We start from the raw sequence: 54,348 nt of genomic DNA on the forward strand, positions 1-54,348 counted from the left end.
CTCGCACGGCGACGCCGCGCAGGCGCCGCTGAAGTGGCTGGAGAAGAACTCCGCGAACTGGGCCAAGGAAGCCGGCCCGGCCGCGTACGCGCAGCTCGTGCTCGCCGCGCACGCCGCGGGCGCCGACCCGCGCTCCTTCGGCGGCGCCGACCTGGTCGCGCAGTTGAACGCCACCGGCCCCAAGCCGGCCGGCAGCTCGGCGCCGTCCGCCGCGCCCGAGAAGGACGCGCAGGACCAGGACGAGCAGAACTCCGGCGTGTGGTGGATCTTCGGCATCGTGTTCGTGGCGAGCATCGGCGCCGGGTTCCTGCTCAGCGGCCGCCGGAAGAAGAGCGACGTCTGATGCGCCCGCCGCGGTCCCGCTCCGCCCGCCTCCTCGGCGCCCTGGTCCTGGCCGGTACGGTCACGGGCCTCGGCGCGGCGCCCGCCCGGGCGCAGGAGTACCGGTACTGGTCCTTCTGGGACGGGCCCGCCGCCGGCGCCCCGGCCTCCGGGGACGGCGGCTGGTCGTACGCGACCGAGGGGCCGGCCACCAGCCGCCCCCGGGACGGCGCCGTGGTGGGGTTCCGTTTCACCGTCAGCGCCGGCTCGGCGGCGGCCGGCAAGCCGCGCCGTGCCGCGGACTTCGCCGCGATCTGCGGGAAGACGCCCGCCCAGGACGGCACCAAGCGCGTCGGCCTGGTCCTCGACTTCGGTACGAAGGCGGACGCGGCGGCCGGGGAGAACCCGCCGCCGGTCCGTACGGAGTGCGCGCGGCTGCCCGAGGACGGGACGGCCGGGGACGCGCTGGCGGCCGTCGCCAAGCCGCTGCGGTACGACGCGAACGCGTTGCTGTGCGCCATCGCCGGTTATCCGAAGGCGGGGTGTGCGGACCAGGCTTCCGGTTCCGGTTCAGCTACGCCGGACCCGGGTGCTTCCGAAGGTGCGTCCGCCGCCGGGAAGCAGGCGGACGACGACGCCTCGGGCGGCCCCTCCGCCGGACTGATCGGTGGCCTCGCCGTCCTGGTCGTCCTGGGCGCGGCGGCCGGGTGGCAGGCTCGCCGCCGCCGCGGATGAGCGCCCGCGTCCTCGGCGCGCCCCGCGCCACCCGCTCCACCGCGCTGCACGCGGGCGCCTGGTGGCTGTGGGCGCTGGGTTTGGCCACCGCGGCCTCCCGGACGACCAATCCGCTGCTGCTGGGCCTGCTGATCGGCGTCGCCGGATACGTCGTCGCGGCGCGCCGCACGGACGCCCCGTGGGCCCGCTCGTACGGCGCGTTCCTGAAACTCGGCCTGCTGGTGATCGGCATCCGGCTGGTCTTCGCGTTCTTCCTGGGCTCGCCCGTCCCCGGTACGCACACCCTGGTGACGCTGCCGGAAGTGCCGTTGCCCGAGTGGGCGCGCGGTGTGCGGATCGGCGGCCGGGTCACCGCCGAGGGGATGCTCTTCGCCTTCTACGACGGGCTGAAGCTGGGCACCCTGCTGATCTGCGTCGGCGCCGCGAACGCGCTCGCCAGCCCGGCACGTCTGCTGAAGTCCCTGCCGGGCGCCCTGTACGAGGCGGGCGTCGCGGTCGTCGTCGCGATGACCTTCGCGCCCCATCTCGTCGCCGACGTGCAGCGGCTGCGCGCCGCACGCCGGTTGCGCGGCCGCCCGGACCGGGGCGTCAAGGCGCTGCTCCAGGTCGGGCTGCCGGTCCTGGAGGGTGCGCTGGAACGTTCGGTGTCGCTGGCGGCGGCGATGGACGCGCGCGGTTACGGCCGTACGGCGCAGGTGCCGCCCGCCGTACGGCACACCACCACCGCCCTCACCCTCGGCGGCCTGCTCGGCGTCTGCGCCGGTACGTACGGGCTGCTGGCCGACACCGGAGCGGCGTACGGCCTGCCGGTGCTGCTCGCCGGGCTCGCCGCGGCCCTCGCCGGGCTGTGGCTGGGCGGCCGCCGGTCCGTACGCAGCCGCTACCGGCCCGACCGGTGGGGCGTGCGCGCCTGGCTGGTGTCGGGCTCCGGCATCGCGGTGGCCGCCCTGATGATCTGGGCGAACTCCTCCGACCCGGCCGCCCTGCACCCGCCCGCCGTCCCGCTCACCGCGCCCGTCCTCCCGCTGTGGCCCGCGACCGGCGTCCTGGTGGGGCTGCTTCCGGCGTTCGTCGCGCCGCTGCCGCAGCGGGCCGCGGGGGCCGAGGCGGAGCCGGGGACGGAGTCGGGGGCCGGGCGGGTACGGGCAGAGAAGTCTCCGGCGCAGGGCGCGCCGCACACGAAGGAGTCCCCTCAGTGATCCGCTTCGACCAGGTGTCGGTCACCTACGGGGACGCCGCGGAACCCGCCGTCCAGGGCATCGACCTGACCGTGCCCGAAGGCGAACTGTGCCTGCTCGTCGGCCCCTCCGGCGTCGGCAAGTCCACCGTGCTGAACGCCGTCTGCGGCCTCGTGCCGCACTTCACCGGCGGCACCCTGCGCGGCCGCGTCACCGTGGCCGGCCGGGACACCCGGACCCACAAGCCGCGCGAACTGGCCGACGTGGTCGGCACCGTCGGCCAGGACCCGCTCGCCCACTTCGTCACCGACACCGTCGAGGACGAACTCGCGTACGGCATGGAGTCCCTGGGCCTGGCCCCGGACGTCATGCGGCGCCGCGTCGAGGAGACCCTGGACCTCCTCGGCCTCGCCGACCTGCGCGACCGCGCCATCACCACGCTCTCCGGCGGGCAGCAGCAGCGGGTCGCCATCGGCTCGGTGCTCACCACCCACCCCAAGGTGCTGGTCCTGGACGAACCGACCTCCGCCCTGGACCCGGCCGCCGCCGAGGAGGTGCTCGCCGTGCTGCAGCGCCTGGTGCACGACCTCGGTACGACGGTCCTGCTGGCCGAACACCGGCTGGAGCGCGTCGTCCAGTACGCGGACCAGGTCATCCTGCTGCCCGCGCCCGGCGCGCCCCCGGTCGTCGGCGCACCCGCCGACATCATGGCCGTCTCCCCCGTCCACCCGCCGGTGGTGGCCCTGGGCCGGCTCGCCCACTGGTCACCGCTGCCGCTGTCGGTACGCGACGCCCGCCGCAAGGCGTCGTCCCTGCGCGAGCGGCTGGCGGGGGTGGAGCCGGGGGAAACCGGGGTGACGGCGCCGGACACCGGTTCCGGGGCGTCCGGTCCCGGCAACGGCTCCGGCCCCGTCACCGGCCGCGGCTCGGAGGACGCTGTCTCCAGCCGTAAGCGCTTCGGGCGGTGGCGCCGCCGCGAGGAACGTCACCCCGCCGGGGTGACGCACGGGCCCGGGCACACGTCCACGCCGGGGCACACCTCCGCGTCGGGGCCCGCGCCTGCGGGCTCCGGTGGCCCGCTCGCCGCCGAGACCGCCGGGCTCTCCGTACGGCGCGGCCGGATCGACGCCCTGCACCGCGTCGGCCTGACCGTCCGCGCCGGCGAGACGATCGCCCTCATGGGCCGCAACGGCGCGGGCAAGTCCACCCTGCTCACCACCCTCGTCGGCATGCACGAGCCGACCGCCGGGTCGGTACACGTCGGCGGCGCGGCTCCGCACCGCACCGCGCCGCGTACGCTGCTGCGGCACGTCGGCCTCGTACCGCAGGAGCCGCGCGACCTCCTGTACGCGGACACCGTCGCCGCCGAGTGCGCCGCCGCCGACCACGACGCGGACGCCGCCGCCGGCACCTGCCGCGGCCTGGTCACCCGGCTGCTCCCGGACGTACCGGACAGCACCCACCCGCGCGACCTCTCCGAAGGCCAGCGGCTCGCCCTCGCGCTGGCCGTCGTGCTGACCGCCCGGCCGCCGCTGCTCCTGCTCGACGAGCCGACCCGCGGTCTGGACTACGCGGCCAAGGGGCGTCTCGTGGAGCTGCTGCGCGGGCTGGCCGCCGAGGGGCACGCGATCGTGCTGGCCACCCACGACGTCGAACTGGCCGCCGAGCTGGCCCACCGGCTCGTCATCCTCGCGGACGGCGAGGTCGTAGCGGACGGCCCGACCGCCGAGGTCGTCGTCTCCTCCCCCGCCTTCGCACCGCAGGTCTCCAAGGTGCTGGCGCCGCTGCCGTGGCTCACCGTGCCCCAGGTCGCCCACGCTCTGGAGGCCACGGCATGACCCGTACGCTCCCCGCTCCCCCGGACCGGCAGGCACGGGCGGTCCGGCTGGGCCCGCGCGCCGTGGCCGCACTCGTCCTGATCTCCGCCATCGGTGTGATGGCCTTCGGCTGGCCCCTGCTGGCCGGCTCCGCCTCCGGCCTCGCGCACTCCAAGGACGCGCCGTGGCTGTTCGCGGCCCTGCTGCCGCTGCTGCTCGCCGTCGTCGTGGCCACGATCGCCGACACCTCGGCGTCCTCGGCGACGGGCGGCGCGCCCAGCCTGGACGCGAAGGCCATCGCCATGCTCGGCGTCCTCGCCGCCGCGGGCGCGGCGATGCGCCCGCTGGGCGCGGGCACCGCCGGCATCGAGCCGATGTTCTTCCTGATGGTGCTGTCCGGGCGGGTGCTGGGGCCGGGCTTCGGGTTCGTGCTCGGCTCGGTGTCGATGTTCGCCTCCGCGCTGCTGACCGGCGGGGTGGGGCCGTGGCTGCCGTTCCAGATGCTGTCGATGGGGTGGGTGGCGATGGGCGCGGGCCTGCTGCCGGGCCCGGACCGGCTGCGCGGCCGCCGCGAACTCATCATGATCGCGGTGTACGGCGGGGTCTCCGCCGTCCTGTACGGCCTGGTCATGAATCTCCAGGGCTGGCCCTACATCGGCGGCATGGCCACCGGCGTCTCCTTCGTGCCGGGCGATCCGCTCCCCGACAACCTGGCGCGCTTCGTCGCCTACTGCCTGGCGACCTCACTGGGCTGGGACCTGCCCAGGGCCCTGGTCACGGTGGTCCTCACCCTCACCCTCGGCCCCACCCTCCTCAAGGCTCTGCGCCGCGCCACGCGCCGCGCGGCGTTCGACGCCCCGGCGACGTTCGCCCCCGAAGCGACGCCCCCGCAGCCGGAGAAGCGGTAAGGGCTGAAGCAAGGGCCCGAAGCAGGCGGCAGTAGTGCCCGAGATTGAGCAGTAATACCTGCACTCCCGTCCCGACCCTTACCTCCACCCGACTCCGTGTGACCCCACCCACAGGACTTCCGCCCCCGTACGACTCTCCTTCGTAGATCCGGCCTCCCGCCGATCCGCTCCCCCTCGGGCCGGAACGGGCAGGACCTTTCACCCCGCGTGCGAGATCCACTAGTACGTCCGGGTATTGCCAACCCCGCCGACCACTTCCCAGGGTGGATGTTGTCGCCGAGCGCAGCGTGCTTCTTCCCCCCTGGCCGCAGCCTCGGCGGCGCCCCTTGCACCCCGTCGGAAGGTTCCCCCTCCCGTGAGCGTCACCTCGTCCACGATCACCAGCCGTCTCGCCGCCCGCAAGAAGGCCGTCGTCGCCGTCGGTGCCGTCGCCCTGGGCGCCTCGGCCGTCGCCTTCGGCGCCACTCCGGCCCAGGCCGCCGCCCCCGCGCAGGCCCCGTCCTCCGCGAGCGCGAGCGACGCCAAGGCCGCGGCGCACAAGCTGATCCCGGACCAGGCCCAGTACCAGTGCTTCAGCAACATCGTCGAGCGCGAGAGCGGCTGGGACCCGACCGCCACCAACCCGTCCAGCGGCGCCTACGGCCTCGTGCAGGCACAGCCGGGCTCGAAGATGGCCTCGGCGGGCCCGGACTGGAAGACCAACCCGGAGACCCAGATCAAGTGGGGTCTGGACTACATGAACTCCACCTACGGCAGCCCCTGCGACGCCTGGAAGTTCTGGCAGTCCCACAACTGGTACTGAGCGGCCCGCGGCAGTTGACCTCCCCTGAAGCGGCCGACGCCTCCGGCGTCGGCCGCTTTCGCGCACCCGCCCCGGTCAGCGCCCGGTCGCCCCGTCGATCCGCTCGCGCAGCAGGTCGGCGTGGCCGTTGTGCCGGGCGTACTCCGCTATCAGGTCGACCATGATGCGGCGCAGGGAGACCGGCTCTCCCGAGGCCGCGTGGGTGCCCGTCGCGTCCAGGGACGGTGCGCCGGCCACGATGCGGCGGGAGTGCTCGCACTGCTCCCGCCAGACGGCCAGGGCCTCCGCCGGGTCGCCGGACAGGTCGTCGAAATCCTGGTCGGGGTACTCGTCGGAGTAGTGGAGCATCGGGGTCCGTTCGCCCGCGAACTGGAGGTGGAACCACCACCGCTCCACGCCGGCGAGATGCCGTATCAGCCCGTGCAGGCTCATCCCGGACGGCGGCACCGTCCGCTCCGAGAGCCGCTCGGCGGGCACTCCCGAGCACTTCAGCTCGAAGGTGGCGCGGTGCCACTCCAGATAGCTGGTGAGGATGTCCCGCTCGTCCCCCACCAGCGGCGGGCGCTGCCGCACACCGCCGTCGTCCGCCCACATCGGCGCGTAATTCTCCTGCGGCACCGCCGCAGGCTTCGTCTCCCGCACCCCTGATTCGGTCATGAGGCGAGTGTGACAGGGACCACTGACAACGCCCCTCGCAGCGCCGTCCCCCGCGCCCCTCGCCCGCCGCGTCGTATCGCCGTCCCGGCCCCGCCCCTCACAGCCGCTGAAGGATCGTCCCCGTCGCCAGCCCTCCACCCGCGCACATCGTCACCAGGGCGAACTCCTTCCCCGTCCGCTCCAGTTCGTGCAGTGCCGTGGTGATCAGGCGGGCACCCGTGGCGCCGACCGGATGACCCAGGGCGATGGCGCCGCCGTTCACATTGACCTTCTCCAGGTCCTGGTCGAAGACCCGCGCCCAGGACAGCACGACCGACGCGAACGCCTCGTTGATCTCGACCAGATCGATGTCCTTCAGTGACATCCCGGCCTTGCCCAGCACGGCCCGCGTCGCGTCGATGGGCCCGTCGAGGTGGTAGTGGGGGTCCGCGCCGACCAGCGCCTGGGCGACGATGCGGGCCCGTGGCTTGAGTTTGAGCGCGCGGGCCATCCGCTTGGACGCCCACATCACCGCGCTCGCGCCGTCCGAGATCTGTGAGCAGTTGCCCGCCGTGTGCACGGCGGTCGGCATGACCGGCTTGAGCCCGCCGAGCGCCTCCATGCTCGTGTCGCGCAGCCCTTCGTCGCGGTCCACCAGCCGCCACATGCCCTGCCCGGCGGCCTGTTCGTCCTCCGTGGTCGGCACCTGCACGGCGAAGGTCTCACGCTTGAAACGTTCCTCGGCCCAGGCCGCCGCGGCCCGCTCCTGCGAGCGCAGCCCGAGCGCGTCGACGTCCGCGCGGGTCAGCCCCCGGTTGCGGGCGATGCGTTCGGCCGCCTCGAACTGGTTGGGCAGGTCCACGTTCCACTCGTCCGGCCAGGGTTTGCCGGGGCCGTGCTTGGAGCCGCTGCCGAGCGGCACCCGGGACATCGCCTCCACGCCGCACCCGATGCCGATGTCGATGACGCCGCCCGCGACCATGTTGGCGACCATGTGGTTGGCCTGCTGGGACGAGCCGCACTGGCAGTCCACGGTGGTGGCGGCCGTCTCGTACGGCAGGCCCATCGTCAGCCAGGCGGTGCGGGCCGGGTTCATGGACTGCTCGCCGGCGTGGGTGACCGTGCCGCCGACGATCTGTTCCACGCAGTCCGGCTGGATGCCGGTGCGGGCGAGCAGTTCGCGGTAGGTCTCGCCGAGGAGGTAGGCGGGGTGGAGGTTGGCGAGCGCGCCGCCGCGCTTGCCGATCGGGGTGCGTACGGCTTCCACGATGACGGGTTCCGCGGCCATGACTGACTCGTCCTCTCCTCACGTCCCGCAGGACGTCCCGGCACCCCCGACGACGGAACTGGTACGCGTTCTAGTTCCCCGGCCAGTCTCTTTGAGCCGCGGGCGGCGGCGCAAGGGTGCTGCACGGGCCTTCCACCCCCAACAGGCGCGCCGAGCCGGTACTTGACGCCCCGCGCCCCCTTGCCACTTATAGAACTCGTTACTACCTTCACCGCCATGAGCTGACGGCCCGTCAGGACCGCCGGTCGGCATCCGTACGACGGCGGGCCGCCAGGACCCCCGACCGGCACGCGACCGGCACCGGGCCGGACCAGAGCTGGAGTCGCCGAGATGCCATGCCCCGCGCTGCCCGACGGGTTCGACTTCACCGACCCCGACGTCTACCACCACCGCGTCCCGCTGCCCGAGTTCGCCCAGCTGCGGCGCACCGAGCCCGTCTGGTGGAACGCCCAGCCGCACGGCATCGCCGGCTTCGGCGACGACGGCTACTGGGTGGTGACCCGGCACGAGGACGTCCGGGAGGTCTCCACCCGGCCGGAGGTCTTCTCGGCGAGCCTGAACACCTCGATCATCCGCTTCAACGCGGCCATGACCCGCGACAAGATCGACGTGCAGAAGCTGATCATGCTGAACATGGACCCGCCGGAACACACCCGGGTCCGGCAGATCGTCCAGCGCGGCTTCACGCCCCGCGCGATCCGCGCCCTCGAAGGGGCCCTGCGCGAGCGCGCGCGGACCATCGTCGCCGCGGCCCGCGGCAAGGAGTCCGGCGACTTCGTCACCGACATCGCCTGCGAGCTCCCGCTCCAGGCCATCGCCGAGCTGATCGGCGTCCCCCAGGACGACCGGTCCCGGATCTTCGACTGGTCGAACAAGATGGTCGCGTACGACGACCCGGAGCTGGCCATCACCGAGGAGGTCGGCAACACCGCGGCGGAGGAGCTGATCTCGTACGCGATGAACCTGGCCGCGGCCCGCAAGGAGTGCCCGGCCCAGGACATCGTCAGCCGGCTCGTGGCGGCGGAGGACGAGGGCAACCTCGCGTCCGACGAGTTCGGGTTCTTCGTCCTCCTGCTGGCCGTCGCGGGCAACGAGACGACCCGCAACGCGATCACCCACGGGATGCACGCGTTCCTGACCCATCCCGACCAGTGGGAGCTGTACAAACGGGAACGGCCCGGTACCGCCGCCGAGGAGATCGTGCGCTGGGCGACGCCCGTCGTCTCCTTCCAGCGCACCGCCACCCAGGACACCACCCTGGGCGGCGCGCGGATCGGCAAGGGGCAGCGCGTCGGCCTCTTCTACGCCTCCGCCAACCACGACCCCGAGGTCTTCGAGGCCCCCGGGACGTTCGACATCACCCGCGATCCCAACCCCCACCTGGGGTTCGGCGGAGGCGGCCCGCACTTCTGCCTCGGCAAGTCGCTCGCCGTCCTGGAGATCGATTTGATCTTCCAGGCCATCGCCGACACCGTGCCGGACATCGCCCTCGCAGGCGCCCCGCGCCGGCTGCGGTCGGCCTGGCTGAACGGGGTGAAGGAGCTGCGGGTCCGGTACGCGTAGGGCGTGCGCGTACGCGAAGACGCGGCGGAGCCGAGCCGTACGGGACGCTCCGGTACGGCGGGGCTGCCGGGCGACGTGCCGCCGCGTCTCTTTTGCGTCTCCTGTGGTTCCTTCGGTCCTCAACCTTGCCAACGGCTACTGGCAGACTTACATTCAACTCGCCAGTAACACCGGCCAGTTCTTCACACCCTCCACCCGATCACCACACGCTTGCCGTTTCCTGGCCCGGTGCCCAGCACGTCCCCCCACAACTCTCGGCTGCGCGATCCACCGCACTTCGAAGGGGACCACTCTCATGAAGGACGCACACGGCAGACACGTCACGGGGCGCGTCAGCTGGCGCAAGTTCGCCGTGCTGTCCGTCCCGGCCCTCGCCGGGACCGCCGCGCTGGGCATCGCCCTGGCCAACGGCGCGCTGGCGGCTTCGTTCGCCGTATCGGGACAGCAGTTCAAGGTGTCCGCCGCCTCCCTCAACGGCGAAGGCTTCGCCCAGTACGGCGGCGTCGACCAGAACGCGCGCGGCGAACTGCTGCCCGTGGCCGTGACCGCCATCAAGAAGGCCGACCTGCACAAACTGTGCCAGTCGGTGGTCACCACACTGCCGGTCATCGGCGACATCTCACTCAACCTCACCGCGGGCGGCGGCAAGACGCCGGTCAAGGCGACCGACCTCTTCGTCGACGCCACCCAGCTCTCCGGCAACGCGGACTTCAACAACATCGAGATCGGCCGGGACGCCTCCACCCTCGACAAGGGACCGGCGACCGCCCAGGGCATGCAGGACCTGTTCGCCCAGCAGGCCGACGACGTCAACATCACCGACCTCAAGCAGACGGCCTGGGCCACCAACGCCGGGACGTTCCGGCTGGCCGGCCTGAGCATGAAGATCTCCAAGGGCAAGAAGGAATGCTTCTGACCGGGAAGGGCTCCTGGCGGCGCGGGCGTGCGGCCTGGCGGCGCTGGCGCAAGGGCCGCCCCTTCTGGGGCGGGCTGGCGGCCGTCGTCGCCGGTGCGGAGATCTGCGCCATCCCGCTGGCACCGCTGAAGATCATGCTCCAGCAGGGCATCGCCGGGATCCCGTCCGTCCTGATGGGCCTGGTCATGATCCTGATGGGCCTGTCCGCGTGGTTCGCGCCGCACTACCGGGGGCTGGCCGGCGTCCTCACCGTCCTGGTGGCCACCGCCGCACTGGTGATGTCCAACCTCGGCGGGTTCCTGTTCGGCACGATCGTCGGCATCCTCGGCGGCGGCATGATCTTCGCCTGGCAGCCACGCCCACTGCCGGAGCCCGAGCCGGAACCGCGGGCGGACGCGGGTACGAGCACGGGCCCGCGGCCGGAGCCGGGTGCGGGCCCGTCCGGCAGCGAGCCGTCCGCACCGCCCCGCACCCAGCCGCAGAGCTGACCGGGCCGCGCGGCAGGACCGCGTCGTACGCGTACGGCGACGCCCTCGTACCCGTACGGTGCACGCCCTCGTGCGGGTACGGCGGCGACCTCGCCCCCGCGGGGCGGCGCTTCCGTGCCCGTACGGCGACGCCTCGTGCCCGTGGAGCGGCGCCTCCGTACCCGCACGGCGACGCCCTCGCCCGTAAGACAGCACCTCCGTACCCGTACGACGGTGTCCGCCACGGGCGGCCCGCCGGGCTCCGTCCTCCGCGTACGGCGGGCTCGCACACCCCCCAGACCCGCAGGTGTTCGCAGGCACCTGCGTCGCCCCACCAACACCGCTCGCAGAAGGAGAACCGCGATGACGCACAGACCCGCACGCTCTCGCGCACACCACTCCGTCGCACGGCGGCCGCGCGCCCTGCTCGCCGCCGGTACGGGCATCCTCGCGACCGCGTCCCTCTCCCTGGCCCTGACCGGCTCGGCCACCGCCCAGCCCACCGGGGCGCCGGTCGCCGCCGGCCCGACCACCGTCACCCCGGCCGGTCACTCCTACGCCGCCACCCTCAGCGGCAAGGCCACCTTCAAGGCCGGTTCGGTGACGGTGACCTGCACCGTCTCCAACGCCACCGGCCAGGTCCCGCAGGCCCCGGACAATGCCAACGCCTCCGGCCCGGTCAGCAACGGCATCTCGGCGCCCAGCTACACCTCGTGCACCACCAGCATGCCGGGCGTCAGCGCCACCATCCAGACGTCCGGCGCCTGGGGCGTCACCATGCAGAACGGCGCGCCGAGCACCGCCGGGCTGACCATCCCGACCGGCGGTTTCGTCCTCAGGACCAGCGGCCTGGCCAGTTGTACGGTGACGGCCGCTCCCACCGGCGCGGCGACCGTGAGCGGTACCTGGGCGAACGGCGCGCCGTCCACCCTGACCTTCACCAACGCCTCGGTGCCGGTGAAGGTCGTCGGCGGCTTCGGCTGCCCGACCAGCGCCACGACGTCGACCTTCAACGCCACGTACAAGGTGGCCGACACCACCGACCCGGCGTCGCAGATCACGGTCACCGGCTGACGGGCGGTCCCTGCTGACAGGCGGACCCGGCTGACAGGCGGTCCCGCCTGACGGCCGGCTCCGGCTGACGGCCGGGAGGCGTCCGCCGGCCGCCCCCTCAGCCGCGGACGCCCCCGGCCGTCGTCAGTCCGTCGCCCTCACCCGCCGGTGAGGGCGACGGCAACCGCCACCGCGCCGATCACGAGCGCCCCCGCCACGGCGAGCAGGCCCGTCACCAGGCGGCGTCGCAGCACCCGGTACACGCCCTCGTACTCGGCGCGGAGTTCGCCGCTGCGTGCGGCGATCCGCCGCAGATAGGCGCGGGAGAACTCCAGTTGGTCCGCCTGGTACTGCCGCTCGACCTCCTCCCGCTGCGCGCGGGTCAGCCACGGCAGCCGGTCGCTGAAGTCGCGGGCACGGGTGCGCGCACGGTCCTTCTCCGCCTCCCAGAGCAGATATCCCTCGATCTCGTTGATGGCCTCGGCCGTGCTCACCGGCGTGCCTCCGCTCATACCAGCACCTCGCGTTCCTTCGCACGGTCCAGTCCGGGCGCACCGACTTCGGGGTGGTGCAGGTCGAATGCCGGGGATTCGGACCGGATACGCGGCAGGGAGGTGAAGTTGTGCCGCGGCGGCGGGCAGGAGGTCGCCCACTCCAGCGAGCGTCCCCAGCCCCACGGGTCGTCGTCCGTGACCCTTTCCCCGTACTTCGCGGTCTTCCAGACGTTGTAGAGGAACGGCAGCAGCGACAGGCCGAGCAGGAACGAGGCGATCGTCGAGACGGTGTTGAGCGTGGTGAAGCCGTCGGCGGCCAGATAGTCGGGAATGCGGCGCAGCATGCCTTCGGCGCCCAGCCAGTGCTGGACGAGGAAGGTGCCGTGGAAGCCGATGAACAGCGTCCAGAACGTGATTTTCCCGAGCCGCTCGTCGAGCATCTTGCCGGTGAACTTCGGCCACCAGAAGTGGAAGCCGGCGAACATCGCGAAGACGACCGTGCCGAAGATGACGTAGTGGAAGTGGGCGACCACGAAATACGAGTCCGTCACGTGGAAGTCCATCGGCGGCGACGCCAGGATGACGCCGGTCAGCCCGCCGAAGGTGAAGGTGATCAGGAAGCCGACCGCCCACAGCATCGGTGTCTCGAAGGACAGCGAGCCCTGCCACATCGTGCCGATCCAGTTGAAGAACTTCACGCCGGTCGGTACCGCGATGAGGAACGTCATGAAGGAGAAGAACGGCAGCAGCACGCCGCCCGTCGCGTACATGTGGTGCGCCCAGACGGTGACCGAAAGGCCCGCGATCGAAATCGTCGCCGCGATCAGACCGACGTAACCGAACATCGGCTTCCGGGAGAAGACCGGAATGACCTCGGAGATGATGCCGAAGAACGGCAGCGCGATGATGTAGACCTCGGGGTGGCCGAAGAACCAGAAGAGGTGCTGCCACAGCAGCGCGCCGCCGTTGGCCGCGTCGAAGATGTGCGCGCCGAATTTGCGGTCCGCCTCCAGCGCGAAGAGGGCCGCGGCCAGCACGGGAAAGGCGAGCAGGACCAGTACACCGGTCAGCAGCACGTTCCACGTGAAGATGGGCATGCGGAACATCGTCATGCCGGGCGCGCGCATGCAGATGATGGTGGTGATGAAATTGACCGCGCCCAGGATCGTCCCGAAACCGGAGAAGGCCAGACCCATGATCCACATGTCGCCGCCGATGCCCGGGGAATGCACGGAGTCGGAGAGCGGCGCATAGGCGAACCAGCCGAAGTCGGCGGCGCCCTGCGGCGTGAGGAATCCGCCCACCGCGATCAGTGAGCCGAAGAGGTACAGCCAGTACGCGAACATGTTCAGCCGGGGGAAGGCGACGTCGGGGGCGCCGATCTGCAGCGGCATGATCCAGTTCGCGAAACCGGAGAACAGCGGCGTCGCGAACATCAGCAGCATGATCGTGCCGTGCATCGTGAACGCCTGGTTGAACTGCTCGTTCGACAGGATCTGGTGGCCCGGCCTGGCCAGCTCGGCGCGCATCAGCAGGGCCAGCAGGCCGCCGACGCAGAAGAACGCGAACGAGGTGATCAGGTACAGCGTGCCGATGGTCTTGTGGTCGGTGGTCGTCAACCACTTCACGGGGGACTTCATGCACCGTAGGTGTCCGGGGCCGCCAAAAACTTCACCGCGGCAGGGTGTGAAGATCGCAGGCGTGCCGGACACCAACAGATCATGAGCAAGGACGCAGCCGCCGGGGACGGCCCGGACGAGGACTTCGGCGCGGGCCCCGGCACGGACCTCGGCCAGGACGTCGACGAAGCCTTCGCCGCCGCCTACCGCGCGCATTACTGGGCGGTCAGCCGCTTCGTCGCCCGCCGGCTGGACAGCGGGCAGGAGGACGACGTCGAGGAGGTGGTGGCGGAGGTCTTCTCCATAGCCTGGCGGCGGCGCACCGAGCTGCCGCCGTCCCCGCTGCCCTGGCTGTACGGCGTGGCCCGTAACTGCCTCTCCAACACGGTGCGCGGCTTCGGCCGCTACCGGCGCCTGCTGCACCGTCTCGGCAATCACGAGGCCGCGCACCGCCGCCAGACCGTGGACAGCCCCGATACGGAACGGCCGGGGTCCTGGGTGCACGAGGCGCTGGAGCGCCTCTCCCCCGCCGACCAGGAAGTGCTGCGCCTGACGGCCTGGGAGGAACTGACGCTCCAGGAACTGTCCGTCACCCTCGACTGCAGCCAGAGCGCCGCGGCCATGCGACTGCACCGGGCGCGCAACCGGCTCCGTACGCAGATAGACCGCCTCCGGCCCAAGGGAGCGCCGGAGCCGGGCCCCGACCCGGGCCCCGTCACGCCCCCGCCGCGCCCCCGCGCGCACCGCACACCCGCACGCCGTACCCCCGCCCGTCCCCCCCTGCCCGCATCCGCGGTGCCGACCCGAGCCGGAGGCCGCAGCCTTGACTGACGAACTGGAGCTGCTGCGGCAGGCCGATCCCGTACGGTCCGACGAGGGACCCTGGCGCGACCGCCCGCTCACCGCGCGCGCCGAACACCGGCTGGCCGCGCTGACGAGCGCCGACGCGCCGTCTTCCCCGCCGGCGCATGCCCCCGAGCGCGCCTCCCGCCCCACCCGCCGCCCCCGCGCCGCCCGGCCGCGCCGTACCCGCCGTCTGCTCATCGGCGCCACCGCCGCCTCGGCCGCCGCGATCGCAGCCCTCACCCTCACCTTCTCCGGCGTCGGTACGGCACCGGCGGCGGCCTCCCCCACCGCGCTCGTCGTGCAGCCCGACGCCCCGGCGCTACCGCTGGACGAGGTCGCGCGCCGGGCGGAGGCGTACGCCCGTGCCCTGCACGACGCGCCCAAGCCGCACCGGGGCAGCCACCTCCAGAGCTGGTACCTGAGCATGGAGACGGGCCCCGACGCGCAGCCGCCGGTCACGATCCCGGAGGAGCGCATCACCCGCTGGAACCCGGACGGCAGCGGCTCCGAACTCGTCGTCGCCACCGACCCCCGGCACCCCGGCCGCCCGGTGATCAACGATGCGGACGGCGAGTGGCGCACCGTCAACGACGGCAAGGTCCTGCACCGCAGGACGTATCCGCCGGGCACCCGGCTGGACGACCCGGCCACCGGTGACGGCACCCTGCCCGCCCGGCCGCCCGCCGACCCGGACGAGCTGCGCTCCTACCTGTCCACCTTCTACAGCGGCGCCGGCACCGAGACGCAGCCGCTCCTGATGGCCCTCTCCTCCTTCCTCCAGGAGTGGACCCCGGGTCCGCGCGAGTCGGCGGCGCTGGTCCGGATGCTCTCCCGGACGAAGGACCTCCGCCCGGCCGGCCAGGTCATCGACCGTCTCGGGCGGCGCGGCCAGGCGTACGCGTACCACGGCACGGACGCGTCGGGCGGGTCCATGGACGGCACCCTGCAACTGGTCATCCTCCACCCGGAGACCGGCCGGCTCCTCGGCATGGAGACGACGTTGACGAAGGACGTCCCCGACTTCAAGATCAAGGCGGGTGACGTGCTGTCGTACGAGGCATGGATGCCATGAGGTGAAGGCGGGCCGCCGGCTGACGCCCTTCCGGCGGCCCCGCGTCCGTCCGCTCAGTGGCTGATGTCCCTCCGGCGGCCCCGCGCCGACCGTTCAGTGGCCGACCCGTTCCAGGGCCTGCCGCGGGTAGCGCGCGCCCGCCACGGCATCGGCGGGCACCGCCGCGCGCAGCCGCGCGACCTGCTCCCCGGTGAGCGTCAGATCCGCCGCGGCGGCGTTCTCGGCGACGTAACGCGCCCGTTTCGTCCCGGGAATCGGCACGATGTCCTCGCCCTGCGCCAGCAGCCAGGCGAGCGCCGCGCGCGCCGGCGGCACCCCCAGCTCGTCGGCCACGCGGCGCACCGCGCGGACGAGCGCCAGGTTGCGCTCGATGTTCTCGGCGGAAAAACGCGGCCAGCGACGCCGGTTGTCGTCCTCGCCCAGCTCCTCGCGCGAGGCGAGCACCCCCGCGAGCATCCCGCGCCCGAGGGGCGAGTACGCCACCACGGTCACGCCCAGCTCGCGGCAGGTGGCGAGCAACTCGCCCTCGACCACGTCCCGGGTGAACAGCGAGTACTCGACCTGGACCGCGCTGACGGGGTGCACGGCGTGCGCCCTGCGCAGCGTCTGCGGGCTGACCTCCGAGAGGCCCAGGTGACGCACCTTGCCCGCCGCGACCAGCTCCGCCATCGCGCCGACGGTCTCCTCGACCGGTACGGCGGGGTCGCGGCGGTGCGCGTAGTAGAGGTCGAGGTACTCGACGCCGAGCCGGCGCAGCGACGCGTCGCAGGCGACCGGCACGTACGCGGGCGAGGTGTCCACCGTGTCGACCCGCCCGGTCGCCGGGTCGTGCCGCAGCCCGAACTTCGTCGCGAGGACGACGTCCTCCCGCGCGCTCCGGCCGCGCAGCCAGTCGCCGACGAACTCCTCGTTCGCCCCGCGCCCGTACGCGTCGGCCGTGTCGAGGAACGTCACCCCCAGGCCAGCGGCCCGGTCGAGCGCCCGTCGCGCTTCCGCCGGATCGGCGGGCCCGTACGCGACGGACATTCCCATGCACCCGAGCCCCACGGCCGACACCGCGGCCCCGCCCGGCCCACCGAGCCGTCGATACCTCATGGCGTTCCTCCATCACTCGCCGGGCCTGCTCCGCCGAGTGGCAGGGTACGGCCGGATGGCTGATGCTTGATGGGCGCGACGATCCCGCGGCGCGGCAGCGAAACGCTGCCGCGCCGCTCGCGTGGGGTGCCCGGCATCCCGCGCCGGGCGCCCGAGGACGTCAGGCCAGGGGAACGTTGACGCAGGCCAGGCGGGCGCCCGCGGTCCCCGCGTGGCCCGGTTCGGTGTGCGTCCTGTGCTCGTGGACGACCACCGAGCGGGCCTGTCCTTGGCGGACGTGCCAGGTGACCCTGGCGACCGAGGCACCGTCGCCGTCCGCGTCCGTCTTCAGGTCGAGCCACACCTCGTTGCGCGGGTTGGCGTAGGCGGGGTCGGTGGAGGGCTGCACCGGGTCGGGCACGTTCTGGTAGTGCGGGCCGGAGTCGGCCGGTACGGGCCCGCACGGCTTGGTGTGGACATGAGCACCGTACGTACGGTCCGGAACCAGACCCGCCAGCCGCAGACCGACGACCGTACGGGCGTCCTTGCCGGACCCGTAGCGCTTCTCCACGACCGTGACCCGGCTGCCCTCGGGCACCAGGGCCGGATCGTGGGTGACGGCCTCACCCGTCGGCGACGCGGTGAAGTGGGCACGGACGGTCACGCTGGTGCTCTGCACTCCCATGGACGGCGCGGTGGCGGGCGCCATCGCCAGTGATGCGGTCAGCACTGCCGTAGCGATAGACATGCGACGCACCCTCGCGTCCCGGCGCGCCGACCGGAACCGGGTATCCGGCCAGGCGGGGCGCACGGAAAAGTTATGTACGCGGGGTTGGGGAAGGGCGCGCGGGGCACACGGGGAGCGCGCGTGACAGCCCTGGAAGCGGGGGCGTGGACGCGGGCCCGGGCAGGAGCCCGGGGCCGGGCGGATGCGCGTCCGGAACCGGCTTCGACAGCATCTGGAAGGCCCTCTCGAAGTTTCTTCCGCGCTGCCTGCATACATCGGTCAGGAGTGGGCAGGGTCAGGTCCGTGCGTTGCGCATGTGGCGCAAGAGAGGGCATTTCGGTTGCGGCGATCGCCGCGAGATGGATCACATCCATAAAGGCCGGATAAAGACCCTCGGGACGCCGCTTCCCCTGCCAGGAGCAGGGTTGCACGCTGTTGCGCGGTCAACCGTGCACTGTCCGTGATGAGGCGCTCTGCCCCTATGGTCGACCTTTGCCCCGTCACGCCATGGCGGGCCGGACCCGCCAGTGCGGGTGTTCCATGCAGTCGTCCCAGAGAGCGCAGGCGAGCGAGCACGTGCCGACGCAGTCACCCGTCGCACCGCGGACCCGTACCGGTGGTCCCGTACCCGATCCGGCAGAGCCGGAGAAACCGGAGAAGCGGGGGCAGGGCAGCGGCGACGTCACCGTCGTCGATCCGTCCATGGTCAAGCGGGCCGTCTCGGCAGCCGCCGTCGGCAACGCGATGGAGTGGTTCGACTTCGGCGTCTACAGCTACATCGCGGTCACGCTCGGACAGGTCTTCTTCCCGTCCGGCAACCCGACCGCGCAGTTGCTGTCGACGTTCGGCACCTTCGCCGCGGCCTTCCTCGTCCGCCCCATCGGCGGCATGGTCTTCGGGCCGCTCGGCGACCGTATCGGCCGCCAGAAGATCCTCGCCATCACCATGATCATGATGTCGGCGGGCACCTTCGCGATCGGCCTGATCCCCTCGTACGCCTCCATCGGCGTCGGGGCACCGATCCTCCTGCTGGTCGCCCGGCTGATCCAGGGCTTCTCGACCGGCGGCGAGTACGGCGGCGCCTCCACCTTCATCGCCGAGTACGCGCCCGACAAGAAGCGCGGCTTCATGGGCAGCTGGCTGGAGTTCGGCACCCTCGCCGGTTACGTCGGCGGCGCCGGCCTGGTCACGCTGCTGACCTACCTCTTCCGCCACGACCACGACGCCCTGCTCTCCTGGGGCTGGCGCATCCCGTTCCTGGTCGCGGGCCCGATGGGCATCATCGGCCTCTACCTGCGGATGCGGCTGGAGGAGACCCCCGCCTTCGCGCAGTTGGAGAAGGAGGCGCGGTCCAAGGAGAAGGAGCGCCGGGAGGCCGAGAAGAGGATCGGCCTGCGCGAGATGATCTTCGGCCAGTGGCGCCCGATGCTGCTCTGCGTCGGCCTGGTCCTGGTCTTCAACGTCACCGACTACATGCTGCTGTCGTACATGCCCAGCTACCTGACCTCGGAGCTGAAGTACGACGAGACGCACGGACTGCTGGTCGTGCTGGCGGTCATGGTCGTGATGATGTGCGTGCAGCCCTTCGCGGGCCGGCTCACCGACCGCTTCGGCCGCCGTCCGGTCATCGCGACCGGCTGTGTCGGCTTCCTGGTGCTGTCCGTGCCGTCGCTGCTGCTGATCCGGCAGGGTTCGCTGGCCGGCATCGCGCTGGGCATGGCCGTCCTCGGCCTGCTGCTGGTGTGCTTCACGTCGACCATGCCGTCCACGCTGCCCGCGCTGTTCCCGACGAAGGTGCGCTACGGCTCGCTGTCCATCGGCTTCAACGTCTCGGTCTCCATCTTCGGCGGTACGACTCCGCTGGTGGTGACCGCGCTGATCGGCGCCACGGGCAACAACATGATGCCGGCGTTCTACATGATGGCCGCCGCCGTGGTCGGCGGGATCGCGGTCCTGCTGATGTCGGAGAGCGCGGGCAAGCCGCTGCCGGGTTCGCCGCCCGCGGTCGAGACGGAGTCGGAGGCGCGCGCGCTGCGCCGGGCCGTCGGCACGGGCTCAGGTCCGGGTTCCAAGGCCGCTTCGGGCAAGCGACGGGTGACAGCGGAGTCGCCTGCCTGATACGGCCGGTGGCGCGAGCCCCTGCCCCGTACATCTGAAACGCCTGTGCGCGAGGACGAGAGCGTCCTCGCGCACAGGCGTTTTCCCGTGTACGGGGCCGTACCTCAGGTGTCGCTCGGGCGGTTCGGGCCCACCCACCCGCCGTTGTCGCAGATGCGCCCCGTCGGGTCCTTCCGGCCGTGCGCGTACAGCCCGTCCCCCGTGGTCGCGCCGGACGGCGAGGGGAAGAAGCTGGTGTAGGCGAAGCGGCAGCTGTCACCGCCCGCCGCACGGCCGTGCGCGGGGCAGGCCGACGCGGCGGGAACGGCGGCCAGGACGGCGCCGACCGCGGACACCGACACCACCGCGGCACGGGTGAACTTCCGCATGGAGTACAAGAGGTTCCCTTTCGTCACCGGGCCGCGCCCTCGCGCGCCCCGGCCGCCATGCTGGCGGGAAACCGCCGTCCCGGCCCGGCCACACTCCGGCGTCCCGGCGGCTGCAACCCCAACAGCGGACGCGACCGTCACCGCCGCGCCGCCGCCCCGTTGAACCCCTCCGGGTCACTGCTCCACGAGCCGTACGAACGGTATGTTCTCCCCCGCCTGCCGGTAGCCCTCCGCCGTGCCGTCGACCTCGAACCCCATGTACGCCGTCAACTGGCGGGCCGCCTTCGGATGCTTCGGCGCGTACCGCGCCATGATCCGGCCGCCCTCGTCGGCGGGGAGGAAATGCGCGATGACGGCACACCGCCTGCGCCCCACCTGGATGGTGGCCCTGGGCTGCGCCTGGAGGTTGCGGTACCACTGCGCGCCCGGACCGAAGCCGGAAGCCAGCGTCCACGTACGGGCCTGCCGGTCGTACGACACCACCTCCAGGACGACGCGCCGGGTCTTGCCCGACGTACGGCCGAGGTGCTCCAGAAGCAGCAGCCGCTTGCCGAAGAGACCGCCTAGACCGAGCCGGTAGAGGTGGATCGGAGCGCGTAGGGCAAGCCGCTTCCAGCCCGTCGGCCGCGCCGGTCTGCCGACCCGCCGCGCCGCCCGCGGCGGCTCCTGTCCCGCTTCTGAGTTCGACATACTCCGACGCTAACCCCGCCCACCGACAACGGAAGTGGCGCAACCGGCCGAGCTGCGGCACTCGGGCGGGCCGCTCCGCCCCGGGGCGCACCAGCGTTCAATACGGCGCTCCGCGTCCGGACGAGACTCACCGCATGAGCACAGACCTGACGGCCGGAACGCCCGCCGGAACACCTGCCGAGACCGCCGAACGCTTCCCCACGAAGATCGCCCTCGTGGTCCGCGAAGACCTCGCCACCTGGCAGAAACTGAATGTGACGGCCTTCCTGGCGAGCGGCGTGGCGCATGCCGCCGACGACATCATGGGCAAGCGCTACGAGGACGCCTCGGCCAACGACTACCTGGCGCTGCTCCGCGAACCGGTCCTGTGCTTCGCCGCCGACTCCGCCGGCCTGGCCCGTACCCGTGCCCGCGCCGTCTCCCGGGAACTGCCCACCGCGCTGTACACCGCGGAGATGTTCACCACCGGCAACGACGACGACAACCGCGCGGTCGTACGCGCCGTCGCCGCCGACGACCTCGACCTGGTCGGCGTGGCGGTCCACGGTCCCCGCAAGCTGGTCGACAAGGTGGTCAAGGGCCTGAAGCTGCACGGCTGATCCCCGCCCTGGCCTCCGCCCGCCGGACGGTATGGGGCACGATGTTCGGTATGAGCATCGTGAAGATCAATGTGCTGACCGTTCCCGACGAACAGCGGGAGGTTCTGGAGAAGCGCTTCGGCGCGCGGGCCGGTTCCGTGGAGTCCTCGGACGGCTTCGAGTGGTTCGAGCTGCTGCGCCCGGTCGAGGGCACCGACCAGTACCTCGTCTACACGCGGTGGCGTGACGAGGAGTCGTTCCAGGCATGGATGGAGGGCCCGATGAAGGCCGCGCACCAGGGCGGCGGCGCGGGAGGCGGCGAGCGGCCCAAGCCCGCCGCTTCCGGGTCCACGCTCTGGTCGTTCGAGGTGGTGCAGCAGGCCGGGCCGAAGGAACAGGGCTGAGCGGCCGGGTTCCGGGGCTTCCGGGGCGGCTCAGAAGTCGAGCAGACGCTGGGCGGTTTCCCGGTAGTGGCGCAGGGCGACGCGGAGCTGTTCGGTGTCGGCGTTGCCCTGCTCCCAGGACGAGTGCAGGGCGCGGCGGCGGGCGGCCAGGGCCTCCGGCAGGAGGGCGGCCAGCTCTTCGTAGATGCCGTCGGCTTCCTGCACGGCCTCGCGGGGACGGTCGACGAAGCCGTTGACGGCGTGGTCGAGCCGCTGCCGCAGCTTCTCCCGGGCGTCGGAGGGGAGCAGGGGTTCGGCGGAGCCCGTCCGGCCGAAGCCCTCGCCGTGCGTGGAGGAGCCGGGGGTGGACGAGGCGGGGGTTCCTGGGTCGCCTGCCGTGCCGGGGCCGCCGGGCGTTCCCGCCGGGTAGTCGGTCTCGGTTCCGGGCAGGCCGGCGTACACGCCCGGTCCGGACCCGGTGGCGCCCGACGTGGCGGTGGGCGGCGGCGCGGCCGGCTGCTGCGCGCTGCGGTCACCCTCGTACGCGGCGGCTCCGCGCTCCGGCGGCGGCATGCCTTCGCTCGCCGCGCGCTCCTCGGGCGTCTCGACGGGACCGGTACCGCGCTCGTCGTAGGTGCTCATCGCGCACCGCCTTCCGCAGTGTCGTGCCCGTGGCCGCGGCCGTGCGTCCAGGGGGAACGCAGCCGGTCACCGAGCCGCCGGGTGGTGGGCTTGTGGTTCCGGGTGCCGGACCGGCCGGCCGACGGGTCGTGACCGTCGCGGGCCGGGTCGGTGCGGCCGTGCGCCGTGCCGCCGCGGCCGTGGTCACGGTGGCCGTGGTCACGGTGGCCGTGCGAGGTGGAGCGGCCCGTGCCGGCTTCGAGGAGTTCGGTGAACAGGGCGCGCGCGTGCACCACGGCGGCGCGCAGTTCCTCGGTCCCGGCGGCGTTCTCGGGCCGGTTGTTCCGGGCGCGTACGGCGGTCTCGTGGGCCTTGCGGTAGTCGTGGACGCCCTGCGCGTGGTGGACGGAGAGCGCGTCGGTCTGCTCGTCGTAGGTGTCCGCGGGGTAGCCGCGCTCGCGGGCGAGCCGGCCGATCAGCAGGTCGGCCTCGACGACGGCCTGTTCGGGCTCGTCGACGAACTGCCGCTGTACGGCCTCCCACCGCTCCTCGTACTGGAGGCGCAGTTCGGCGGTCAGCGGCAGCGGACGGAACGCGCCGTGGCGGTCCAGCCGCTGGTTCAGTTCGCGTTCGGCGGCCGCGGTGTCGCCGTCGTGCACGGCGACGGCCCGTTCGTACTCCGGGCCGAAGCGGCGCCGCAGACCTCTGCTGCCACTGCGGGCGACCTTGGCGCGTGCCATGAGGACGAGAGCGGCGATCACCAGGAGCGCCACCACAGGGACGATGATCAAGGTGATGGACATACGGATCGGGTAGCCACGCCGCCGGACACCAAACCCCGCCTGCCGACGGACCCTTGGGGCGCCACGGCCCGGCACGGCGGAGTGTGACGGTCCGGCCCGGCAGGGTGTGGCGGCCCGGCCCGACGGGCGCCACGTCCCGGCACGGCGGGGCGCCGCGCGATATCCGGAGGCGGCGCTCCCGCCCGTACGGGCACAATGCCGCCATGACTGACGCCGCCACCAGGCGCCCGCCCGAGACCTGGCACCTCTCGGTCGAGCCCGACGACTCGCCCGCCGCCACCGCCTTGTTCCGCGAGTACTACACCGAGGTCGCGCAGCGCTACCACACCCTGCACGGGTGGCCCCGGATCACGCCCGAGGAGATCGACGAGGGCGTGGCGGAGTATCCGCCCGGTCAACTGACGGCACCGGGCGGCGCGTTGTTCGTCGCCCGACAGGCCGGCGAAGCCGCCGGATGCGCCGGGCTGCTGCTCATCGACGGCGGGCGTACGGCGGAACTGAAGCGGGTGTTCGTCCGCGAACCCTGGCGCGGACGGGGCGCGGCGGGCGTGCTGATGCGCGCAGTCGAGCGCCGGGCGGCGGAACTGGGAGCCGAACGGCTCCGGTTGGACACCCGGCGGGACCTCACCGAGGCCGTCGCGTTGTACCGGGCGTACGGGTACGGGGAGATCCCCGCGTACAAGGAGGACCGGTATGCGGAACTGTTCTTCGAGAAGGCGGTGGCGGGGGTGACCGCGGCCCGCTGAGGCCGGCGCGCCTCCGGGGCGGGGCTCTGCTCAGTGCCCCGCCGGCGGCCGGCGTCTGCGGGTGTCGTCCTTGCGCGGGCTCTCCGCGTCCGAGCCGCACAGTTCCGTCGTCAGTTCGTCGACCAGTTCCGTGAGGTCGGTCGGCCGGTCCTCGGTCCACCAGTCCCCGAGCAGTTCGGCCAGCGACTCGCGGCGCGCGGCGGCCAGCCGTTCGGCGATCGCGCGGCCCTTGTCGGTGAGGACCAGCGGCAGCCCTTCCCGTACGGCCAGGCCGCGCTCCTCGATCTGCCGGGTGGCCTCGGCGATCACCCGGAACGGCACGATGCTGCGCTCGGAGAGCAGCGCGGGCTCCACCGAACCGAAGCGGTTGATGCGCAGCAGCATCCAGCTCGCCGCGGGTCTGAGGTCCAGCCCGGCCTTTTCGGTGATCCGCTCGTAGACCGCCTTGCGGCCCTCCAGGCTGCCCAGCCGGGACAGCGCGCGGCAGACCTCGTCGTACGAGGAACGGTGTACGGGGTTCGAGGAGAGCACCTCGGAGGTGTCGGGCGCGGTGACGCCCCGGCGCAGCGGCTCCTCACGGAGGAACCAGGCCAGGACGAAGGCGATCAGGACGACCGGGACCGCGTAGAGGAAGACGTCGGTGATGGAGGTCGAGTAGGCGTCGAGCACACCGGCCGCGGCGTCGGGGGGCAGTTGTCCCACCGTACGCGGATCTTCCGCGATCTTGGACGGGTCGGTGCCGGGCGGCAGCGGTTTGCCCGCGAGGGCGTCGGCGATCCGGGGTCCCAGCTTGTTGGCGAAGATCGTGCCGAAGACGGAGACGCCGAAGGAGGAGCCGATCGAACGGAAGAAGGTGGCGCCCGAGGTGGCGACGCCGAGGTCCTGGTAGTCGACGGCGTTCTGCACGATGAGGACGAGGACCTGCATGACCAGGCCGAGCCCGAAGCCGAAGACGAAGAAGTACAGGCTCATCACGGTGGTGCTGTCGGCCGGGCCGAGCTGGTGCAGGAGCAGCAGGCCGACGGCCGTGACGGCGGTACCGGCCACGGGAAAGACCTTGTAGTGCCCGGTACGGCTGACGAGCTGCCCGGACCCGGTCGAGGACAGCAGCATGCCGATGACCATCGGCAGCATGTGCACCCCGGACATGGTCGGCGAGACGCCCTGCACCACCTGGAGGAAGGTCGGCAGGTAGGTCATCGAGCCGAACATCGCGAAGCCGATGACGAAGCCGATGACCGCGGTGAGGGTGAAGGAGCGCAGGCGGAACAGGCGCAGCGGGAGGACCGGTTCGGCGGCCCGGCGCTCGACGGCCACGAACACGGCCAGCAGGACCAGGCCGAGCACCCCTAGGCCGATGATCTGCCAGGAGCCCCAGTCGTAGCTGACGCCGCCGAGCGAGGTCATCAGGACGAAGCAGGCGGCGACCGCGGCGATCAGGACGGTGCCGAGGTAGTCGATGCGGTGCGGGGTGCGGCGGACGGGGATGTGCAGCACCGCGGCGATCACGGCCAGGGCGACGATCCCGATGGGCAGGTTGATGTAGAAGACCCAGCGCCAGCTGAGGTGGTCCACGAACAGACCGCCGAGCAGCGGCCCGAGCACACTCGTCGCACCGAAGACCGCGCCGAACAGGCCCTGGTAGCGGCCGCGGTCGCGGGGCGGCACGATGTCGCCGACGATCGCCATCGACAGCACGATCAGACCGCCGCCGCCCAGCCCCTGGACGGCGCGGAACGCGATGAGCTGCGGCATGTCCTGCGCGATGCCGCACAGCGCGGACCCGATCAGGAAGATCACGATGGCGGTCTGGAACAGCCGCTTGCGCCCGTACTGGTCGCCGAGCTTGCCCCACAGCGGGGTCGCGGCGGTCGAGGCCAGCAGGTACGCGGTGACCACCCAGGACAGGTGGTCCAGACCGCCGAGATCGCTGACGATGGTGGGCAGCGCGGTGGCGACGATGGTCTGGTCGAGTGCCGCGATGAGCAGCCCGAGCAGCAGCGCGCCGATCGCGACGAGGACCGTCCGCCGGGACTGCCCCTCGCCGGGCACGGGCGGGGCACCGGTGTCCTGCGCCATGAGCGTCTCTCCTCGTGCGGGTCGTGCGGGCCCGTCGTGCGACGAGGCGGACGACGGGTCATACGGGCGGGTCGTGCGGGCCGGTCTTACGGACCGGTCGTGCGGGCGGGTTCCACGGGCGGGCTCGGGTTTCCCTCCATCCTGATCGTTTCGGTGGGATACGGCCTGCTGAGCGGCGTGCCGCCGGGCGGTGCCCGAAGGCTCCCTGTGCAGGAAGGGACCAGACCGGGATAATCACTGACCGATCGAGAGGTTCAGGAGGGGGAACGCTCGTGACGGCTCAGTCCTGCCCGCACTGCTCGGCACCCACGCGTGACGACGGCCGGCCGAGGTGTCTGTGCGAGGCGGCCGGCGCCGAGGACTTCGATCCCCTGCGGGTACGCCCGTACGTGCGGCTGCCGGACGGGGCGGATGTCACCGGAACGGCGGCGGGCACGACGGCGGACGCCATGCGTCCCGAACCGCGTCCCGCGCCGCGGTTCGGCTCGCGTACGGTGCCCCCGGCCGGGTCCCGGACGGGGGCGCGCGCCGGGTCACGCGCGGGCCTGCGCTCCGGAGGGCGGACGGAGGCACCCGCCGGTCCGCACCGCGATCCGCACGCCGGACCGCACGCCGGTTCACCTGCCGACGCCTGCGCCGCCCCGCACACCGACACCGGCGCCGGGGCCGGGGCCGAGCCCGACGCCCACGCCCGTACGGGCGCCCGAGCCCGCACCGGTGCCCGCACCCCCACCCCCGACGCCTCCCGGCGCCGGAAGAAGCAGGCGGCCCTGGCCGCCATGGCGGTCTCCGCGGCGGGCCTGGCCGCGGGCGCGGTGCTGCTCAGCGGCGCGCTGCTGTCCGATGCGGACCAGGACCGCGCGCTGCCCGACAACCACCGGCACATGCCCAGCGCCGCCCGTCCCTCGGGCAGCGGCGACGGCAACCCCGGAGGAGGCGGCCCGGGGCGCCGCGCCGCGCCGCCGCCCGCGGCCCCCACGCCGGTGCCGCAGCAGGTGACCAGGGCGCAGCCGTCCGCCGGTCCGTCCCGTGCCTCTTCCCCGACGCCCGGTCCGACGTCGGCCCCGAGTACGGCCACGGCGTCCGGCAGCATCACCAGCGCCCCGGAGAGCCGTACGCCGAGCAGTCCGCCGGACGGGCCGATGGTGCTGCGGGAGGGGGCAAGCGGGCCGGAGGTGCTGGAGTTGCAGCGGCGGCTGGAGCAGGTGGCCGTGTATCCGGGTCCGGAGGACGGGCGTTTCGACGTCGCCGTACGCGAAGCCGTCGCCGCGTTCCAGCGGTTCCACGGGCTGCGGCAGGACCCGGCCGGTGTCTACGGGGTGCAGACCCGCCGGTCGCTGGAGGCCCGTACGGTCGAACCGTGAGCCGGGGCGTGCGGGTCGGCCGAGGGGGCGGTTGGCCTCTCGCGGAGGCTCTTTGTATCGTGTAGGAACAAAGTGGTTCCGCCCGCACTCCCTGACCGGCGGGCGGAGCCGCTTGACTCTTTCCTCAGCGCCCAGGAGCCCGCCGATGCCGGCAACCACCCCGCTCATAGCCCGCGCCCTGCTGCTGGACATGGACAGCACGATCGTGAACTCCGAGGCCGTGGTCGAGCGCTGCTGGCGCCGCTGGGCCGCCGAGCAGGGTCTCGACGCGGACGAGGTGCTCAAGGTGGTGCACGGCCGGCAGGGCTGGGCCACGATGGCCGCCCTGCTCCCCGACCGCCCGATGGAGCTCAACCACGAGGACAACCGGCGGATGCTGGAGCAGGAGACCGCCGACGTGGACGGCGTCGTCCCGGTGCCCGGCGCGCCCGCCTTCATGGCCGCCCTCGCCCGGCTCCCGCACGCCCTCGTGACCTCCGCCGACCTCGCCCTCTCCGACGCCCGCATGGGCGCGGCCGGGCTGCCGATGCCGGACGTACGGATCACCGCCGAGTCGGTCAGCGCCAGCAAGCCGGACCCCGAGGGTTTCCTCAAGGGCGCGGCCGAGCTGGGGTACGCGCCCGAGGACTGCGTGGTCTTCGAGGACTCCGAGGCCGGCATCGCGGCCGGGCGCGCGGCGGGGATGCGCGTGGTCGGCGTCGGCGAGCGGGCCGCGGCCTTCGGCCCCGACGTCCACGTGCGCGACCTGGAGCAGGTCCGGGTCGAGGCGCTCGCGGACGGGTCGATCGCGCTGCACATCGAGGGCTGAGGCCGTACGTCGAGGGCGGAGGCCGTAGGTCGCGGCTGAGCCGTACCTCGACGACCGAGGCTGACATCGAGGGCTGAACCGGGCGGGGGGGGGGCCCCCCCCCGGGGGGCCCCCCCCCCCGGCCCCCCGCCCCCCCCCCCCCCCCCGGCGCCCCGGGGCCCCCCCCCCCCCCCCCCCCCCCCCCCCCCCCCCCCCCGGCGGCGCGGGCCCGCCGGGGGGGGGGGGGGGCGGGGGGCCGCCGCGCCCCCCCCCCCCCCCCCCCCCCGCGGGGGGCCCCCCCGGGGGGGGCCCCCCCCCCGGGGGGGCCCCCCCCCCGCCCGTGCCCGTACTCAGCCCACGATCGCCTCGTACAGGCTGAACCCCGCGAGCAGCACCATCACCGCCGCCGCCACCTTCGTGATCAGCTTGAGCGGTACGTACTTCATGAGCGTGCGGCCGCCGAGGATGCCCAGGCCCGCCACCGCCCACAGGGCCAGCACCGCGCCGACGCCCACCGAGACCGGGTCGTCGTAGCGGGCGGCGAGGTTCGCGGTCATGATCTGGGTCAGATCGCCGAACTCGGCGACCAGGATCATCATGAAGCCCGCCCCGGAGACCTTCCAGAAGCTCTGGTCGGCGGGCTTCTTGACCTCTTCCTCGTCCTCGTCCTTCTTGAAGAGCAGCACGGCCGCGCCCGCGAGGAAGAGCACGCCGACGACCGCCTGCACGAGGCGGTGCGGGAGCAGGGACAGCACGCTGCCCGCGGCGATGGCGAGCGCGACGTGCACGGCGAAGGCCGCGGCGACGCCGGCGAACACGTACGAAGCGCGGTAGCGGGTGCCGAGCATCAGCCCGGCGAGGGCGGTCTTGTCCGGCAGCTCGGCCAGGAAGACGACGCCGAAGACGACGGCGGCGACGGTGAAACTGAACACGGGGTGTCTTACCTCGATCGGTCGGGCCGCACCGAGGGGCCCGGAAAAGGGGTCGCTTCGGCACGGCAGCGTCTCTTGCGCACACGTGCGTCTGCGCAAACACTGCGGCCGAAGGTCTCGCTGGCGCGGCAGGGACACCGGTCTCCTGCCACGCTCCGGGCGCCGGCCCACCGCGGGCGGCCTGTCACCTGGGCGGTGGCGGCCGACGGGCGGGCAGTATGTCGACGGTCCGGCGAAGAGCTACTCCCCTTCTGCTGCGGCCAAGGGTACGCGGTGCAGCCGCCCGCGGGCCACCAGCTCCAGCACCACCGCCACGGCCGCCGTCTGGACAGCGAGCAGCGCCACCAGGACGAACATCTGCACGGCGCCCGCCTGAACGGGTGACGCGCCGCCGAGCAGCATGCCGACGAAGGCCCCGGGAAGCGTGACGAGTCCCACGGTGCGGGTCTGGTCCAGGCCCGGCAGCAGCGCGTCGGACGCGGCCGGACGGGCGACCTCCATCCGGGCCTCCCGGTCGAGCAGGCCCAGCGCCAGCCCCGCCTCCACCTCCCCGTGCCGCGTCTCCAGCTCGTCCAGGGCCCGCCGTCCGCCGAGGACGGTGGCGGTGAGGGCGCCGCCGATGAGGATGCCCGCGACGGGGATGAGGGTGATGCCGCGCGGCGGGACCAGGCCGGTGAGCACCAGGGCGCCGACGACCGGCACGACCCCGGCGGCGAGGGGTGCCGCGGCCCACCACCAGGTGCGGTTCGGGGTGAGGCGGCGGCCCGCGGTCCGTACGGCGACCGTGAACATCAGCACGAGGAAGCAGAGCAGCCAGGGCACGGCCCGGACGACCCAGCCGATGAGGTACGAGACGGCGGCGAGCTGGAGGGCGGCGCGCAGGCCGGCGAGGGCGACGGCCCGCGCGTGGCCGAGTCGGGCGAGCGCGGCGGCGGCCACGGCGGCGGCCAGCAGGACGGCGAGAGCGAACCCGAGGGTGGCGTTGACCGGCAGCAGCACGGGCTCACTGTAGGGCGGCGGCGGAAGTGCGCACCGGGTACGCCACGGCGGAGGCCGGCGCTCCGGAAGGGGCGCACGCGCCGGCGTGAGCCACATCCCGGCCCGCCGGGGGCGGGTGACGTCATGTCAACCCCTTGAACTGACGTGGGCATGTCGTCACTCTGTTACCTGGAGCCCGTCCGGTGGTCACCCCACGGCGCCACCATGAGTTCCGTCCCGCACCTCGACTTCCCCCCACTGACAGGGAGTTAGCATGCCCAAGGTCTACGCGCGTCGCGTAGCGGTCGCCACCGGCTCCGCCGCCGCCCTCGCCTGCACGCTGGTGCTCGGCACCCAGAGCGCCCAGGCCGCACCGCCCACCCCGCCGGACGCCGCCACGGCCCGTACGTACCTCGCCCAGATCAAGGAAGCGCCCCAGGGCTCGCAGGACGGCTACAGCCGCGACAAGTTCCCGCACTGGTCCGACCAGGGCAAGAACTGCAACACCCGCGAGGTCGTGCTCAAGCGGGACGGCGAGAACGTGCAGACCGACGGCAAGTGCGCCTCGACCAGCGGCACCTGGAAGTCGGCCTACGACGACGGTGTGTGGAACAAGGCGTCCGACGTGGACATCGACCACGTCGTCCCGCTCTCGGAGGCGTGGAAGTCCGGCGCCTCGAAGTGGACCACCGAGCGCCGCAAGGAACTGGCCAACGACCTCACCCACGCGCAACTGATCGCCGTCACCGACAACGTGAACCAGGAGAAGGGCGACAAGGACCCGGCCAAGTGGCTGCCGCCGAAGACCTCGTACCACTGCACGTACGCCCGGATGTGGGTGTCGGTGAAACACGTGTACGGGCTGACGGCCGACGCGGCCGAGAAGGCGGCGTTGAAGAAGATCCTGGACCGCTGCTGAACACCGTCTCCGGGCGGCCGCCGCTGAATGGTTACTCCTGCCGTCCCGCCTGACAGGCGCAGGGCCGGGCAGCCCGACGACGCAACCGTACGACCGGATGGCTCCGTCTTTCCCCGCGAGGAGGGCGGAGCCGTCCCGTCACCCGCGACCGGCTCCTATCCTCTGAGCACACACGTACGGGCACCGGCCCGTACGAGGGGAGGATCGCCGATGGCCGGGCTGCGCCTGGGGCCGCTGCTGCGGTACGTGGACGAGATCAGCGCGACGGTGTGGGTCGAGACCGACCGGCCCTGCGAGGTGCACGTCCGCTGCGAGAACGGCGCCGGCGGCGCCGAACGCACGTGGCAGGTGGCCGGGCACCACTACGCGCTGGTGCCCGTCACCGGCCTGACACCGGGCAGCGAGACCCCGTACCGGGTCCTGCTGGACGGCGAGCAGGTCTGGCCGCAGCCCGGCAGCCGCTTCCCGGAGAGCACGATCCACACACCGGCGGCCCCGGGCGACGCCCCGGCGGACCAGCACCTGCGGGTCGCGTTCGGCTCCTGCCGCTGGGCCGCGCCGCCCGCCGACGCGCACGACCCGGTGGGCCCGGACGCCCTGGACACCCTCGCCGCCGCACTCGCCGCCGACCCCGCGCGCCGGCGCCCGGACGTCCTGCTCCTGCTGGGCGACCAGGTGTACGCCGACCAGACCTCGGACGCGACCGCCCGGCTGCTCGCCACCCGCCGCGACACCTCCGAGCCGCCCTGGCAGCAGGTCGCGGACTACGAGGAGTACACCCACCTCTACACCGAATCCTGGCTCGACCCGGAGGTGCGCTGGCTGCTGTCCACCGTCCCCAGTTGCATGATCTTCGACGACCACGACGTCATGGACGACTGGAACACCTCGGCCGCCTGGCAGGCCCGGATGCGCGCGACCTCCTGGTGGCGCGAGCGGGTACTGGGCGGCCTGATGTCCTACTGGGTGTATCAGCACCTGGGCAACCTCTCCCCCGCCGAGCTGGAGAAGGACGAGCTGTACGCCCGGGTCCGCGCCCTGCCGGACGGCACCGGCCTGGTGCGGGAGTTCGCCGCGGCGGCCGACGCCGACCCGGGCTGCGCGCGCTGGAGCTACCGCCGTGACTTCGGCCGCGTACGGCTGGTCATGGTCGACACCCGCGCCACCCGCGTCCTGGACGAGGGGCGGCGGGCGATGCTCGACCCGGCCGAGGCGGAGTGGCTGCGCGAACAGGTGCTGGCCGACCACGGCGCGTACGACCACCTGCTCATCGGCAGTTCCCTGCCCTGGCTCCTGCCGAACCTGGTCCACGACGCGGAGGGCTGGAACGCCGCCCTGTGCGCCGGGGCGCGCGGCGCGCGCTGGGCGCGCCGGAGCGAGTCGCTGCGGCAGCGGGCCGACCTGGAGCACTGGGCGGCCTTCCCGGAGTCCTTCGCCGCGCTCACCGACCTGCTCGCCGAGGCCGGGTCGGGCGACGCGGCACCGGCGACGGTGTGCGTGCTGTCCGGCGACGTGCACCACGCGTACGTGGCCGAGCCGCACTGGCGCGACGGCTCCGCGCCCGCCGCGCGCGTCCTTCAGCTCACCTGCTCACCCGTGCACAACAGCATTCCCGCCAGCATGCGGGCCGGCTTCCGCTTCGGGTGGAGCCGGCTCGGCCGCCGGCTGGGCCACGCCCTGGCCCGGCACGCCCGGCTGGAGCGGCCGTCGATCGGCTGGCGCCGCACGGGCGGCCCGTGGTTCGGCAACCAGTTGATGACCCTGGCACTGAACGGGCGCACGGCGCGGCTGCGGCTGGACCAGGCCCAGCGCGAGCAGGGCGGTGGCGCACGGCTGGTCTGCGCGTGGGACGAGCAGGTGGCGGGCCGCCGGGAGCCGGAAACGGGGACGGAAACTGAAACGGGGACGGGGACGGGATAGAGGCGGAGGCGGGGGGGAGGGTCAGGTGTCCCCGCTCGCCCCTCACCCTTTCGCCGGGCTCTTCACCCGTTCTTTTGCCTGACCTGTCGCCGCGCTTTTCGTCCGACCGGGCTTCTGCTGCCACCGGCGCGTTCCGCCCGGCGGACGGGCGCATTGCGGGGCATCCCGGGGTGAATTCGGTGGCCGATGCAAACAATCTCGCCGCCGCACGCCGCCGCGCGAGCGCCACTTCGCGCCATGACCGTTTTCGGCCAACGGCCGGATATGGCCAGATGTTGAACTTGCAAGTACCTATTAGGTCTCCCTAACCTTTCTCCTTGTCGGTTCCCGTCCCCGAAACCGCAGGAGTTCCTTCATGTCCGCTCAATCCCCGGTGACCGAGCTCACCGAACGAATCAAGCCGCACACCCTCTCGCTCTTCCGCATCGTCACCGGCCTGCTCTTCGCCTGCCATGGCGCGTCCTCGCTGTTCGGCATCCTCGGCGGCGCGATGGGCAAGGGGCTCACCGTGCCCGCGGGCAGCTGGCCCGGCTGGTACGCGGCCGTCATCCAGTTCGTCGGGGGCGTCCTGGTGATGCTGGGCCTCGGCACCCGCGCCGCGGCCCTGATCAGCTCCGGCTCCATGGCGTACGCGTACTTCTCGGTGCACGCCGGCGAGTCCCTGTGGCCGCTGCAGAACGGTGGCGAGCTGTCCGTGCTGTTCTGCTGGGCGTTCCTGCTGCTGGTCTTCACCGGCCCCGGCTCCTGGTCGCTGGACCGCCTGTTCTTCCGCTCCCGGCAGCCGGCCGACGCCACGGCCGGTGCCCAGCGCGAGCCGAGCGCGGCCTGACCGCACACCGGCGGCCCGTACGGCCGTCACCCGGCGACGAGCGGCGGCCCCCGGTACGTACCGGGGGCCGCCGCTCTTTCCGAGCCGCGTCAGAACGTGGTGACGGGCAGCACCGGTGCCGCCGTCAGAAGAGCTTCGACAGGAGGCCGGTGACGGCCTTCGCGGCTTCCTTCGACTGGTTGAACGGCACGGAGTAGCACGCGACCACCCGGCCGGCCGTCCCCGCCACCCCGGCCTTGGTCGCGGTACGCCGCTCGTGGATCACCACGGACCGCGCCTCACCGGACCGGAAACGCCAGGCGTTCCGGGACACGGCGCTCCCCTCGCCCTGCCCGTCGGTCGTGAAATCCAGCCAGACCTCGTTCTTCGGGTTGGCGTACGCCGGGTCGACGGAGGGGGTACGCGGGTCCTTGCGGTGCTGGTAGTGCGGCCCCGAACTCTCCGGGCGGACCCCGCACGTCCCCGTGTGGACGTGCGCCCCGTAGGTGCGGTTCGCCACCAGACCGGCCACCCGCAGGCCGACCCGGGTACGCGCGCTGTCGGCGCGCTCGCTGACCGTGACGCGGGAGTTCACGGGCACCAGCTTGGGGTCGTACGTCAGCGCGCTGCTCAGCATCGCGCCGTTCGGGCGGGTGAACTGCGCCGCGATGGTGACGGAGTAGTCCTGATTGACGGTGTTCTTCGTGACCTTGTCGCCGTCCGCCGCGACGGCCGCCGGGGCGAGCAGGAGCGTGCCCGCCGTGACGAGGGCCGCCGCGGAGGCGCCCGCCGCCCTGACGGCCGTCCGCGGCCGCGTTCGCGTCGGTGCCGGTGCCGGCGTCATGCCACTTCCGGCCCGTCCGCCGTTCACGGACCGTTTGCCGCCGGCAGCCGGTCCCGCCGCGCCCTCCGACGCCTCCGACGACTCCGGCGCCGCTGACGACTCCCTCAACGTCTGCATCCCTGTCTCCATTCGTGTGCCGTTCCGCTCCGGAGCACCCTGTTTGCGCGCTTCACAAGGCGCTTATATCGGCACATAACATGCCCAAAGCCGCGCTCTTTTGCGCCACGGCCGGAGCAGACGGGTGACAGTGCCGCCCGGGGCGGTCCCGCGGGGGTGTGAAGCCGACAACACCGTGCGCCCTGGAACGTCACGGCGGACCGGCCAGGCGTACGCTGTATGGCGGTACAGCCGCCCCAGCCGCCGATGCGACGTCGCGGCAGGGGATCGGATCAGGAGTAGGACGTTGTTGGAAAGCCTGGGGTCGTTGAGCGACACCCCTTGGGTCTACGCGATCGTCGGTCTCTCCGTACTCCTCGACGTCTTCGTGCCGATCCTGCCCAGCGGTGTCCTGGTGATCACCGCGGCCACCACGGCCGCGGGCACCCGCACCGCGGCCGGCGCGGTGGGCGTCTCCACCTCCGTACGCGGTGACGCCGACATCGCCGAGATGCTGGCCCTGGTGCTGTGCGCCGCGACCGCCTCGGTGCTCGGCGACATGGTCGCCTACCGGCTCGCCTGGCGCGGCGGCGACCGGTTCGACCGCGCCATCGCCCGCTCCCGGCGGCTGACCGCGGCACAGGAACGGCTCGGTGCGGCGCTGACGCGGGGCGGCGGCGGCATCGTCGTCCTGGCCCGTTTCGCGCCCGCCGGACGGTCGGTGGTCAGCCTCGGCGCGGGGGTCGCGCACCGTACGGTCCGGGAGTTCCTGCCGTGGTCCGCGCTGGCCGGGCTGGCCTGGGCCGCGTACGGGGTGAGCCTGGGCTATGTGGGCGGCCAGTGGCTGGGGGTGTCGTGGATCAGCACCGCCATGTCGGTGTTCGCGCTGTTCGCGGCCGGGTCCGCGGCGGTCTTCCTGATGCGCAGGCCGGAACGCCGGGCTGCGGCGTTCCCGGCGGCCGGCTCGGACTGACCGCCTGCCGGAGCCCGGCAGGCGGGAGATCCGGGGGGGGAGGATCGGGAGCGGTCCGGGCGGAGGGCCGGGAGGTGTCCGGGCGGAGGGCCGGGGCCTCAAGGCCGGAGGAGAAGCCCGGGCGGATTGTCAGACCCCGGTGCGACCATGTGGGCATGAACACCTGGCAGTGCCGCCCCGAGACTCCCGAGGACGTCCCGGCCGTCCGCCGGATCAACCTCGCCGCCTTCGAGACCGCGGGCGAGGCCGACCTCGTCGACGCGCTGCGGCAGGACCCGGCGGCCTGGCTGCCGGGCCTCTCGTACGTGGCCGGGCCCGCCGCCGAACCGGCCGGCACCGCGGCGGCGCCCGCCCCCGTCGTCGCGCACGCGCTGCTCACCCGCTGTCACATAGCCGGCGAGCCGGCCGTCGCGCTCGCGCCCTGCGCGGTGCTGCCCGAGTACCACGAGCAGGGCGCGGGCAGCGCGGTCGTCCGGGCCCTGCTGGACGCGGCCCGGTCGGCCGGCGAGCGGACGGCAGTCGTGCTGGGCCACCCGCCGTACTACCCCAGGTTCGGCTTCGAGCCCGCTTCCCGCTTCGGCATCCTGCCGCCGCAGGAGTGGCCGGACGAAGCGTTCCTGGCCCTGTCCCTGGACGGCAGCACACCTCCGCGCGGCACGGTGCGCTACGCGGAGGCGTTCGGCATCGACTGAGGAGAGGGGCAGGGGGAGGAGCGCTCGCGCTACTCCGCTTCCCCGCTCCGCTCCGTCCCCTCCGGCACGACCGCGATCGGGCACACCGCGTGCAGCAGTACGGCGTGGGCGACCGAGCCGAGCCGACGGCCGACCGGCAGCCGCCTGCGGTGCCGGGCGACCACGACCAGATCGCTGGCCTTGGACGCCTCGACGAGCTGCCCGGCCGCGTCCGCGTTCCGCAGCTCGGCCGTCACCGCCACCTCGGGGTAGCGCTCCCGGTACGGCGCGAGCGTCTGCGTCACCTGCTCGACCAGCGCGTTCTCGTACTCCTGCTGGGTTCCTTCGTAGGCCGCGATGTATTCGAAGGACGGCGGTGTCAGCATCGGCCAGGCATAGCCGGAGACCACCTTGAGGCGGGCTCCGCGACGGCTCGCCTCGGCGAAGGCGAAGCCGATCGCGCCCGGTTCGTCCGAGGAGGCGTCGACGCCCAGGGTGACCTGCGGCGGGTCGGGGCGGACCGCCTCACCGTCCGCACCGGGCCCGGCGCCGGCCCGGTCCGGGCGCGGCACGACCACCACCGGCCCTTCCGAGTGCGCCGCGCACGCCATGCCGTTCGAACCGAGCAGCAGGCTGGCGAAGCCGCCGCGCCCGCGCGAGCCGAGCACCAGCAGCTGCGCCTCGGCGCCGAGGGCGGGCAGCAGCGTGTCGGTGAGCCCGCTGAGGCTGCGGAATTCGATGCCCGGCAGCCCGGCCGTGTCGGCCTGCCCGTCCAGCGTCTTGCGCAGTTCGTCCAGGACCGGGTCGCCGATGCCGGATTCGGCCGCCGCGCGGCCCTCCGAGGTGACGTACGGCCAGACGTGTACGACCTGGAGCGGCGCGGACCGCAGCCGGGCCGCCTCGATCGCCCAGCGCAGCGCCCGTTCGCTGTCGGGAGATCCGTCCACCGCGACAATGACCGGCAGGGTGTCCATGTACGCCTCCATACGACCGACAGCGTGTGCTATGCCCAACTATTTACATACTCCTACCCCGGGCCGTCCCGAAGACAGGGGACGAAGGTCCCTCCCCGGCACGGAGTAGAGTCGAACGTCACTTCTCAGCCCCTTACCTGGGACGCAATGAACACACTTCAGGCCCCGCAGTCCGTCGAGTGGACCGAGGCCGGCGCGGCCCGCACCGCACGCTGGCGTTCCGAGAGCGGCACGCCGGCGCCCCGCCGGGTGGTCGTCGCCGACGACCGTACGAAGGCCGACGACGCCTACAAGCTCGCCTGCGAGGGCACGGCGCTGCTGTGGCGCGGCGACTTCCACAACGCCCGCCAGCTCTTGACGGCGCTGGCCCGCCGCATCGACCGCCGCCCGCGCAAACGGCCGCCGGCCGACCCCGCCCAGGCCTTCCACCTGCACCGGGCCGCGCAGAGTCAGCGCGCCCGCATTCTGGGCATGCTGCTGGTGTCCCTGGACCCCGGGTACGAGCTCCTACTGCGCCGTGCGCCCGACGTACGGGAGGCGTGCCTCCAGGCGTACGGCCCGGACAGCACGGACGCCCCGGACGGTCCGGACGGCACCGCACACCGCTCCGCGACGCACCCCGCCCCGCCCCTGATCGTCTCGCTGCGCGAACTGCTCGGTGTGATCGGCGCGTACGAATGGCGCAGAAACGGCGTCCGCATACCGGCGCTCGGCGGCGACCGTGTCCACCCGTACTACGGCGTCTTCTCCCCCGTGCGCGGCGAGTACGTCGACCTGGTGGCCCAGGCACCGCTCCCCTCCGTCCCCGGGCCGGCGTTCGACATCGGCACCGGCACCGGCGTCCTGGCCGCGGTGCTGGCCCGGCGCGGTGTGTCCCGCGTGGTGGCAACCGACCAGGACCCGAGGGCCCTGGCCTGTGCGCGGGAGAACACCGAACGGCTCGGCGTGGCCGACCGCGTGGAGATCCTCGAAGCCGACCTGTTCCCGGCCGGACGCGCGGCGCTCGTCGTCTGCAACCCGCCGTGGGTACCGGCCAAGCCCACCTCCCCCGTCGAGTACGCGGTCTACGACCCGGGCAGCCGGATGCTCCGCGGCTTCCTGGACGGCCTGGCCGCCCACCTCGAACCAGGCGGCGAGGGCTGGCTGATCCTGTCCGACATCGCCGAACACCTCGGGCTGCGCTCCCGCGCCGAACTGACCGCCGCGTTCGACGCGGCGGGCCTGACGGTCCTCGACCGTCTGGACATCCGGCCCCGGCACCCTCGGGCCCGGGACGCCGACGACCCCCTGCACACGGCCCGCGCCGCCGAGGTGACCTCGCTGTGGCGGCTGGGGGCGGCGGGAGCTGCGGAGTCCGCAGGGGCCGGGCAGGAACCGAGGACATGACCCAGGACATGAGCAAGGGCCTGAGCGAGGATCTGACCGAGCTCACGCACCTGCGACAACTCGTCGACCGTGCCCGGCGGCTCACCGCCTCCGCCACTCCGGCCCGCCGTCGGCTCCTCGGGATCGCGGGGCCGCCCGGCTCGGGCAAGTCCACCCTGGCCGCCCGTCTGGTGGCCGAGCTGGCCGGGTCGGCGGTGCTCGTGCCCATGGACGGTTTCCACCTCGCCGAGGCGGAGTTGCGCCGCCTGGGGCGCACGGACCGCAAGGGAGCGCCGGACACCTTCGACGCCGCCGGTTACGCGGCCCTGCTGGCCCGCCTGCGCTCCCCCGCCCCGGACACCACGGTCTACGCCCCGGCCTTCGACCGCCGTGTCGAGGAGCCCGTGGCGGGCAGCGTCCCGGTGGCGCCCGACGTGCCGCTCGTCGTGACCGAGGGCAACTACCTACTGCTCGACGACCCGCCGTGGACGGACGCCAGGGCGTGCCTCGACGAGGTCTGGTACGTGGACCTGGACGACGCGGAACGGGTGCGGCGCCTGGTCGACCGGCACGAGCGGTTCGGCAAAGCACGCGCGCACGCCGAGCGGTTCGTGCGGACCTCGGACGAAGTCAACGCCCGCCTGGTGACGGCCGGGCGGGAGCGCGCCGATCTGGTCGTCAGGTTCGCCCCGGACGCGGCACCGGAACCGTACGGCGGGGCGTGAGGACGCCGGGCCGGCCGGCGCGGCCGGGTTCGGTGGCCCGGTCACCGCGGCCGGGTTCGGTGGCCCGGTCACCGCGGCCGGGTTCGGTGGCCCGGTCACCGCGGCCGTCGCCGTACGGCTGGGCGTGCGGGCCGAGTGCTTCCGTGGCCGGTCAGCGCACCTTCTCGTAGACCTCTATGCGGCGGCCGACGGTGTCCGTGCGGTCGGTCCGCTCGAAGTGCCGGCCGAGGACGCGGAGTTTCTCGGTCTCGCGTACGGGTGCGGGCGGCGCGGCCCGGCGGGTGTCGGTGACGACCACGATGCGGGACGCGGCCAGCATGGCGGTACGTATCTGCTCGGCGCTGCCCTCGACGCCCTTGATGGTGCCGGAGGCCGCCGGGCTCTCGGCCAGCGCCAGATCGTCGAGACCGGTGAAGGCCGACGGCGTCACCAGTGCCGTGTCGCGCCGGGCGGCCGGTATGAACAGCACGCCGTCGCCCGTCCGCGCGACCGCCGCGACCCGGTCGGCCGCCCGCAGCACGTCGTCCGCCCGGCTCTCCGGCGCGCGCAGGCCGGTCTCCACGGGCAGCAGCGCCACGAAAGCCGTCGCCGTCACACCCGCGAGCAGCACCCCCGTACGGGCCGGGAGCGCCTGGACGGCAGCGGCGACGCCGACGCCGAGCAGAAGGGCGAAACCGAGGTTCGTGTAGAGGACGTAGCGGTCCAGGTAGACGGGCTCCACAAGGACGGAGGCCAGCAGCAGACCGCCTTGCGGCACGGCGAGCAGCGGCAGCCCGACGGAGGCCGGTGACACGGCCGCGCGGCCACGGCCCGGGTACGGGACGCGGGCGCACACCAGCGCCACGAGCAGCAACACACCGACGCCCAGGACGGTGGACACGGCGACGGGCTTTATCCACGACACCTGGTCCGACTGGGCCCGGCTGGCCAGGATGAGCGGCAGTGCGCCGGCCAGCACCACGGCGGCCGACACCGACCACGGGACGAGCAGCGGGCGCGCACCGCGGCGGCGGGCGACGAGCACGGTGACGGCGTGCGCGGGCAGGACGAACAGCGAGAACCAGTTCAGCAGGGCCGTGGTGAGCATGACCAGGACATAGCCGGCCCAGCCCGCCCAGCCCACCCAGCCCGCCCAGCGCGGCCGGCGGCGCCGCCCTACGGCCGCCCCTGCGTTCTGCGACGCGTCCGCCGCACTCACCAGAAGCCGGGTGGCGATCGCCACGCCGGCCGTGACCAGCGCGTACGCCCGGCCTTCCTGGGCGTAGTGCTGGATGTTGGGTATCAGCGCGAGGACCAGCCCGGCGGCGAGACCGGCCCACGGCCCGGCGAGGCGGCGTCCGGCCGCGGCGATGGCGGCAACGGCCGCGGCGACGGCCAGGACGGACGGCATCCGGAGGACCACCGGGCCGGCGCCGAAGAGTTCGAAGACCCCGTGCATCAGCACGTAGTAGAGGCCGTGCACGACGTCCACCTGGCCGAGCAGGTCCCAGATCTCCGCCACCGAGCGCTGCCCGACCTGCCAGGTCACGGCCTCGTCCCGCCACAGGCTGTCCTCTCGCCGGATGCCCCACAGGCCGAGCGCCAGCGCCAGCAGGGCGGGCAGCGCCGGGACGGCGAGCCGCGCGAGGGCGGAGGCGGGAACGGGTGCGGGAGCAGACGCGGAAGCGGGCGCGGGTGCGGTGGTGACGCCACGTCGGGCAGGGAGGGCAGTGGGGGCAGCGGCCGGTGCGGCGGGGGCGGCTTCAGCGGGCATGACGAGGACTCTACACTGCACGTATACATCGCATGTATACACCTTGTGCGTAGGCCGCGACCTGCCGACTTCACAGGTCTGCGCCGTACCGCCCTACCGCCACCGCCCTGACGCACCACCCCCCGTACGAAGAACGGAGCCCTCGGCGCAGTGCCCGACCAGACCGCCGCCCGCGCCATCGCCGCCGTCGCCCCCGCGACCACCCCGGCGCCCGCGCCCGACCCCACGCCCACCCGCCCCCGTACGGCACTCCCGCCCCTGCTCGCCGTCTGGTTCCTCACCCGGCTCTGGCTGGTGCCCGCCGCCCTGAAGATCAGCCCGTTCGTGGGAGGCGGCGGGCTCGATCCGTCCGTGAGCAAGGTCTACACCGGCTGGTACACGGTCCTGAGCGGCGGCAGCTTCCCGCTGCACGACATGAGCTGGCAGTACCCGCCGGGCGCGGCCCTGCCGATCCTGGCGCCCGGACTCGTCCCCGGCCTCGGCTTCGGGCACGCCTTCATCGTGCTGGCCGCGCTGTGCGATGCCGCGATCTTCGTACTGCTGGTGCGGGTGGCGCGGCGGCGCGGGCGTTCGCTCGCGGCGCCCTGGCTGTGGACCGTGGGCCTGGCCGTCCTCAGCACCATGCCGTGGAACCGTTTCGACCTGCACGTGACCGCTCTGGCGATGCTCGCCCTGGTGGCCGCGTCCGCGCGGCGCGCCTGGGCCGACCGGGTCTTCGGGGCCGTGACGGCGCTCGCCGCCGTCGTCAAGGTCTGGCCCGCGCTGCTGCTCGCCGGCACGGCGCGGGGCCGCCGCACCCGTACCGCCTGGACGGCCGCCGCCGTCACCGGCGCGGCCGTGACCGCCGCTCTCGCCCTCGCCATGCCGAACGCGTTCTCCTTCCTCTCCGCCCAGGAGTCGCGCGGCATCCAGATCGAGTCGGTCGGTTCCCTGCCGTTCCATGTGGCCCGGCACCTCGGCTGGAGCGGCACCTGGGCGGCGAAGGACGGATCACACGAGTTCGTCGGCCCGTGGGTGAACGGGGTCAGCGCCGCCATGCAGGTGTCGACCGTGCTGGCCTTCGGCTGGCTGCTGTGGTGGCGGCACCGGTCGGACCGCACCGCCGCCCGGGTCCTGCCGGACGCCGCGCTGACCGCCACGCTCCTGTTCGTGGTCACCAGCCGGGTGATCAGCCCGCAGTACATGGTCTGGCTGCTCGGTCTGGCCGCGGTCTGCCTGCTGCGTGGGGACACCACCCAGCGTCCGGTCGCGCTGCTGATCCTGGCGGCCTGCCTCTTCACCACACTGGACTTCCCGCTCCTGTACCGCGGGCTGCGGGACGACGCGTCCTGGCTGTCCATCGCCAACCTGTACGCGCGCAACCTGCTGCTGCTCGCCGCGGCCCGGCTGTCCGCCCGGCGCCTGTGGCGCGGGACCGTACCCGTACGCCGCCCTCTGCCATGAGACAAGAAAAAGACGGCATCGGGTCGGGAACTTCGCCGCCCCCTCATCCGTACACAGAACGGAATCAACGGATTTCGCGGATGCGACGCGCGTCGCGGAAGGCGGTAACTGCCGGGCGCGGGGGGCGACTTCCGTAACGACACCGCCGATGTCATCATGACACCATGAGTGTCACCGAGGGCGGCGCGGACTCCGCCGAGCATCTCGCGTACGAGGTGATCCGCCGCCTGTGGCCGCTGCACCGGGCGGTCGTACGCGCCGTGGAACGGGAACTGGCGGGTACGGGCCTGACGGCCGGTCAGTGCGCCCTGCTGGACACCCTGCGTACGCACGGCCCGAGCACCGTACCGGAGCTGGCCCGCGCCCTGGGCCTGGACCGCCAGCCCGTACAGCGCCGGGTGAACCACGCGACGGACCTGGGCTTCCTGGAGGCCGTCCCCAACCCCGCGCACCGGCGCTCCCCTCTGATCCGGCTCACACCGGAAGGCGCCGAGGTGCTGAGCGCGCTCCAGCAGTCCGAGGCGGCCGGGCTGCGGCGGATGCTGGCCGGGGTGCCGGCCGCCGACGTGGCCACCACCCTGCGCGTGCTCGACCGCCTCGGCGAGGACCTCCGGGCGCCGGCCCGGGACGAACCGGCGCACCCCGGCCCCTCCCGTACGGCGGTTCCGCCCCGGGAGCCTCGGACATCCCGTGAACCTCGGACACCCCGGGAACCTCGAAGGCCCCAGGCACCTCAAACCTCCCGGGAGCCCCAACCGCCCCGGACCTCCCCGGCAGGCCGGGCACCGCGAGCAGACCGAGCGCCCCACCCGACAGCAGCACCCCACACAGGACGGCACGGAGCATGACGACCGACGACATCCAAGGAATTCACGGAATCCAAGGAATCCAGGAGACCGGGGCCTGGGGTACGGAGGTCGAGAACGACACGGTCCCGGTCGAGAACGGTGAGCTGTTCTACGAGGCGGCCGGCGCCGGCACGGAGGGCGACCCCTCCGTGGTGCTGCTGCACGGCGGGATGCTCGACCAGCGCATGTGGGACGAGCAGTTCACCTGGCTCGCCCGATCCGGCCTGCGCACGGTCCGCTACGACGCACGCGGCCACGGACTGTCCTCCACCGTCGACGGTGACTACGCCAACCACGAGGACCTGCGCGCCCTCCTCGACCACCTCGGCATAGCGCGCGCCATCCTCGTCGGCCTCTCGCACGGCGCCCGCATCGCCCTGGACATGGCGCTCGCCCACCCGGACCGCGTCTTCGCGCTGGCGCTGGCCTCGCCCGGGGTGAGCGGCCGGGCCTTCACCGACCCGTTCATCCTGGAGCACATCAAGGAGCAGGTGGCCGCCGTCACCGACGAGGAGGACGGCACGGAGCGCTACATCGAGCACTTCCTGCGCATGTGGGTGGACGGCCCGCACCGCGCCCCCGACGCCGTGGACCCCGCCCTGCGCGAGCGGATGCGGGCCTCGGCGGACGCCAACGTGGTCGTGCACGCGGGCGGCATGGGCGCCGGAGTGCCGATCGAGGTCGGCGCGTACGAGCGGCTGGCGGAGATCCGCGTACCGACCCTGGTCCTGGACGGCGACCTGGACAGCTCCGACATCTCCGCCAACGCGCACGCCATCACCCTCGCCGTGCCGGGCGCCCAACGGGTACGGATTCCGGGCGCGGCCCACATGGTGAACCTGGAGAACACCGGCCACTTCGACCACGCCCTGCACGGGTTCCTCTCGGGTCTTCCGTACTGAGCCTGTCCGGCCCTGAGCCTGCCGGCCACCCCGCCCCTGCCCCTGCCGTCGGGCGTCCGGGGCGGGGTGCAACCATGAGCGGGTCATGATTGCGGGGCACGTTCTCAGGGGATTGCGGGCCGGGGTGTTCGCGGCGGTGTGTGTGCTGCTCGCCGCCCTCGGCCACGTCCTCATGTCCGGCGCGCCCGTGCCCTGGTGGGTACTGCTCGGCGCGATGACGGCAACGGCCTTCGGGGCGTGGAGCCTCGCCGGCCGCGAGCGTGGACCGCTGTTCGTGACCTCGCTGACGCTGGCGACGCAGGCCGCGCTGCACTCCGCCTTCTCCTTCGGCCAGTCGGTGGCGGCCACCCTGCCCGGCACCGTGGGCGAGCAGGCTTCCCTGGCCCAGCGGTGGGCGGCCTCGCTGACGTGCGGCACGGTCGGCCCGATCCCGCAGCGCGAGGCCGAACAGATGCTGCACGAGGCGGGGATCGGGCGTCGGTACGGCGAGGCCATGGCCGACATGCGGTCCACCCACGGAGTGCACTCCGGGCACGCCATGCACTCCGGACACGACATGCATGGCATGCACGACATGCCGGGTATGCACGACATGCCAGGTATGGGGGGCAGCATGACCGGCATGGTCGCGGCGCACGTTCTGGTCGCGCTGCTGAGTGCCTGGTGGCTGTGCGGCGGCGAACGGGCGGCGTTCCGCGTCGTACGGACGGTCTCCGTACGGCTCTTCGTGCCGCTCGCCCTCGTCCTGCGCGCGCTCCTGCCGGACCTGCCCCGGCCTGCCCGCCCGGTACGCCGCGAACCCCGGCAGCCGCTGCGGCGGCTGATCCTCGTCCACGTCATCTGGCTCCGCGGCCCGCCCCGGGAGAACGCTGTCCGCTGACAGCACGGTCACATCCAGGACTTCGCACCGCACGCCGGCCGGTCCTGGTCCTTGTAATCGTCATCGGTCCCGACCGTCGTCCGTCGAGTACGCGGCGGGGCCGGATCTCCCGAAGGACTACTGATGATGACTCCTGTCCTCGCCGTCACCGTATGCGGCGGACCGCCGCAGCCGGTCGAGCAACCCGTCCAGCGCCGCTGCCCGCTCCGACCAGAGACGGCAGTCCGCGCACCCCGCCAGGTGGGCGTCGAGCAGCCCGCCCGTGACGCCCGGCGGCAGTTGTTCGCCGTCCAGGCGGGCGGAGACGGCGGTTCGTACGCGCGAGCAGTGCATGACCCCATCCTCCCCGACGTGCGCGGCAGCGGTTCCGCGACCGGCGGCGAGGAGGTGCGGCATGCGCGATGACCGTACGGTGACGGCCTGGGCCCTGGCGGCCCGCGCCGGGGACGAGACGGCCGTGGAACGGTTCGTCCGCGCGACACAACTGGACGTACGGCGCTACGTCACGCACCTCAGCGGCGACGCGCAGGCCGCCGACGACCTGGTGCAGGACACCTACCTGCGGGCCCTGCGCAGCCTGCCCCACTTCGAGGGCCGGTCGTCGGCCCGTACGTGGCTGCTGACCATCGCCCGCCGGACGGTCGCCGACCGGCTGCGGTCGATGGCCAGCAGACCGCGGCTCACCGGGACCGACGACTGGCAGACCGCGGTGGAGAAGGCCCAGCCGCGCGGTGTGCCCGGCTTCGACGAGGGCATCGCCCTCACCGAACTGCTGTCGGCGCTGCCCGCACCCCGCCGGGAGGCGTTCGTACTGACCCAGGTGCTGGGTCTGCCGTACGCGGAGACGGCGGAGATCGCCGGCTGCCCGGTGGGAACGGTGCGCTCCCGGGTGGCACGGGCCCGCGAGACGCTGGTGTCCTTGCTGGCGGAGCAGGAGCAGCACCCCGCCCGGGTCCCGGCGGGCTCCGCCGCGTGAGGCTGAGGGCTGGGCCGGATGCTTGAACGGCCGGTGTCCTGGGCGTGCGCCCGGGACACCGGCCTCCGGCTCTCGGCTCTCGGCTCTCGGCGTACGGCCGGATCAGAGCCGCAATTGGCCAGGGCGTACGGCGACGGCCTGGGCGGTGACGGGACCGCTGTGGCGAAAGTGCAGTGTGAAGGTGAGCCGGTCGCCCGGTGCCAGTCGCGGTGGCGGGCTGACCATGACGTCCAGACCGGTCGGCGCCATCCGCAGTTCGCCGCGCGCCGGGACGGTGACGGTGCCCGCCATCTCCATCCGGTGCGCCCCTTCGGCGATCTCGACATCGCGGCCGATCATGGCCCGCAGCCCGGCGGGGCCGGTGACGCCCGTCAGTTCGTCGGCGGTGGTACCGGTGTTGCTGATGGTGAAGAACGCCGCGGTGGCTTCCGTGTTGGAGGCGGTGAGGATACGGCCGTCGGACACGCCCAGCCGGGGCGGAGTGCCCGCGTTGCCGGTGACGGTCCAGGCGGTGAGGCAGCCGAGCGTCAGCACACCCGCGAGGAGCGGTGCGGCGGCGGAGCGCAGAGCGGTGCGTGCGGTGGTGGCTGTGGTGACAGGGATGGCGGCGGGTGTCATGGGGCGTCCGGGGTGATCGTGGAGGAGGTGCGGGAGGCAGGAGAGGTGCTCGGGGCACGAGAGGCGCGAGAGGTGTGGGAGGTGCTGGCGGCGCGGGAGGTGCGGGAGGCCGGCTTCCATGCCCGTAGGCGCAGACTGTTGCCCACCACCAGCAGCGAACTCGCGGACATCGCGGCGGCCGCGATCATCGGATCCAGCCGTCCGACGGCGGCGAGCGGCACGGTGACCAGGTTGTAGCCGAAGGCCCAGACGAGGTTGGCGCGGATGGTGCCCAGCGTGCGCCGGGCCAGCCGTACGGCGTCGGGTACGGCCTGGAGGTCCTCGCGCAGCACGGTGACGTCGGCCGCGCCGATCGCGGCGTCCGTACCGCTGCCCAGGGCGATGCCGAGGTCCGCACGGGCCAGCGCGGCCGCGTCGTTGACTCCGTCGCCGACCACCGCGACCCGGCCGCCGTGTTCCTTCAGCGTCGTGACCAGCGCGGCCTTCTCCTCGGGGAGCGCCGCTGCGTGGATCTCGGTGATTCCCAGGTGCCCGGCGACGGCCCGCGCGGTGGCCGCGCGGTCCCCGGTGGCCAGCACCGGCCGCAGACCGAGGCGGCGCAGGTGGTCGACGGCCCGGTAGCAGTCGGGCCGCAGTGTGTCGCCGATGGAGAAGACGGCCTGGGGGGTGCCGTCGACGGTCACGAGTACGGCGGTGTGCCCGGCGGTCTCGGCCGTACGGACCGCGTCCGCGAGCGAGGCGGGCAGGGCCGTCAGCTCGCCGGGCCGCCCGACGGTCACGGTCCGGCCGTCCACCTCGCCGGTCACGCCGTACCCCGCGGTCGCGGCGAAGTGCCGCGCGGTGGGGGGCGGCCGGTGGTCGGCGAGGGCTTCGCGGCGCTGGTCACCGTACGCGGTGATGGCGCGCGCCAAGGGGTGTTCGGAGCCGTGCTCGACGGCGGCGGCCAGCCGAAGGGTCTCGTCGGCCGTAAGGCCGGGGGCGCACGTGGGGTGCGCGGGGCCGTTGGTGTCCGTGGGTTCCATGGGGTCCTTGCTGTCCCTGGTACCAGCAACTGCTGTGACCCCAGCGGCCCCCGTGTCGCTCGTGTCCCCTGTGCCTCCCTTGCCCCCCGTGTCCCCCGTGCGGACCGTCATGGCGATCACGCTCATCCGCCCGGTGGTCAACGTGCCGGTCTTGTCCAGCACCAGGGTGTCGATGCGCCGCAACCGCTCCAGGGCCTGCGGCCCGCTGACCAGAATGCCCAACTGCGCGCCCCGGCCCGTGGCGGCCAGCAGGGCGGTCGGGGTGGCCAGTCCGAGCGCGCAGGGGCAGGCGACGACCAGGACGGCCACCGCGGCGGTCACCGCCGCCTGCGGATCGGCGCCCGCGCCCAGCCAGAACCCGAGGACGGTCACGGACACCGCCAGCACGGCCGGGACGAAGACTCCCGCGACCGCGTCGGCCAGGCGCTGCGCCTGGGTCTTGCCGGTCTGCGCCTCCTCCACGAGACGGGTGATCCGGGCCAGCCGGGTGTCCGCGCCGACCGCGGCAGCCCGTACTTCGAGGAGGCCGCCCACGTTCACCGCGCCGCCCACGACCGCCGATCCCGGCCCGACCTCCACCGGGCTGCTCTCACCGGTGACGAGGGAGAGGTCGAGGGCGGAACTGCCGTCCACCACCGTGCCGTCGGTGGCCACCCGCTCTCCGGGGCGTACGAGGAACCGGTCGCCGACCTGGAGCCGGGCGACCGGAATACGACGTTCCACAGTGGCGGCACCGTCCGCGAGGCCGCCACCGGAACCCCTGTCCGCCGCGTCGGCCGGTACCCGTACGGACACGTCCTTGCCGACCAGTTCGGCCAGCGCCCGTAGCGCAAACCCCGTACCCCGCCGGGCCCCGGCCTCCAGCCGCCGCCCCGCGAGGACGAACAGTGGTACGCCGACTGCCGCCTCCAGGTAGAAGTGCGCGGTGCCGCCGCTGAGGAAGAGCGCGTACGCGGACCAGGCGAACGAGGCGGCCACACCGAGTGAGACCAGTGTGTCCATCGTCGCGGCACCGTGCCGCAGACCGCCGGCCGCGCGGCGGTGGAACGGCAGCGCACCCCACACGGCGACCGGCGCGGTCAGCGCGAAGCAGAGCCACTGCCAGTTGCGGAACTGCCAGGCGGGGACCATCGACAGGACGAGTACGGGGACGGACAGCAGCGCGGTGACGAGGAGACGGTCGCGTTCGCCGTCCGGTGCCGGCCCCTCGGCAGGAGGGGCATTCTCTGCCAGGTCGGTCCGTCGGCTCTCCGGGAGTTCCGCCGTGAATCCCGCGGCCTCCACCGTCGCCAAGAGATCGGTCACCGGCAGTCCGGACGGGTGGCGGACACGGGCCTTGCCGGTGGCCAGGTTCACCGTGGCGGTCACCCCGTCGAGCCGGCCCAGCTTCTTCTCCACCCGGTTCACGCAGGCAGCGCAGGTCATGCCGCCCACCGTCAGTACGGTGACGCGCTCGCTCATCCCATACCGCCCATACCGCTCATGCCGTCCATGCCGTCCATGGAGTCACCGCCTCCGGGTTGCTGCGGCGCTCCGGGGAGCGTGCCGCTCGGGCGCATGCCCGGTGCCGCGGGCCCGGCGGCCGAGCCCGCCCCGTACGCGCACAAGAACAGGACGGCGAGCAGTGCCACGAACCCGATCACCGGTTTCGCGGGCCGTACGGATGACAGACGTTCTACGAGAGGCATGGCCGCTCCGATACACAGATGCAGACTCGGACACAGACGACGGAAAGAGAAAAGGGGAAAGGGGAATGGGCTCACCGAGCCCGAAAAGGCGAGGCGGGAGAATCGGAGAACGGAAACGGGAGACCAGGCGCGAGGCAGCTCAGGTTTCCCGGGCCCCGGGCCCGCGCCCCGTATCCAGCGCCCAGAACCTCGCCGCCCCGCCCCGCCGCCCGAAGCGCCATCCTGGCACGGCGACCGGCCCCCTCCCCCTCTCTCACCGCCTCTTGTCCCACGTGAGGTTTGTCCTGGTCATCCGCTGGAACCCGGCCGGCCGCCCGGCCGACTACCTAGGGCTGCGACCGCCGTTCACGACGTCACCCCACCGGAATTCCGGTACCCCCTCGGCGGAATTCCCGTAACGCGCCGGGAACTCGTCCGCCCTCCCGCCCGACCTCTGAGTGAAGCGTGCGCACGACCGGCCCCGGACGTGTGAGCGGACAGTTGCCGATCGCCGAGGAGTTGGGTCCATGTGTGGCATCACCGGATGGATTTCGTACCGCGAGGACCCCCGCGCCCAGATTTCCGTCATCGAGCGGATGACCTCCGCGCTGGCCCGCCGCGGCCCCGACGCCTCGGGCACCTGGTGCGGCCCGTACGCCGCGATCGGGCATCGGCGCCTGGCCGTCCTGGACCTGGAAGGCGGTACGCAGCCCATGGTCGCGCCCGCCGCCGTACCCGTACCGCCGTCCTCCGACGAGAGTCACAAAGGGCTCCGCACCCCGCGGAGTTCCGCGGGTGCGGTGTCGCCGGACGCCGTCCTCACCTACAGCGGCGAGATCTACAACCACCACGCCCTGCGGGCCGAACTCCGTTCGCGCGGGCACCGTTTCGCGACCCGCAGCGACACCGAAGTCGTGCTGCGCGCGTACCTGGAGTGGGGCGACGGCCTCACCGAGCGCCTGGAAGGCATGTACGCCTTCGCCGTCTGGGACGCCCGCCGGGAGCGGCTTCTCCTGGTACGTGACCGGCTGGGCGTCAAACCGCTGTTCTTCGCCGGAATCCCGGGCGGCCTGGTCTTCGGTTCCGAACCCAAGGCCCTGTTCGCGCACCCCGCCTGCCGGCCGCGGGTCGACGCGCGGGGGATGCGGGAGGCGTACGGCCTGCTCTTCGGCACCGGGGAGACGCTCTGGTCGGGGGTGCGGGAGGTGCAACCCGGTGGCGTGGCGGTCTTCGACCGGAGTGGTCTGTCCGAGCGTGTCTACTGGCGCCTTGCGGCCCGCCCGCACCCGGACCGCGGGATCGCCGCGACGGTGGACACCGTCCGTTCCCATGTGGAGCGGGCCGCCCGTGCCCAGGTGGAGGCGGACGTGCCCCGGTGCACCCTGCTCTCCGGCGGTCTCGACTCCACCGTGCTGACCGCGTTGCTGGCGGACGAACTGCGCGTACGGGAGGGGCCGGCGGCCCGGCTCCGTTCGTACGCGGTCGACTACAGCGACCAAGTGGAACGTTTCACCGGCGATGTCCTGCGCACCGGCCACGACACCCCGTACGCGGCCGAGGCCGCCGCCTTCATCGGCACCGACCACCACCTCGTCGTCCTCGACCCGTGGGACCTGCTGGACCCGGCGCACCGCGCGGCCGTGGTGGCGGCCCGCGACTCGCCCATCGGCGTCGGCGACATGGACACCTCCCTGTACCTCCTCTTCGGCGAGATGGCCCGGCACTCGACGGTCGCGCTGTCCGGCGAGGCGGCCGACGAGGTCTTCGGCGGCTACCCCTGGTTCCGCAGCACCGCCGCGCGGGACGCCGACACCTTCCCCTGGCTGCTCGTGACCGGCGACCAGGCCGCCATGCCGCTGCACCCGGCGCTCGCGGACACGCTGCGCATCGGCGAGTTCCGCGCCGACACGTACCGGTCCGCGCTGGCCGCCGTCCCGCACCTGGACGGCGAGACACCGGCACAGCGCCGCCGGCGCGAACTCCAGCACCTGTCCCTGACCCGCTGGCTCCGCCAACTGCTGCACCGCAAGGACCGGCTCAGCATGGCGCAGGGACTGGAGGTGCGGGTGCCGTACTGCGATCACCGTCTCGTCGAGTACGCCTTCAACGCCCCCGCAGCGCTCCAGGACTTCGACGGGCGGGAGAAGAGCCTGCTGCGCGCCGCGGGCGCCCGCCTCGCCCCGCACTCCGTACTCCACCGCCCCAAGAACCACTACCCGGCCACCCACCACCCGGCGTACCACCGCGGCCTCCAGGACATGGCGCGTGACGCGCTCTCGGCCGGTCAGGGCCGCGTCCGCGACCTGGTGGACGAGGGCGCCGTCAAGGACCTCCTAGACACCCCGCCCGAACACCTCCAGTGGGGCCACCGCCTGCGTCTGGAACGCGTCGTCGACCTGTCGCTGTGGCTGGACGAGTACCGCCCGGAACTGGCCTTCTGATCCGCTCGCGCACCTACGAGCCCGTGCGCGCCCACCTCTGAGGAGCACCCACCCATGCCTCTTCCCGAACCCGAACCGATCCCGCTGTACGGAGAGAGCTACAAGCGTGATCCGTACCCCCTCTACACCGAGTTGCGCGAGCGCGGCCCGGTCCACCGCGTCCGGTTCCCGAGCGGTGTATGTGCCTGGCTCGTCACCGGATACGAAGCCGCTCACCGGGCACTGAACGACTCCCGGCTCGGCAAACACCACTCCCGGGGCAACGCGGCCTGGCGCGCCCGCGCCTCGATCATGCCGGAGCCGCAGCACTCCCAGCTCCAGGTGCATCTGCTGCACCAGGACCCACCCCGGCACACCGCCCTCCGCCGACTGATCACCGACACTTTCGCGCCCCGGCGCGTCGCGGCACTCCGTCCGCGCTTCGCGGCACTGGCGGACGCGCTGCTGGACGAGTTGCCGCCGGCCGGGAGCCGGGAGCGCGGCGGCACCACCGACCTCGTCGCGTCGTTCGCCGCCCGCTTCCCCTTTCTCGTACTCGCCGAGGTCATCGGCCTGCCGGAAGAGTTCACCGGACGCTTCGACCGGGACTGGGGCAAGGTCGTCCAGCCCGTCGGCCCGGCGGACCCCGGCCGCCCGGCCTATGAAACGAGGCTGCGCGGCCTACAGAAGTACATCGCCGGTCTGGTGGGCCACAAGCGGCGAGAACGCGGCACCGACCTGCTCTCCCGTCTCGTCGCGGCCCACGACGAAGGGGCCCTGGACGGCGCCGAACTGGACTCCATGATCTTCCAACTCCTCGTCGCCGGCCAGGAACCCGTCACCCATCAGATCACGACGGCCCTGATCGCCCTGCTGCGCCACCCGCACCACCTCGCCGCACTCCGCGACGACCCCGCGTTCCTCCCCCGCGCCGTCGAGGAACTGCTCCGCTACGACAGCGCTTTCGAGCTGACGACCTGGCGCTTCCTCGCCGAGGACGCGGACGTGTCCGGCACCCGGGTTCCGGCCGGCGACTCCGTGATCGTCTCGCTGTGCGCGGCCAACCGCGACCCCGCCCGCTTCCCCACACCCGACACCCTGGACCTCGGCCGGTCCCCCAACCCCCACCTCGCCTTCGGCCACGGCATCCATTTCTGTCCGGGCGCCACCCTGGCCCGTACCGAACTGCACATCGCCCTGGAGACGCTGCTCCGTCGCCTGCCGGGTCTCCGCCTGGCCGTACCGGACAGCGAACTGAACTGGATACCGGCGGTGCTCGCGCGGGGAGTCGGCGAGCTTCCGGTGGCGTACGGCGGGCCCTCCGCCGGGCGGCCTGCGGCGGGGAGTTCCCCCGCGGCTCGGTCCCGGGCGGCGGATTCCCCAACGGGGCGGTCGTCGGCGGAGAGTTCCCCGGCGGCAAGCTCGGGTGCTGCTCGCGGTTGCCCCTTCGGCACCGCCGTATCCGCCGCCACGGTGGACACTGTTGTCGCCGCTGACCCCGTCGCCGCACCCGCACCCGTCCCGGCACCCGCACCCGCTCCCGCTCCCGCTCCCGAGGAAGCCCGATGAACAGCACGGCGGCAGCGGCCGCCATCCTCACCGCCCTCCTCCCGCACCGCCGCACCCCGGAGGCGACGGCCGCGGACCGAGCGGCCACCGCGGCCCATTTCCCGTACCACCTACGACAACTGGAAGCCCTGACGGCGGCCCGCCGCCCGATCCGCTTCACCCTCCCCGGCTTCCCCTGCAAATCCCCCAACCCGGCCAAGGTCGTCGGCCGGCTCCCCGACGAGGGTGAACGCCTCGCCCTGCGCTTCCTGGACCAACTGTGCGCCCGGATCGGGGAGCTGTACGCGCCGGGCGCGCGGCTCGTCATCTGCTCCGACGGACACCTCTTCAGCGATCTGATCGGCGTCCCGGACCCGCACGTCGACGCGTACAACGACGCGCTGCGCGCCATGATCCGTACGGCCGGGCTGTCCCACCTCACCACCTTCGACCTGCGGGACGTCTACGGGGACCGGCCCTGCGACGCCAAACGCGCCGAGGTGCACAGCCGGTACGCGCCCTCCCTGGACTCGCTGCGCGCCGAAACCCGGAACCCGGCCGCCGACGGCGGCGAAACGCTTCGCGTCTACCGCGGCATCACCCGCTTCCTGTTCGAGGACACCACCGGCTTCGAAGGCACCCGCTCCGCCCTGCAACGTGCCTGCCGCACCCGCGCCTACGGAGTCGTCCAGCGCAGCCGCGCCTGGGGTGCGCTGATCGCCGAGCACCATCCGGACGCCGTCCGGCTGTCCATCCATCCGCAGCCGCCCGGCACGGCGAAGTTCGGCATCCGCCTGCTCGACGCGCCCGACGTGTGGATGACGCCGTGGCACGCCTGCGTGCTGCGCGACGCGGACGGCGGTGTACGGCTGATGCGCGCGGCTGACGCGGCGCGGCTCGGACGGCTCGTCCACCGGGACGGCCGCCCGAGCCATTACGTGCAGGACGTGAACGAGGCCGGGCGGCCGGCACCGGCTCGGACGACGGCCATGGCTCAGCTCCCCTGCCCCACA

Annotated in this window: 53 protein-coding genes and 1 pseudogene (3 of these 54 running past the window's edge); 33 read left to right on the forward strand and 21 right to left on the reverse strand. The window is 73.1% G+C overall.

Features of this window, described 5'->3' with window-relative positions; genetic code table 11:
- The 6 genes from ACZ4QV_RS04675 to ACZ4QV_RS04700 all read left to right on the forward strand — a co-directional run.
- Positions 1–343, forward strand: partial view of a prenyltransferase/squalene oxidase repeat-containing protein gene (locus ACZ4QV_RS04675; RefSeq protein WP_361586714.1) — the 3' portion only. 989 nt of this gene lie to the left of the window's left edge; 343 of the gene's 1,332 nt are visible here — the last part of the coding sequence; the start codon falls outside the window, past its left edge; it ends in the stop codon at positions 341–343.
- A complete protein-coding gene (locus tag ACZ4QV_RS04680) occupies positions 343–1,056 on the forward strand; it encodes an SCO2322 family protein (RefSeq protein WP_361586711.1) in 714 nt (237 codons plus the stop codon). The genes ACZ4QV_RS04675 and ACZ4QV_RS04680 overlap by 1 nt, the downstream gene beginning before the upstream one ends.
- Complete coding sequence (locus ACZ4QV_RS04685) at positions 1,053–2,255, forward strand: energy-coupling factor transporter transmembrane component T (RefSeq protein WP_361586708.1); 1,203 nt, start codon at positions 1,053–1,055, stop codon at positions 2,253–2,255. The genes ACZ4QV_RS04680 and ACZ4QV_RS04685 overlap by 4 nt, the downstream gene beginning before the upstream one ends.
- Positions 2,252–4,072 carry an ABC transporter ATP-binding protein gene (locus tag ACZ4QV_RS04690; RefSeq protein ID WP_361586705.1) on the forward strand — a complete coding sequence of 607 codons (1,821 nt, stop codon included), beginning with the start codon at positions 2,252–2,254 and terminating at the stop codon, positions 4,070–4,072. Before ACZ4QV_RS04685 ends, ACZ4QV_RS04690 begins: the two co-directional genes overlap by 4 nt.
- Positions 4,069–4,959, forward strand: coding sequence for an ECF transporter S component (locus ACZ4QV_RS04695; protein WP_361143540.1), 891 nt, complete (start codon positions 4,069–4,071; stop codon positions 4,957–4,959). The genes ACZ4QV_RS04690 and ACZ4QV_RS04695 overlap by 4 nt, the downstream gene beginning before the upstream one ends.
- Before the next feature lie 355 nt (positions 4,960–5,314).
- Positions 5,315–5,761 carry an aggregation-promoting factor C-terminal-like domain-containing protein gene (locus ACZ4QV_RS04700; protein ID WP_361586701.1) on the forward strand — a complete coding sequence of 149 codons (447 nt, stop codon included), beginning with the start codon at positions 5,315–5,317 and terminating at the stop codon, positions 5,759–5,761.
- A 75-nt stretch (positions 5,762–5,836) separates the two neighbouring features.
- On the opposite strand, the gene ACZ4QV_RS04705 is transcribed toward ACZ4QV_RS04700, so the two are convergent.
- A complete protein-coding gene (locus ACZ4QV_RS04705) occupies positions 5,837–6,418 on the reverse strand; it encodes a DinB family protein (protein WP_361586698.1) in 582 nt (193 codons plus the stop codon).
- 97 nt (positions 6,419–6,515) lie between these two features.
- Positions 6,516–7,685 carry a steroid 3-ketoacyl-CoA thiolase gene (locus ACZ4QV_RS04710; protein WP_361586695.1) on the reverse strand — a complete coding sequence of 390 codons (1,170 nt, stop codon included), beginning with the start codon at positions 7,683–7,685 and terminating at the stop codon, positions 6,516–6,518.
- Between the two features lie 330 nt (positions 7,686–8,015).
- Here ACZ4QV_RS04710 and ACZ4QV_RS04715 point away from each other — a divergent pair, with 330 nt between their 5' ends.
- The 4 genes from ACZ4QV_RS04715 to ACZ4QV_RS04730 all read left to right on the forward strand — a co-directional run bounded on the left by ACZ4QV_RS04715 (position 8,016) and on the right by ACZ4QV_RS04730 (position 11,705).
- Entirely contained in the window at positions 8,016–9,248 is a 1,233-nt protein-coding gene (locus tag ACZ4QV_RS04715) for a cytochrome P450 (RefSeq protein ID WP_467762575.1), read from the forward strand.
- 295 nt (positions 9,249–9,543) lie between these two features.
- Positions 9,544–10,164 carry a DUF6230 family protein gene (locus ACZ4QV_RS04720; RefSeq protein ID WP_467762576.1) on the forward strand — a complete coding sequence of 207 codons (621 nt, stop codon included), beginning with the start codon at positions 9,544–9,546 and terminating at the stop codon, positions 10,162–10,164.
- The gene (locus ACZ4QV_RS04725; protein ID WP_361143557.1) at positions 10,155–10,652 is read left to right on the forward strand and encodes a DUF6114 domain-containing protein; all 498 of its coding nucleotides are present in this window, start codon (positions 10,155–10,157) and stop codon (positions 10,650–10,652) included. The genes ACZ4QV_RS04720 and ACZ4QV_RS04725 overlap by 10 nt, the downstream gene beginning before the upstream one ends.
- Before the next feature lie 342 nt (positions 10,653–10,994).
- Positions 10,995–11,705, forward strand: a complete 711-nt coding sequence (locus tag ACZ4QV_RS04730; RefSeq protein ID WP_361143560.1) for a hypothetical protein — start codon at positions 10,995–10,997, stop codon at positions 11,703–11,705.
- Between the two features lie 137 nt (positions 11,706–11,842).
- On the opposite strand, the gene ACZ4QV_RS04735 is transcribed toward ACZ4QV_RS04730, so the two are convergent.
- Positions 11,843–12,196, reverse strand: coding sequence for a hypothetical protein (locus tag ACZ4QV_RS04735; protein WP_361143562.1), 354 nt, complete (start codon positions 12,194–12,196; stop codon positions 11,843–11,845).
- A complete protein-coding gene (gene ctaD / locus ACZ4QV_RS04740) occupies positions 12,193–13,818 on the reverse strand; it encodes an aa3-type cytochrome oxidase subunit I (RefSeq protein WP_361143565.1) in 1,626 nt (541 codons plus the stop codon). Before ctaD ends, ACZ4QV_RS04735 begins: the two co-directional genes overlap by 4 nt.
- Before the next feature lie 81 nt (positions 13,819–13,899).
- Here ctaD and ACZ4QV_RS04745 point away from each other — a divergent pair, with 81 nt between their 5' ends.
- Together ACZ4QV_RS04745 and ACZ4QV_RS04750 are read left to right on the forward strand one after the other, a co-directional pair.
- Entirely contained in the window at positions 13,900–14,628 is a 729-nt protein-coding gene (locus ACZ4QV_RS04745; protein ID WP_361143568.1) for an RNA polymerase sigma factor, read from the forward strand.
- Positions 14,621–15,715, forward strand: coding sequence for a CU044_5270 family protein (locus ACZ4QV_RS04750; RefSeq protein WP_467762577.1), 1,095 nt, complete (start codon positions 14,621–14,623; stop codon positions 15,713–15,715). Before ACZ4QV_RS04745 ends, ACZ4QV_RS04750 begins: the two co-directional genes overlap by 8 nt.
- Positions 15,716–15,808: 93 nt before the next feature.
- Here ACZ4QV_RS04750 and ACZ4QV_RS04755 read toward each other — a convergent pair whose 3' ends face one another.
- Both ACZ4QV_RS04755 and ACZ4QV_RS04760 read right to left on the reverse strand, forming a co-directional pair.
- A complete protein-coding gene (locus tag ACZ4QV_RS04755; protein WP_467762578.1) occupies positions 15,809–16,810 on the reverse strand; it encodes an aldo/keto reductase in 1,002 nt (333 codons plus the stop codon).
- A 160-nt stretch (positions 16,811–16,970) separates the two neighbouring features.
- Positions 16,971–17,537 carry a superoxide dismutase family protein gene (locus ACZ4QV_RS04760; protein ID WP_361619484.1) on the reverse strand — a complete coding sequence of 189 codons (567 nt, stop codon included), beginning with the start codon at positions 17,535–17,537 and terminating at the stop codon, positions 16,971–16,973.
- A gap of 519 nt (positions 17,538–18,056) precedes the next feature.
- On the opposite strand from ACZ4QV_RS04760, the gene proP reads away from it, so the two are divergent.
- On the forward strand, positions 18,057–19,634 hold the full coding sequence (proP, locus tag ACZ4QV_RS04765) for a glycine betaine/L-proline transporter ProP (RefSeq protein WP_361143578.1): 1,578 nt from the start codon (positions 18,057–18,059) through the stop codon (positions 19,632–19,634).
- 104 nt (positions 19,635–19,738) lie between these two features.
- Here proP and ACZ4QV_RS04770 read toward each other — a convergent pair whose 3' ends face one another.
- Both ACZ4QV_RS04770 and ACZ4QV_RS04775 read right to left on the reverse strand, forming a co-directional pair.
- The gene (locus ACZ4QV_RS04770; RefSeq protein ID WP_361143581.1) at positions 19,739–20,002 is read right to left on the reverse strand and encodes a hypothetical protein; all 264 of its coding nucleotides are present in this window, start codon (positions 20,000–20,002) and stop codon (positions 19,739–19,741) included.
- A 174-nt stretch (positions 20,003–20,176) separates the two neighbouring features.
- Entirely contained in the window at positions 20,177–20,692 is a 516-nt protein-coding gene (locus tag ACZ4QV_RS04775) for a nitroreductase family deazaflavin-dependent oxidoreductase (RefSeq protein ID WP_361143583.1), read from the reverse strand.
- A gap of 134 nt (positions 20,693–20,826) precedes the next feature.
- Between ACZ4QV_RS04775 and ACZ4QV_RS04780 the strand changes: the two genes are divergently transcribed.
- Together ACZ4QV_RS04780 and ACZ4QV_RS04785 are read left to right on the forward strand one after the other, a co-directional pair.
- Complete coding sequence (locus ACZ4QV_RS04780; RefSeq protein ID WP_361143585.1) at positions 20,827–21,291, forward strand: DUF2000 domain-containing protein; 465 nt, start codon at positions 20,827–20,829, stop codon at positions 21,289–21,291.
- A gap of 50 nt (positions 21,292–21,341) precedes the next feature.
- Complete coding sequence (locus ACZ4QV_RS04785; RefSeq protein WP_361619482.1) at positions 21,342–21,674, forward strand: antibiotic biosynthesis monooxygenase family protein; 333 nt, start codon at positions 21,342–21,344, stop codon at positions 21,672–21,674.
- Positions 21,675–21,704: 30 nt separating this feature from the next.
- On the opposite strand, the gene ACZ4QV_RS04790 is transcribed toward ACZ4QV_RS04785, so the two are convergent.
- Both ACZ4QV_RS04790 and ACZ4QV_RS04795 read right to left on the reverse strand, forming a co-directional pair.
- Positions 21,705–22,295, reverse strand: coding sequence for a hypothetical protein (locus tag ACZ4QV_RS04790; protein ID WP_361143591.1), 591 nt, complete (start codon positions 22,293–22,295; stop codon positions 21,705–21,707).
- On the reverse strand, positions 22,292–23,077 hold the full coding sequence (locus ACZ4QV_RS04795) for a hypothetical protein (protein ID WP_361143594.1): 786 nt from the start codon (positions 23,075–23,077) through the stop codon (positions 22,292–22,294). Before ACZ4QV_RS04795 ends, ACZ4QV_RS04790 begins: the two co-directional genes overlap by 4 nt.
- Before the next feature lie 203 nt (positions 23,078–23,280).
- Here ACZ4QV_RS04795 and ACZ4QV_RS04800 point away from each other — a divergent pair, with 203 nt between their 5' ends.
- Complete coding sequence (locus tag ACZ4QV_RS04800) at positions 23,281–23,823, forward strand: GNAT family N-acetyltransferase (RefSeq protein WP_361879585.1); 543 nt, start codon at positions 23,281–23,283, stop codon at positions 23,821–23,823.
- Positions 23,824–23,853: 30 nt separating this feature from the next.
- Here the strand turns inward: ACZ4QV_RS04800 and ACZ4QV_RS04805 are convergent, their stop codons facing one another.
- Positions 23,854–25,902: an MDR family MFS transporter gene (locus ACZ4QV_RS04805; protein ID WP_361143600.1), complete on the reverse strand. Its 2,049-nt coding sequence runs from the start codon at positions 25,900–25,902 to the stop codon at positions 23,854–23,856.
- 272 nt (positions 25,903–26,174) lie between these two features.
- On the opposite strand from ACZ4QV_RS04805, the gene ACZ4QV_RS04810 reads away from it, so the two are divergent.
- Positions 26,175–27,266: a peptidoglycan-binding domain-containing protein gene (locus tag ACZ4QV_RS04810; RefSeq protein WP_361619479.1), complete on the forward strand. Its 1,092-nt coding sequence runs from the start codon at positions 26,175–26,177 to the stop codon at positions 27,264–27,266.
- A 145-nt stretch (positions 27,267–27,411) separates the two neighbouring features.
- Positions 27,412–28,074 carry an HAD-IA family hydrolase gene (locus ACZ4QV_RS04815; RefSeq protein WP_361143605.1) on the forward strand — a complete coding sequence of 221 codons (663 nt, stop codon included), beginning with the start codon at positions 27,412–27,414 and terminating at the stop codon, positions 28,072–28,074.
- Positions 28,075–28,403: 329 nt separating this feature from the next.
- Here ACZ4QV_RS04815 and ACZ4QV_RS04820 read toward each other — a convergent pair whose 3' ends face one another.
- Both ACZ4QV_RS04820 and ACZ4QV_RS04825 read right to left on the reverse strand, forming a co-directional pair.
- On the reverse strand, positions 28,404–28,985 hold the full coding sequence (locus tag ACZ4QV_RS04820) for a TMEM165/GDT1 family protein (protein ID WP_125047363.1): 582 nt from the start codon (positions 28,983–28,985) through the stop codon (positions 28,404–28,406).
- 240 nt (positions 28,986–29,225) lie between these two features.
- Positions 29,226–29,984, reverse strand: a complete 759-nt coding sequence (locus tag ACZ4QV_RS04825) for an ABC transporter permease (RefSeq protein ID WP_361586663.1) — start codon at positions 29,982–29,984, stop codon at positions 29,226–29,228.
- 253 nt (positions 29,985–30,237) lie between these two features.
- Between ACZ4QV_RS04825 and ACZ4QV_RS04830 the strand changes: the two genes are divergently transcribed.
- From ACZ4QV_RS04830 to ACZ4QV_RS04840, 3 genes are all read left to right on the forward strand, one after another.
- A complete protein-coding gene (locus tag ACZ4QV_RS04830) occupies positions 30,238–30,882 on the forward strand; it encodes an HNH endonuclease family protein (protein ID WP_361143613.1) in 645 nt (214 codons plus the stop codon).
- 210 nt (positions 30,883–31,092) lie between these two features.
- A complete protein-coding gene (locus ACZ4QV_RS04835; RefSeq protein ID WP_361619897.1) occupies positions 31,093–32,802 on the forward strand; it encodes an alkaline phosphatase D family protein in 1,710 nt (569 codons plus the stop codon).
- A gap of 355 nt (positions 32,803–33,157) precedes the next feature.
- Positions 33,158–33,631: a DoxX family protein gene (locus ACZ4QV_RS04840; RefSeq protein WP_361143620.1), complete on the forward strand. Its 474-nt coding sequence runs from the start codon at positions 33,158–33,160 to the stop codon at positions 33,629–33,631.
- 124 nt (positions 33,632–33,755) lie between these two features.
- Here ACZ4QV_RS04840 and ACZ4QV_RS04845 read toward each other — a convergent pair whose 3' ends face one another.
- A complete protein-coding gene (locus ACZ4QV_RS04845; RefSeq protein WP_361619075.1) occupies positions 33,756–34,454 on the reverse strand; it encodes a superoxide dismutase family protein in 699 nt (232 codons plus the stop codon).
- Between the two features lie 403 nt (positions 34,455–34,857).
- On the opposite strand from ACZ4QV_RS04845, the gene ACZ4QV_RS04850 reads away from it, so the two are divergent.
- Together ACZ4QV_RS04850 and ACZ4QV_RS04855 are read left to right on the forward strand one after the other, a co-directional pair.
- Positions 34,858–35,523, forward strand: a complete 666-nt coding sequence (locus tag ACZ4QV_RS04850; protein WP_361143626.1) for a DedA family protein — start codon at positions 34,858–34,860, stop codon at positions 35,521–35,523.
- Between the two features lie 155 nt (positions 35,524–35,678).
- Positions 35,679–36,215, forward strand: a complete 537-nt coding sequence (locus ACZ4QV_RS04855) for a GNAT family N-acetyltransferase (RefSeq protein ID WP_361586655.1) — start codon at positions 35,679–35,681, stop codon at positions 36,213–36,215.
- Positions 36,216–36,244: 29 nt separating this feature from the next.
- Here the strand turns inward: ACZ4QV_RS04855 and ACZ4QV_RS04860 are convergent, their stop codons facing one another.
- On the reverse strand, positions 36,245–37,168 hold the full coding sequence (locus tag ACZ4QV_RS04860; RefSeq protein ID WP_361143631.1) for a universal stress protein: 924 nt from the start codon (positions 37,166–37,168) through the stop codon (positions 36,245–36,247).
- Positions 37,169–37,315: 147 nt separating this feature from the next.
- On the opposite strand from ACZ4QV_RS04860, the gene ACZ4QV_RS04865 reads away from it, so the two are divergent.
- Positions 37,316–38,554: a methyltransferase gene (locus ACZ4QV_RS04865; RefSeq protein ID WP_467762579.1), complete on the forward strand. Its 1,239-nt coding sequence runs from the start codon at positions 37,316–37,318 to the stop codon at positions 38,552–38,554.
- Between the two features lie 8 nt (positions 38,555–38,562).
- Positions 38,563–39,258, forward strand: a complete 696-nt coding sequence (locus ACZ4QV_RS04870) for a nucleoside/nucleotide kinase family protein (RefSeq protein WP_467762693.1) — start codon at positions 38,563–38,565, stop codon at positions 39,256–39,258.
- A 151-nt stretch (positions 39,259–39,409) separates the two neighbouring features.
- Here the strand turns inward: ACZ4QV_RS04870 and ACZ4QV_RS04875 are convergent, their stop codons facing one another.
- On the reverse strand, positions 39,410–41,011 hold the full coding sequence (locus ACZ4QV_RS04875; RefSeq protein WP_467762580.1) for a glycosyltransferase family 39 protein: 1,602 nt from the start codon (positions 41,009–41,011) through the stop codon (positions 39,410–39,412).
- Between the two features lie 150 nt (positions 41,012–41,161).
- Between ACZ4QV_RS04875 and ACZ4QV_RS04880 the strand changes: the two genes are divergently transcribed.
- From ACZ4QV_RS04880 to ACZ4QV_RS04895, 4 genes are all read left to right on the forward strand, one after another.
- Positions 41,162–42,454, forward strand: coding sequence for a glycosyltransferase family 87 protein (locus ACZ4QV_RS04880; RefSeq protein WP_361639566.1), 1,293 nt, complete (start codon positions 41,162–41,164; stop codon positions 42,452–42,454).
- Positions 42,455–42,618: 164 nt separating this feature from the next.
- Entirely contained in the window at positions 42,619–43,302 is a 684-nt protein-coding gene (locus tag ACZ4QV_RS04885) for a MarR family winged helix-turn-helix transcriptional regulator (protein ID WP_467762581.1), read from the forward strand.
- A complete protein-coding gene (locus tag ACZ4QV_RS04890) occupies positions 43,299–44,204 on the forward strand; it encodes an alpha/beta fold hydrolase (RefSeq protein WP_467762582.1) in 906 nt (301 codons plus the stop codon). The genes ACZ4QV_RS04885 and ACZ4QV_RS04890 overlap by 4 nt, the downstream gene beginning before the upstream one ends.
- Before the next feature lie 85 nt (positions 44,205–44,289).
- Positions 44,290–45,084, forward strand: a complete 795-nt coding sequence (locus ACZ4QV_RS04895; RefSeq protein WP_361586644.1) for a PE-PGRS family protein — start codon at positions 44,290–44,292, stop codon at positions 45,082–45,084.
- Between the two features lie 117 nt (positions 45,085–45,201).
- On the opposite strand, the gene ACZ4QV_RS04900 is transcribed toward ACZ4QV_RS04895, so the two are convergent.
- The gene (locus ACZ4QV_RS04900; RefSeq protein WP_361143651.1) at positions 45,202–45,417 is read right to left on the reverse strand and encodes a zf-HC2 domain-containing protein; all 216 of its coding nucleotides are present in this window, start codon (positions 45,415–45,417) and stop codon (positions 45,202–45,204) included.
- 61 nt (positions 45,418–45,478) lie between these two features.
- Here ACZ4QV_RS04900 and ACZ4QV_RS04905 point away from each other — a divergent pair, with 61 nt between their 5' ends.
- On the forward strand, positions 45,479–46,060 hold the full coding sequence (locus tag ACZ4QV_RS04905) for a sigma-70 family RNA polymerase sigma factor (RefSeq protein WP_467762583.1): 582 nt from the start codon (positions 45,479–45,481) through the stop codon (positions 46,058–46,060).
- Between the two features lie 102 nt (positions 46,061–46,162).
- Here ACZ4QV_RS04905 and ACZ4QV_RS04910 read toward each other — a convergent pair whose 3' ends face one another.
- From ACZ4QV_RS04910 to ACZ4QV_RS04920, 3 genes are read right to left on the reverse strand one after another with little or no spacing between them, the layout of a single operon-like run.
- Positions 46,163–46,678, reverse strand: a complete 516-nt coding sequence (locus ACZ4QV_RS04910) for a copper chaperone PCu(A)C (protein ID WP_361143656.1) — start codon at positions 46,676–46,678, stop codon at positions 46,163–46,165.
- Positions 46,675–49,161: a heavy metal translocating P-type ATPase gene (locus ACZ4QV_RS04915; RefSeq protein ID WP_361619077.1), complete on the reverse strand. Its 2,487-nt coding sequence runs from the start codon at positions 49,159–49,161 to the stop codon at positions 46,675–46,677. The genes ACZ4QV_RS04910 and ACZ4QV_RS04915 overlap by 4 nt, the downstream gene beginning before the upstream one ends.
- Positions 49,158–49,388, reverse strand: coding sequence for a hypothetical protein (locus ACZ4QV_RS04920; RefSeq protein WP_361586635.1), 231 nt, complete (start codon positions 49,386–49,388; stop codon positions 49,158–49,160). Before ACZ4QV_RS04920 ends, ACZ4QV_RS04915 begins: the two co-directional genes overlap by 4 nt.
- Positions 49,389–49,894: 506 nt before the next feature.
- Between ACZ4QV_RS04920 and asnB the strand changes: the two genes are divergently transcribed.
- The 3 genes and pseudogenes from asnB to ACZ4QV_RS04935 all read left to right on the forward strand — a co-directional run.
- Entirely contained in the window at positions 49,895–51,808 is a 1,914-nt protein-coding gene (gene asnB, locus ACZ4QV_RS04925; RefSeq protein WP_467762584.1) for an asparagine synthase (glutamine-hydrolyzing), read from the forward strand.
- Positions 51,809–51,862: 54 nt separating this feature from the next.
- Positions 51,863–53,101, forward strand: a pseudogene (locus tag ACZ4QV_RS04930) (cytochrome P450 family protein); the annotation flags it as partial.
- 251 nt (positions 53,102–53,352) lie between these two features.
- Positions 53,353–54,348 carry the 5' portion of an L-tyrosine/L-tryptophan isonitrile synthase family protein gene (locus ACZ4QV_RS04935; RefSeq protein ID WP_467762585.1) on the forward strand. The gene runs 96 nt beyond the window's last position, so the window shows 996 of its 1,092 coding nt (coding positions 1–996); the start codon lies at positions 53,353–53,355; its stop codon lies beyond the right edge, outside the window.
- On the reverse strand, positions 54,330–54,348 hold the end of the coding sequence (locus ACZ4QV_RS04940) for an ABC transporter ATP-binding protein (protein WP_467762694.1). Its footprint extends 851 nt past the window's final position; only the last 19 of its 870 coding nucleotides appear in the window; its start codon lies off the right edge, out of view — the gene reads right to left on this strand; it ends in the stop codon at positions 54,330–54,332. The two genes, ACZ4QV_RS04935 and ACZ4QV_RS04940, sit on opposite strands and share 115 nt — an antisense overlap.

This window comes from Streptomyces sp. NPDC026394, from assembly GCF_055567735.1.

What these genes read in the sequence shown, in the direction of transcription:
- ACZ4QV_RS04860 (WP_361143631.1), bottom strand. Translation starts at nt 37,168, where the DNA reads ATGGACACCCTGCCGGTCATTGTCGCGGTGGACGGATCTCCCGACAGC.
- ACZ4QV_RS04830 (WP_361143613.1), top strand. Translation starts at nt 30,238, where the DNA reads ATGCCCAAGGTCTACGCGCGTCGCGTAGCGGTCGCCACCGGCTCCGCC.
- ACZ4QV_RS04785 (WP_361619482.1), top strand. Translation starts at nt 21,342, where the DNA reads ATGAGCATCGTGAAGATCAATGTGCTGACCGTTCCCGACGAACAGCGG.
- ACZ4QV_RS04905 (WP_467762583.1), top strand. Translation starts at nt 45,479, where the DNA reads ATGCGCGATGACCGTACGGTGACGGCCTGGGCCCTGGCGGCCCGCGCC.
- ACZ4QV_RS04735 (WP_361143562.1), bottom strand. Translation starts at nt 12,196, where the DNA reads ATGAGCGGAGGCACGCCGGTGAGCACGGCCGAGGCCATCAACGAGATC.
- ACZ4QV_RS04900 (WP_361143651.1), bottom strand. Translation starts at nt 45,417, where the DNA reads ATGCACTGCTCGCGCGTACGAACCGCCGTCTCCGCCCGCCTGGACGGC.
- ACZ4QV_RS04865 (WP_467762579.1), top strand. Translation starts at nt 37,316, where the DNA reads ATGAACACACTTCAGGCCCCGCAGTCCGTCGAGTGGACCGAGGCCGGC.
- ACZ4QV_RS04920 (WP_361586635.1), bottom strand. Translation starts at nt 49,388, where the DNA reads ATGCCTCTCGTAGAACGTCTGTCATCCGTACGGCCCGCGAAACCGGTG.
- ACZ4QV_RS04720 (WP_467762576.1), top strand. Translation starts at nt 9,544, where the DNA reads ATGAAGGACGCACACGGCAGACACGTCACGGGGCGCGTCAGCTGGCGC.
- ACZ4QV_RS04685 (WP_361586708.1), top strand. Translation starts at nt 1,053, where the DNA reads ATGAGCGCCCGCGTCCTCGGCGCGCCCCGCGCCACCCGCTCCACCGCG.
- ACZ4QV_RS04895 (WP_361586644.1), top strand. Translation starts at nt 44,290, where the DNA reads ATGATTGCGGGGCACGTTCTCAGGGGATTGCGGGCCGGGGTGTTCGCG.
- ACZ4QV_RS04835 (WP_361619897.1), top strand. Translation starts at nt 31,093, where the DNA reads ATGGCCGGGCTGCGCCTGGGGCCGCTGCTGCGGTACGTGGACGAGATC.
- ctaD (WP_361143565.1), bottom strand. Translation starts at nt 13,818, where the DNA reads ATGAAGTCCCCCGTGAAGTGGTTGACGACCACCGACCACAAGACCATC.
- ACZ4QV_RS04815 (WP_361143605.1), top strand. Translation starts at nt 27,412, where the DNA reads ATGCCGGCAACCACCCCGCTCATAGCCCGCGCCCTGCTGCTGGACATG.
- ACZ4QV_RS04870 (WP_467762693.1), top strand. Translation starts at nt 38,563, where the DNA reads ATGAGCAAGGGCCTGAGCGAGGATCTGACCGAGCTCACGCACCTGCGA.
- ACZ4QV_RS04755 (WP_467762578.1), bottom strand. Translation starts at nt 16,810, where the DNA reads ATGAGGTATCGACGGCTCGGTGGGCCGGGCGGGGCCGCGGTGTCGGCC.
- ACZ4QV_RS04790 (WP_361143591.1), bottom strand. Translation starts at nt 22,295, where the DNA reads ATGAGCACCTACGACGAGCGCGGTACCGGTCCCGTCGAGACGCCCGAG.
- ACZ4QV_RS04795 (WP_361143594.1), bottom strand. Translation starts at nt 23,077, where the DNA reads ATGTCCATCACCTTGATCATCGTCCCTGTGGTGGCGCTCCTGGTGATC.
- ACZ4QV_RS04770 (WP_361143581.1), bottom strand. Translation starts at nt 20,002, where the DNA reads ATGCGGAAGTTCACCCGTGCCGCGGTGGTGTCGGTGTCCGCGGTCGGC.
- ACZ4QV_RS04855 (WP_361586655.1), top strand. Translation starts at nt 35,679, where the DNA reads ATGAACACCTGGCAGTGCCGCCCCGAGACTCCCGAGGACGTCCCGGCC.
- ACZ4QV_RS04845 (WP_361619075.1), bottom strand. Translation starts at nt 34,454, where the DNA reads ATGACGCCGGCACCGGCACCGACGCGAACGCGGCCGCGGACGGCCGTC.
- ACZ4QV_RS04705 (WP_361586698.1), bottom strand. Translation starts at nt 6,418, where the DNA reads ATGACCGAATCAGGGGTGCGGGAGACGAAGCCTGCGGCGGTGCCGCAG.
- ACZ4QV_RS04715 (WP_467762575.1), top strand. Translation starts at nt 8,016, where the DNA reads ATGCCATGCCCCGCGCTGCCCGACGGGTTCGACTTCACCGACCCCGAC.
- ACZ4QV_RS04725 (WP_361143557.1), top strand. Translation starts at nt 10,155, where the DNA reads ATGCTTCTGACCGGGAAGGGCTCCTGGCGGCGCGGGCGTGCGGCCTGG.
- asnB (WP_467762584.1), top strand. Translation starts at nt 49,895, where the DNA reads ATGTGTGGCATCACCGGATGGATTTCGTACCGCGAGGACCCCCGCGCC.
- ACZ4QV_RS04780 (WP_361143585.1), top strand. Translation starts at nt 20,827, where the DNA reads ATGAGCACAGACCTGACGGCCGGAACGCCCGCCGGAACACCTGCCGAG.
- ACZ4QV_RS04730 (WP_361143560.1), top strand. Translation starts at nt 10,995, where the DNA reads ATGACGCACAGACCCGCACGCTCTCGCGCACACCACTCCGTCGCACGG.
- ACZ4QV_RS04875 (WP_467762580.1), bottom strand. Translation starts at nt 41,011, where the DNA reads ATGCCCGCTGAAGCCGCCCCCGCCGCACCGGCCGCTGCCCCCACTGCC.
- ACZ4QV_RS04840 (WP_361143620.1), top strand. Translation starts at nt 33,158, where the DNA reads ATGTCCGCTCAATCCCCGGTGACCGAGCTCACCGAACGAATCAAGCCG.
- ACZ4QV_RS04805 (WP_361143600.1), bottom strand. Translation starts at nt 25,902, where the DNA reads ATGGCGCAGGACACCGGTGCCCCGCCCGTGCCCGGCGAGGGGCAGTCC.
- ACZ4QV_RS04775 (WP_361143583.1), bottom strand. Translation starts at nt 20,692, where the DNA reads ATGTCGAACTCAGAAGCGGGACAGGAGCCGCCGCGGGCGGCGCGGCGG.
- ACZ4QV_RS04745 (WP_361143568.1), top strand. Translation starts at nt 13,900, where the DNA reads ATGAGCAAGGACGCAGCCGCCGGGGACGGCCCGGACGAGGACTTCGGC.
- ACZ4QV_RS04710 (WP_361586695.1), bottom strand. Translation starts at nt 7,685, where the DNA reads ATGGCCGCGGAACCCGTCATCGTGGAAGCCGTACGCACCCCGATCGGC.
- ACZ4QV_RS04800 (WP_361879585.1), top strand. Translation starts at nt 23,281, where the DNA reads ATGACTGACGCCGCCACCAGGCGCCCGCCCGAGACCTGGCACCTCTCG.
- ACZ4QV_RS04915 (WP_361619077.1), bottom strand. Translation starts at nt 49,161, where the DNA reads ATGAGCGAGCGCGTCACCGTACTGACGGTGGGCGGCATGACCTGCGCT.
- ACZ4QV_RS04885 (WP_467762581.1), top strand. Translation starts at nt 42,619, where the DNA reads ATGAGTGTCACCGAGGGCGGCGCGGACTCCGCCGAGCATCTCGCGTAC.
- ACZ4QV_RS04680 (WP_361586711.1), top strand. Translation starts at nt 343, where the DNA reads ATGCGCCCGCCGCGGTCCCGCTCCGCCCGCCTCCTCGGCGCCCTGGTC.
- ACZ4QV_RS04695 (WP_361143540.1), top strand. Translation starts at nt 4,069, where the DNA reads ATGACCCGTACGCTCCCCGCTCCCCCGGACCGGCAGGCACGGGCGGTC.
- proP (WP_361143578.1), top strand. Translation starts at nt 18,057, where the DNA reads ATGCAGTCGTCCCAGAGAGCGCAGGCGAGCGAGCACGTGCCGACGCAG.
- ACZ4QV_RS04910 (WP_361143656.1), bottom strand. Translation starts at nt 46,678, where the DNA reads ATGACACCCGCCGCCATCCCTGTCACCACAGCCACCACCGCACGCACC.
- ACZ4QV_RS04760 (WP_361619484.1), bottom strand. Translation starts at nt 17,537, where the DNA reads ATGTCTATCGCTACGGCAGTGCTGACCGCATCACTGGCGATGGCGCCC.
- ACZ4QV_RS04890 (WP_467762582.1), top strand. Translation starts at nt 43,299, where the DNA reads ATGACGACCGACGACATCCAAGGAATTCACGGAATCCAAGGAATCCAG.